We start from the raw sequence: 56,765 nt of genomic DNA on the forward strand, positions 1-56,765 counted from the left end.
GTCTCGAAGAGGTGCGAAGGCTCGATCACGTGATCGTCCACGCTGATGACCTTGGGGAGCTCCTCGGTGCCGCTCTTTTTGCTGATCACGCCGTACCCCCATGCCTGCCGGTTCGCGCACGACTGCACTATCTGACGAAGCATCAGATTCATTCAGACTATGGGCCCGCCTCTGGGACGACAAGGCGCCGTCACGGACTTGGCCTTGGACTTGTACGTCGGCTTGGACTTGGGCGTGGACGGCTTGGGCTTGAGGTTGCCCCTTGCGGGATCTGCCGAACTCGGCTGAACTGACGCTCCATCAGTTCTCCGTGTCGAGGGGGAAGGATGCAAACGATCTGGCTCAGCGGGGCCGAGTGGTTCGCCGTTCTGCGCATCGGCCTCGGCCTGTGGTGGCTGGAGAGCTGGCGCCACAAGGACAAGAAGAGCTGGTTCGCCGGCGGCGGCATCACATGGGCAGCGGGCATCGCGGCCGAGCATCGTTGGCCCGTCGTCCGAAGGACCTTCGACCGGATCGTGAAACCTCGTCCCCGGCTCATGTCCTATCTCGTCGCCTACGCGGAACTGGCTCTCGGCCTCGGCCTGATCATCGGCTTCCTGACACCGGTCGCCCTGGTCGCCGGGGCGGCGCTCAACCTGATCTACCTCGTGTTGATGATCCACGACTGGGCGGAGCAGGGGCAGAACCTGATGATGACCTTGATATCGGCTACGGCGCTGCTCGCGGTGAGCTGGCAGACCTGGTCGCTCGACAGTGGCTTGGGGTGGTTTTTGTAGGCAGTGGCTTGGCGCGGTTCATGTAGGCCGGGCCGTCCTGGAGAGGGGGAGCGGCCCGGCCCCGTCGCGGTTCCAGGGACGGTGGCCAGGCGTTGCCGCCGGAGGTGCGGCGAGCCCGGGCGGCGACGGCCGTGGCGGCACCGCCGCCGGACGGCTTGTCCTCCGCAAGCCCCGACATCGCCGAGGCGGTGCAGTCCCACGCCCTACGTCCTCGACCGGCTCGACCGGCTGCGCGGGCGTATCCGTGCATGCATCACACGGCGGCCGGTGGGCGGGGCGGCCGCTCCCGTGGCCGCGCTTCAGGAGTGCGCCGCGCGCCTCAGGATTTGGCCGCCCCTGGCGGGGAGCCGCCCGGACGGGAGCCGCGGAGGGTTGCCAGGCGTCGCTGGTACTCCTCTTCGTCGATCTCGCCGCGTGCGTAACGCTCCGCAAGGAGCTGCTCGGCGCCGGAGGTGCGGAGCGGGCCGGTCCATCCCCCGGGGCCGGAACGGGTGATGGCGCGCCAGAGCAGGAAGACGATGGTGACGATCAGCGCCAGGAACAAGAGCATGCTGATCGCCATCGCGAACCAGCCCCATCCGCCGATGACGTGGTCGTCGTACCGGAAAAACATCGAAAGTCACTTCCCGCGGAGAGCGGAGGGGGTGCGGGCCCGGTGCCCGCACCTGTCCGTCGATGGCCTCACTGGCCACGGTGACCTCAGTGGCCTCGGGGCCTCGGTGATCTCGGGGCCTCGGTGGCCCCAGTACCACGCTCTCTCCATCCGGGCGGGGAGGCCAGTGGGCGGGCGCCCGGACGTGCGCGGGCCGTGGTCGGAGCCGGCGCCGGCTCGCGGGCGGCCACCTGGCGGGCGTCAGCGCCTCAGCGAGTCAGCCGCTGAGGGGCCGGCGTGGCCGCAACGACCGGCTCACCCCCACGCGGGCCCCTCCGGTCCGCCCCCGGCCCGCCCCTCCGGTCCCGCCCTCAGCTCTCCCCCTCGAAGCTCACCGGCCGGTCGTTCCGCAGTTCGCCGAAGAGTCGTTTCGCCCGGGGAAGATCCCACTTCACGGCGCTGCCCTTGGAGGTCGGAAAGCCGATGCTGGAGACGGGGACGTTGAGGCGCTTGCCGTTGCCGGAGGTGACGCTCTTCATCGCCTTGAAGAGGGAGGTGAGGTTCGGCAGAGCGGTGTCCTCGTCGACGATGAGGGTGTCCAGGCCCGCGCTCGCGGTGGAGTAGACCGTGGACGGGTCGAGCAGGGTGCCCGGGGTGGCGGCCTTGTCGGCGAGGGCGGCCAGGAACTTCTGCTGGTTCCGGCTCCGGCCCAGGTCGCCATGGGCCTCCTGGTGGCGCTGACGGACGAACGCCAGGGCCGTGCGGCCGTCGAGTGTGTGGCAGCCCTTCTTCAGGTCCGCGCCCGACTTCTCGTCCTTGATGTCCTTGTCCAGGCACATCGGGACGCCGCCGATCGCGTCCACGATGCCGACGAAGCCGGCGAAGCCGATCTCCGTGTAGTGGTCGATACGCAGCCCCGTATTGCGCTCGATGGTGCGAATGAGCAGGTCGGGGCCGCCGAGCGAGAACGCCGCGTTGAGCTTGTTCTTCGATGCGCGGTAGTGCTTGCCGGTTTCGGAGCGGATGTAGGGCGGAACAGTCACCCAGGAGTCGCGCGGCAGGCTCAGCATCGTGGTGCCGTGGGCGCCCGTGTGCAGCAGGATCACCGAGTCGGTGCGGCGGCCCGCGTCCGCCGAGCCGCCGGTGTGCAGATCCTTCCGGTCCTGCTCGGACAGGCCCACCCGGCTGTCGGAACCCACGACCAGGTAGTTGGTCCCCTTGCCCCGCGGCGCGCGGTCGGCGAGCTCGCTGAGGTCGACCTCGCGGTTGAGCCTGGTATCGGCCCAGACATAGGTGCCGACGGAGGCGACGAGGAGCACGGAGGTCAGGAGGACCGCTGCCCGCGTGAGACGGCGGCGCCGGCTGGGGCGAGCGGCGGGCGCCCTGCGCCGGGAGGGCCGGCTGCCGCCGCTGACCATGTGACCGTTGCGAAGGCTGCGCGGGGGCCGTGGCGGCTGCGGCTGAGGGGGGTGCTCGTCGGGCATGTACTCGGCGGGCATGTACTCGACAGGGGCGTACTCGGCGGGCGGGTGCCCGGCCGAGGCGTATTCCGCGGCGTCGTGCTCGGCGGGCGCATGGTCACCCCGGCGCCACACCTGTCCCGCGCCGACCTCCGCGGACAGCGGCTCCCGTGCTCCGCCGGACACACCACCCGACAAGCCATCTGACCAGCCACCCGACAAGCCACGGGACGTGCCGTACGCACCACCGGATACGCCGCCGGATATGCCATCAGGTACGCCGTCGTATGCGCCCTCGTACCGGCTTCCGTACCGGTTCCCGTACCCGTTCGCGTCGGGCGCTCCGTCCAGCCAGTCAGTCATGGTCGGCAGTCTGCACCTTCACGGGTTCGTCACTGAACAGCACGCAAACCTCCTGTGAACACATGTGAACGACGGCTTCTGTCCGGCCCGCGAGCGCCGGGCGGAGGTTCTGACGGCGCGTCCGCCACTCCGGTTCCCGCCGCCATCCCCGCCGTCACCGTCGCCCCGTCATCCCCGCCGTCACCGCGGCAGGCTCTGGTACGCGACCGGCTGCCCGATCTGCTGGGCGGCGGTGCCGGAACGGTGCATGCGCTGCCACCTCAGCCGGGTGCCGAGCAGGAAGGCCACCACGGACTGGATGACCACCAAATACATCAGCTGCCGGTAGACGAAGAGCTGAAACGGCATCACCCACAGGGCCCGTACCTTCTCGCCGTCCAAGCGCAAGGCATAGCCGGCGCAGGCAAGTTGGAGAGAGAGGAAGCCGAGCCACACCGCGGCCGCCTGTACGGGGCCGAGGAACAGCGACCCGTAGAGCGCGAAGACGTCCACGACCGGCGCGAGCAGGGGAAGGGCGACCTGGAAGAGAGCCAGATAGCTCAGTCCGCGACGGCCGAAGCGGCCGGCCGGGCCCATCCCGACGACGGCGCGGCGGTGCTTCCACATCGCCTGGATCGTCCCGTAACACCAGCGGTAGCGCTGGCGCCACAGCTGGCGCAGCGAGGTGGGGACCTCGGTCCAGGCGATGGCGGACTCCTCGTAGACCACCCGCCAACCCGCCTGCCACAGGGCCATGGTGAGGTCGGTGTCCTCGGCGAGGGTGTCCTCGCTGACCCCGCCGACGCCCATGAGCGCGTCCAGGCGGAAGGCACCGATGGCGCCGGGGACCGTCGGCATGCACTCCAGCACCTCGAACATCCGGCGGTCGAGATTGAACCCGAAGACATACTCCAGGTGCTGCCATCTGCCCAGCAGACGACGGCGGTTGCCGACCTTGGTGTTGCCGCTGACCGCGCCCACGGCCGGGTGGGCCAGCGGCTGGATGAGCCGGTAGACGGCGTCCGGCTCGAAGACGGTGTCGGCGTCGACCATGACCACGATGTCGTGCGCCGCGTGCGCCAGACCGGTGTTGAGGGCCGCGGCCTTGCCCGCGTTGGCCTGCCGGACCACCAGCACACGCGGGTCGTCGATCCGGGCGGCGATGTCCGCCGTGTCGTCCGTCGACCCGTCGTCGATCACGACGATCTGCAGGTACGGGTGGGTGGCGGCGAGCAGCGAACGGACGGTGGACTCGATGCCCGCCTCTTCGTTGTAGGCGGGTACGAGGACCGTCACCGGGTCGGTGACCTCCCGTAGACGGGGCGCCCCTGGGTGGTAGCGCGTCAGCCGCCGGACGTGGGCGCGGGCGAAGAGTACGAGCATCAGGAGGCGCAGCACACCGAGCCCGCCGGCGACCCCGAGCACCCAGGCCATGGCGCTCACAAACGCGTGCCCGAGGGCCTTGGCCCAGATCAGGGCCTTGCCCTGCAACCGCTCGACGACGGACACCGGCTCCTCGGTCGAGAGCAGCCCGGCCCCGGCCGTCACCGTCGTGAACCGCTCCACGTTCCGGTCGGCGAGCAGCTTCTCGGTGCCGGTGTACGCGTCTTCGTTCTGGCTGAACTGCCGGATGACGCCCTGCGACGGCTTCCGGAACCAGCGGTCGGCGGCGACCAGCGTGTAGCCCTTGTCGGCGGCCTGCCGCGCCGCCTTCCACTCGGCGCCGCAGATCGTGTCCACCTCGGTGGTCTGCGGCGGCCGCAGCAGCCCGGTGTGGATGCCCACGGAACCGGCCAGCGCCTTCTGCGTGAGGGAGTGCTCCAGCGAGGCGCGGAGGGGCGATGCCGAGCCCATGGCGGCGCCGGTGTAGGTGTTGGAGCCGATCTCATGGCCTTCGGCGTGGATCCGCCGTACCAGGTCGGGGTGCGTGGCGGCCTGCGCGCCCTTGAGGAAGAAGGTCGCGTGCGCACGGTGCCTGCGCAGCAGGTCGAGCAGTCGCGGGGTCCATACGGGGTCGGGCCCGCCGTCGTAGGTGAGTGCCACGGTACGGGCGGGCATCGCGGCGGACCGCACCTCGCCGTCGTCGATGCGGACCACCGGGCCGCCCTTGTCCACGGCCTTGGGCACGGGGGTGGTGCAGTCCCGCTTGGTCTTCGCGGCGTCGACCTCGTGGGTGGTCCAGCCCTCGAAGAGCAGCGCGCCGAACATCACCGGGAGGACGAGGATCAGCAGCAGCCAGTGTCCGCGCGGGTCCCGGGACTGCGCGTGCCGGCCCCTGTTAGAGCGGCGCCTCACGTCACGCCCGCGGTGACAGTCGGGTGTCGCAGAACCGTCCCGCGCCCGACGGAAGAGCCGGCGCATGAACAGAACTCAACTATGTTGTGGGAGTTTCTTTTCCGGCTGGCCTTACCCATGGTGGGCGAGTGTACTCATGGCAGATCGTGGGTATGCCCTGCGGGCACAGAGCGGCCGGCGGCTTATCACCGGAGCTCAACACCCAGGCCGCGTCACGCCGGGACGCATTGCCCAAGCGCGGCACCCGGGAGGGTCACGACCCAACTGGTAGATCACATCCATCAGTTGACTGCCCGCCAACCGTGCCCGGGAGCGAAAAAACCCGTTCCCAGAACCCGCCGCACGCAGAAATACCCGCCCGCGCCCGAAACACGCGGAAATACCCGCCGCACACGGAAAGGCCACCCCACACCCGCTGCACGCATAAATACCGCTCTAAGCCCCTCACGCGCGGAAACACCACCCCACAACCACCGCACGCGAAAAACCGCGAAAACACCCACCACGCGCGGGAATACCACCCCCACCCGCCACGTTGTGGCCTGCAAGGGGGCCCATCCACCCCTTAGGGGATCTGTATGACCAACCCTTAAGGGTTCTCCCCCTCACACCCTGAGGGCTCTGCCCCAACCCCTAAGGATTCCGCCCGCCTCCCCCGGCCACCGACGGCTCCGGCCCCTTCTCCGCCCCGTCCGGATCATTCGGCGTGAGCAGCTGTTCCGTCCAGAGGATCTTGCCGTCCGTGGTGTAACGGGTGCCCCAACGGTGCGTGAACTGGGAGACCAGGAACAGCCCCCGGCCGCCCTCGTCGGTCGCGCGTGGATGGCGCAGATACGGCGAGGTGCTGCTGCCGTCGCAGACTTCGCAGGTCAGGGTATGACCCAGGATCAGGCGCAGCCGGATCGGCCCGGAACCGTACCGGATCGCGTTGGTGACCAGCTCGCTGACGACGAGTTCGGTGGTGACGACCAGGTCCGCGAGGCCCCAGTCGGTGAGCTGATCGGCCGCCATGCCGCGGGCCCGGGAGACCACGGCCGGGTCGGTGGGCAGGTCCCATGAGGCGTAGCGGTCCTCGTCCAGGCTGCGGGTGGCGGCCAGCAGCAGCGTGACGTCGTCGAAGGGCCGCGCGGGCACCAGACTCTCGATGACGGTCTCGCACAGGGCGTCGAGCGACACATGCGGTGTTTCGAGGGCGCGGCGCAGCCGCTCCGTCCCGGTGTCGCCGGCCTCGCCCGGGACACGCCCGGTGAGCAGGCCGTCCGTGTAGAGCGCGAGGACGCTGCCTTCCGGTACCACCGATTCGACGGCCTCGAAGGGGAGGCCACCGACGCCCAGCCGCGGCCCGATGGACAGGTCGGCGAAGTGGACCCGCCCGTCGGGGGCGACCATGGCGGGTGCGGGGTGCCCCGCGCTGGCCATGGTGCAGCAGCGGCTGAGCGGGTCGTACACCGCGTACAGGCAGCTGGAGCCGCGCACTCCGGCGTCGGCGCCCGGCAGGTGGACGGCCACGGGGGGCGCGTCGGCCGCGGACTCGTTCCGGAGCGCGGCCGTCGCCGCCTCGTCCGATACCCGGCCGACCAGGTCGTCCAGATGACCGAGGAGTTCGTCGGGACGGAGTTCCAGCGCGGCGAGGGTCTGGACCGCGGTGCGCAGCCGCCCCATGGTGGCGACGGCGTCGATGCCATGGCCCGTCACATCGCCCACCACCAGGGCGACCCGGGCCCCGGACAGCGCGATGACGTCGAACCAGTCGCCGCCGGCGTCGGCGAGCGCGTCGGCCGGCCGGTAGGAGGAAGCCACCCGCACCGCGTCCTGCTGGGGGACCTCGTGCGGCAGCAGACTGCGCTGGAGGGCGAGCGCCGCGCCGCGTTCGCGGGTGTAGCGGCGGGCGTTGTCGATGCAGACGGCCGCCCGCGCGACGAATTCCTCCGCGAGGCTCAGGTCGTCCGCGCTGAACGCCTCGTCATGCTGGCTGCGGAAGAACGCGGTCACCCCCATGGACATGCCGCGCGCCCGGATCGGCACCACCATCGCGGTGTGCAGCCCGAGATCGAGGAAGTGCGCATGCCGGTCCCCGGGGATGTTGGCGGCCCACTCCGGGCTGAGCGGATCCAGCCGCTCCGTCCGCCACGATCCGCCGCCGGCCAGGCAGCGGATGGGGGGTGACCAGGCGTGGTAGGTGGCCATGTCCCCGATGTCGACCACCGACTCCGGGACGCCCTCCCGGAGGGACTGCTGCCCGGCACGGCGCAGCAGGACCATGTCGGCGTCGCTGAGCGGCCCGGAAACCGGCTCACCGCCTCTGATCACCGAGTCCAGGAGATCGACGGCGACGAAGTCGGCGAGGTGCGGCACCGCCACGTCCGCCAGGTCCTGGGCGGTCTGCATGACGTCCAGGGTGCGGCCGATGTACTGGCTCGCCCGGTCGAGCAGGGTCAGCCGCTGCCGGTTCTGGTAGCGCTCGGTGATGTCGAGCACTGTGTAGCACACACCGATGGGCCGCCCGTTCACATCGTCGAGGCGGACGAACGACATCGAGTGGGCGCGCTCCCGGTGCGGGTCCGACCGCGGCCGGCCGATGTGCTCGTACTCGATCAGCTGCTCACCGGTTTCCAGGACCCGCCGCATCTGCACTTCGAGGGATTCGGCGTCCAGGCCGGGCTGGATCTCTCCCAGCCGCTTGCCGATACGGTTCTGTGCGGGCCCGCCGCCGAACCGCTCCAGCGCGGCGTTCGACCAGACGAACCGGAGGTCGGTGTCCACGACGGCCATGCCGACGGGCGTCTGTGTCACCATCCGCTCCAGTACGGCGCGGCTGATCTGCCATCCCTGCAGGGGCGACGCCTCGACCGCCAGAACCAGCCAGTGCGCCCGGTCCGTGCTGTCGGTCACCGGGACCACCTGCGCCTCGATGCCGACCTGCGCGTCGTCGGCGCCCCGCGCGGAGAGCAGTCCGGTCCAGCTGCCGCGTTCCCGGCACTCCTCGGCCAGCGCGGCCACCCGCGCCGCGTCGTCCGCCGCCAGCAGTGCGGTCACGGGGAGCCCGACCACGTCCGCGCCCTTGCGGCCGAGCAGCCGCTCGGCTCCCGGGGACCAGCTCTCGACGAGCCCGTGCGCGTCGAGCAGAAAAATCGCGGCATCGGCCAGGTTGAGCCACGCCTGCTGCCCCGTCTGGCGGTTCTCCTGGAGCTTTGCCATGCCAGCGCTTCCGTCCCTGCCGCCTGCGACCTCTTGTCTCTTATATCCCTATCTCTCCCAATCCATCTATAACTTTTACATTGTGTTGACAGCGGGCGGTCCGGCACCCACGCGGCCCGGGGACGCCCGCCGTATCGGCGTTCCGGCAGGTCAGCGGGCGAGCCGGGTGGCCTTCAGCGAGTACATGAGGGGTATGCGGGGCCGGTCGTCCGGCACCCGGTAACAGCCGTCATCGCCGCGCCGCAGTGAGCCGAACCGCTGGAACATCGTGAGATCGTGCTCGTGCAGGAAGTCGATGCGCAGCCCGGCTCCGGCCAGGGCGGAGACGACGTCACCGAGCGGATGCTGCCATTCGACGCTGCGGTTGTCGACCGTCGGCGCATCGAAATCCGCGTACGTACCCGGGGCTTCGTCCACCCACGCATCGCGGCTGAAGTAGTCGTGGGTGATCCGCGATCCGGTCTCGTCGTCCAGGACGTCGCACAGCGGATGGAACTCGGCAAGATAGAGGAAACCGCCGGGCGCGATGAGGGAAGCGGCGGTCTCGGCCCAGCGGACCAGGTCCGGGAGCCGGTTCAGGGCGCCGATGCCGGTGTAGACGATGTCGTACGACGAGTCCGGGACGGCCTCGGCGGCGTCATAGACGTCCGCGGCGACGAACGACGCCCGCTCCGGGCCGTAGCCGAGCTCGGCGGCCAGGTCACGGGCGGCCTCGACGGCCGGTTCGGAAAAGTCCAGGCCGACGACGTGGGCCGCACCGCGGTGGGCCCAGGAGAGCGTGTCCTGGCCGAAGTGACACTGGAGGTGGAGCAGGGTTCGGCCGGTGACATCCCCGACCTCAGCGATCTCGAAGTCACGGAGCACATCGCGGACCCGCCGGAAACGCTCCTGGTCGTAATAATCGCTCGCGGTGTGGATGACGCCCCGCTCGTCCCACCTGGCACGATTCGCCTCGCGCCAGTCGTCGGGGCCGGTGTGTCCTCGCATACCGCGAAGTTATCCACAGCCTGAGCACCCCGCCAACGCAATTCCGACGCCGGGCGCAGAATGGGCCCATGACTCACCAGACGCCAGGCGCCGACCACGCCCCCGACCTCACCCACTCCTCCGACCTGACGGGCCCGACGGCGCCCCCGTCCTCGCCCGCCGCCCCTTCCTCCCCCGCCGGGATGCCCGACTGGGAGAAGCGGTTTCGCGCACCCCGGATCGGCCTGCCGGACTGGGCGGAGCACGCCCCGGACCGCTCCCTGTTCGTCTCGAACGCCACCGGCACCTTCGAGCTGTACACCTGGGACCGGGCGAGCGGCAGCCAACGGCAGGCCACGGACCGGCCGCACGGCACGACGGACGGGACGCTGTCACCGGACGGCGAGTGGATCTGGTGGTTCTCGGACACCGACGGTGACGAGTTCGGTGTCTGGATGCGGCAGCCGTTCGCGGGCGGCCCGGACGAACCGGCCGCCCCGGGGCTGGACCCCTCCTACCCGGGAGGGCTGGCGATCGGCCGGGACGGCACCGCGGTCATCGGCCGCTCCACGGACGAGGAGGGCTCGACGGTCCATGTCGTACGGCCGGGAGAGTCGCCGGCCGAGATCTACCGCCACCGCGAATCGGCCGGTGTGGGCGATCTATCCCATGACGGTTCACTGATCGCGATCGAGCACACCGAGCACGGCGACGCCATGCACTCCGCGATCCGGGTGGTGCGGGCGGACGGCGAGGCGGTCGCGGAGCTGGACGACACCAAGGGCGGCACCGAGGAGCTGGGCCTGTCGGTGATGGGCTTCGCGCCCGTGGACGGCGACGCCCGACTTCTGGTGGGCCACCAGCGCCGAGGCCGCTGGGAGCCCATGATCTGGAACCCCCTCACCGGCGAGGAAACCGCCCTGTCGATCGACCTGCCCGGCGACGTCGGCGCGGACTGGTATCCGGACGGGTCGGCGCTCCTCATCGAGCACGAGTACCAGGCACGCGGCGAGCTCTGGCGCTACGACCTGGGCATTCCGGGCGCCGGCGGAGCCACCTCCGCCGGCGCCGGTGATACGCCCGCCGGTACAACCACCGACACCTCCCTGGTGCCCGGCCACCCGCTCACCCGGGTCGACACCCCGGCAGGCACGGTCTCGGGCGCGACCGCCCGCCCGGACGGCACGGTGGAATTCCTCTGGTCGTCGGCGGCGCACCCGCCCGAGGTCCGCTCGACCAGCGGCAAGGTCGTGCTGGACCCGCCCGGAACGAAGGCCCCCGGTTCGGTCCCGGTGACGGACGCCTGGGTGGAGGGCCCCGGTGGCCGCGTCCACGCCCTGGTACAGCAGCCTCCCGGCGACGGCCCCTTCCCCACTGTCTTCGACATCCACGGCGGCCCCACCTGGCACGACAGCGACGCCTTCGCCTCGTCCCCGGCGGCCTGGGTGGACCACGGCTTCGCGGTGGTCCGCGTCAACTACCGCGGCTCGACCGGCTACGGCCGCGCCTGGACGGACGCGCTCAAGCACCGCGTCGGCCTGATCGAGCTGGAGGACATCGCCGCGGTACGCGAGTGGGCGGTCGCGTCCGGGCTGGCGGACCCGGACCGTCTGATACTCGCGGGCGGCTCGTGGGGCGGCTATCTGACCCTGCTGGGGCTCGGCACCCAGCCGGACGCATGGGCGGCGGGCCTGGCGGCGGTCCCGGTGGCGGACTACGTCACGGCGTACAACGACGAGATGGAAGCCCTCAAGGCCATGGACCGGACCCTGCTCGGCGGCACGCCGGAAGAGGTCCCGGAACGCTTCGAGGCGTCCTCCCCTCTGACCTACGTCGACTCCGTACGGGCCCCGGTCTATATCTCCGCCGGCGTCAACGACCCACGCTGCCCGATCCGGCAGGTGGAGAACTACGTCCAGCGCCTGGAACGCCGCGGCCACCCGCACGAGGTCTACCGCTACGACGCCGGCCACGGCTCCCTGGTTGTAGAGGAACGCATCAAGCAGCTCCGCCTGGAACTGGACTTCGCTCGACGGCATGTGGCGGGGGTTCGGGGTGATGAGGCTGAGGGGGTGACTCCGCGCTGAGGGTGACTCCGGTGACTCCGTGCTGAGGGGGTGGTTCCGTGCTGAGCGTGTGAGTCCGCGCTGAGCCGGTGGCTGCACGCTGAGCGCGTGGACGCTCAGCGCGTGACTCCGCACTGAGCACGTGTCTCCACGCTGAGCACGTGTCTCGGTAGGAGGTGGGGGGGCGGGCGGAGGGGGTGGGGCGGGGGGAGGGGAGGGGCCCCGGGGCCGTGACTGGCCGGAGCAGAGCGACGACCCCCGCCGAGGTGCGCCCACTCCCCGCCCCGAGGTGCGCCCCTCCCCGCCCGCCCCTGGCCCCCGCCCCGAGACCTAGCGGGCAGCTACCCCCTCACTCAGAATCCCCAGCGCCGCGTCCTTCGCCGCTTCGGACTCGCGGCGGAAGAGGCGGAACCACATGAAGACCACGAAGCCCGCGAAGACGAACCACTCGCCGGTGTAGCCGAGGTTCTGGAATGCCTTCAGGTCCAGCCCGCTGCCCTCAGCGGCGGCCGGCGGGACGGGGCGCAGCGGGTCCTGGGTGTCGGTGAGCGTGATCCATGCGTCGTAGACCTCGTACGGCACGATGTTGACCAGCGACGCCGCGCTGATCATGCCGAGCTGCCCCTTCGGCAACCCGCCGCCGGCCTGCACTCCGTCGGTGCCCTGGTTCTCGGATGCCTGCAGCGCTCCGCTGACGGTGACCTCGCCCTTGGGCGGCGAGGGCACCTTCGCCACGTCCGCCTTCTTGTTCGCGTCGCCGGGCAGCCAGCCCCGTACGACCGGGAGGGCCTTACCGCCGTCCGTACGCAGCAGGGTCAGGACGTAGAAGCCCTGGCTCTTGCCCCGTTTGTCGTCCAAGGTGCGGCCGGGTACGAGCAGTTGGTGCCCGGTGTCGTAGTGCCCGCGGGCGCTGGCCTGGCGGCCGGAAGTGATCTTGTCGACGGGTAGCAGGCTGTCCAGGGGGCGGGCGGCCGCGGCCTTGGCGCGGGCGGAGCGGTCCTCCTGCTGCTGGTGGCTGTCGACGCGGTCCTCGAAGCGGCTCAGTTGCCAGCTGCCCATGAAAACGCAGAAGGGGATCGCCAGTATGGCGAAGACGTTGATTCCCCACCACCGCGGGGTCAGCAGGAACCGGTACACCCCATCAACGGTACGGGGCACGTACGGGCGGGCCGCATCGGCCCCTCCACGGCACCGACCAGCGGCGCCCGGCGACGGGACAACGGCTGACCGGGACGGCAGCCGCGCGGGGACGGCAGCCGCGCGGGACAGCATCCGGGCGGCTACGCCATGTCCCGGCCCCGCAACGTCCGGCAAACGGGCCACGAGGCCCTGCCCGTCACCGCCGCATCCATTGCCGTCCACCGCGCGGGCTCCACCCACGCCATCAGCCCCACCCGCGACAGCCACCCCGTCCGCCCCGGAGGACGTCGGCCCCATCAACCCCCATCAGCCCGTCCGCCGCATCCAGCGCTCCGGGTCAGAGCTGAGCCTGGCGGGCCAGCCGTTTATGGGGCCGCCAGCGCCTCCGTGCGGTACACCGTGCCCGCACACGCGTCCGGGATCTTGGTGTCGGCCGCGGCGGGCTCACCGGCCTCCGGCGTATGGGTGAGGACGATGCCGCTGGACGTCGAGCCGCCGTCGGCGGCACCGTCGTCGCCGCCCGCCTGGCCGCCGTCGCCCGCCGCCGTGGACCCGCTGTCCGGGGAGTTTCCCGGCGACCGCGACGGTTCGGGGGGCGCCGTGGTCCCCGGGGTGGCGCATCCGGTGGTGCCGCCACCGTCCTCCGGGATCCAGGCGAATTTGACCTCGTACGCCTCGCCCGGTTTGAGAACCAGCTCGTCAGGGACGTGGGCCGGGTCGGGCAGACCGGTGGCGTCGTCGCCCGACGTGTGGTCGACGACATGGACGCGGTCCGGGTTGGTGCTGCCCTGCGCGACCAGGCCGACGGTGCCGCCGCCCTCGACCGAGCAGGCCGTGGTCGAGGTGTTGACCATGCGGAACGCGCCGTAGACGCGGCCCTCGGAGTCCGCCGGACGGACCGAGGCGGTGCCCTGGCCGAGCTGCTCTCGTCCGCAGACCGGCGAGGAGACCTCCATGGTGGCGTCCGGAGCCGGGGTGCCGGCACCCGGGGCCCGGCTCGGGCCGCTCCTCTCCGTCTTCTTGCCGTTGCCCGCGGGCCGGTCCGAGCCCGGCTGCCGGCCGCCCTCGCCGGACAGCTGCGGATCGGCGTGCTCGGTGCCCTCACCGTGCTCGCCGCCGACGCCGCCCTGGGCGCGGTGGCTGCTCGCGGCATTGGCGGGCCGGTCCTCGGACCGGTCGTTGAGGTTGACCACATGGACCATGGCCGGGATCGACGTACCGCCGAGCAGCAGCGCGGCGGCCGCGCCCACGATGACGTGCCGACGGCGCTGACGCCGGGCCGGCACCGCGCGGCGCAGCTGTTCCAGGGCGTCCGGCGCGGGTTCGAGGTCGGCGACGCGGGAGTGCAGCAGCCGCCTCAGCTCGTCCTCGCCACCGAATCCACCACCGGCACCACCGCCGAGGCCCAAGCCGTCGTCGGGGTCTGAACCTCCGCCAGGGCCACGACCATCGGAGCCGGCACCACCGCCTGAGTCGGCACCACCGCCGGAGCCGACACGACCGCCCGAGCCAGCACCACCACCGGTTCCGTCCCCGTCGCCGTCACGGGCCCCCTGGCCAGCATCGACTCCCCGCCCGGCGCCGGTCTCCTGCCCGTCGTCGCTCCCCTCCCCACGGCTGCCTACGCCCCCGGTGCCGTCCTCAGCCCCGCGCCCAGCATCACCAACATCACGACCATCGGCATCTCGACCATCAGCACCACCGGCGTCACCACCAGTGGCACCAGCACCACCGGCGTCACCACCAGCGGCATCAGTATCGCTGCCGCCAAGGCCACCAGCGACGTCGCCCTCGGCACCACCGCCGAGGCCCAGGCCGTCGACCCCAGCAGGCCCCTCCGACCCGCACAAGCCCGACGGCCCCACAGAACCCTCCGACTGCCCGAACGAGCCCCCCGACCCCACACGGCCACCGGACCGAACCGGCCCGTCCAAGCCCCCCGGCCCGAACGCGCCGAACCTCTCGCCGCTCATACCGGAGCCTCCATCGCGACGCGCAGCGCCGCTATGCCCCGCGACCCGTACGCCTTGACGGAGCCGAGCGATATCCCCAGCGTCTCGGCGACCTGCGCCTCCGTCATATCGGCGAAATAGCGCAGCACCAGCACCTCGCGCTGCCGCCGCTGCAGCCCGCGCATCGCCTGGATCAGCTGGTCACGCTCCAGCAGGTCGTACGCGCCCTCCTCGGCGCTCGCCATGTCGGGCATCGGCTTGGTGAGCAGCTTCAGCCCGAGGATGCGGCGGCGCAGCGCGGAGCGCGAGAGGTTGACGACGGTCTGCCGCAGGTAGGCGAGGGTCTTTTCGGGGTCGCGCACCCGCCCGCGCGCGGAGTGCACACGGATGAAGGCTTCCTGGACGACGTCCTCGCACGAGGCGGTGTCGTCGAGGAGCAGCGCGGCGAGGCCGAGCAGTGAGCGGTAGTGCGCGCGGTAGGTTTCGGTCAGGTGGTCGACTGTGGTGCCCGCTGCCATCGAGTCGTCAGTGTCCCCGCGCTGAGAAGGAATCTGCGAGGGGTGTGTGGTGGTCCAGGGGGCGATCACTGGCATGCCCCCGGACGCACGGGGGCGCAGCGGGCGCACTGCCGCGCCTGCTGTCCCCCCTGGAGCGAGGGTGAAACCGAGTATGTCTGCCACGCTTGTTGGACACGCTTCCCCCTGTAAGGGTTGTACGCGCAAGGCACCGCCTGTGACGATGTGTGAAATGCCCTCATGCGTACCAGCTCTTCCCCAATGCACCATTTGTCCCGACGCATTCGTCCCGCCTTCGAGGGCCCCACGGCACACCATGGACGCCTGGGCCGCCCGGGTGGGGCGCCCACAGAGACGCTCCCCGCCGAACCGCCGGTTGCAGTGTGGCGGGGAGCGAATGGTCGGACAGCTCGTCGGCCCAGATCAAGTGACCTGCGCCCGTCTCTCGCTCACAGGATCTTCACACGCCCCGGAAAGTATCGCCCCGGCGGCCCACCCACGACGGCCGAACCCGCCAACCACGGGCGCCCGGCTCCCCTCACCGCCCCCGATCACGCCCCCGGCCCGGGACCACCCCACCCCGGGACGCCCGCCCCAAAGCCCCCGCCCCGGACCGACCGCCCCCTGAGCCACCGCCCCGAGGCACCCCGAGGTCCTACCCGCCCAACTCCGCCGCCACCAGCTCACCGATCTGTGCAGCGTTCAAAGCCGCCCCCTTGCGCAGATTGTCCCCGCACACGAACAGCTCCAGCGCCCGCGGATCGTCCAGCGACCGCCGGACCCGCCCGACCCAGGTCGGATCCGTCCCGGCCACATCGGACGGCGTGGGGAACTCGCCCTCGGCCGGGTCGTCGCTGACGACGACCCCCGGGGCCGAGGCCAGAATCTCGTGCGCTCCGGCGACCGTGACCTCGTTCTCGAACCGCGCGTGCACGGCCAGCGAGTGGGTGGTGATCACCGGCACCCGGACGCAGGTCGCGGTGACCCGCAGGTCCGGCATCCCCAGGATCTTGCGGGACTCGTTGCGGACCTTGAGCTCCTCGGAGGACCAGCCGTCCTCCCGGAGCGAACCGGCCCAGGGCACGACATTGAGCGCGATCGGCGCCGGGAACGGCCCCAGTGTGTCGCCGACCGCCCGCCGCACATCGCCCGGTGCGCTGCCCAGCTCCGTACCGGATATCGCCGACAGCTGCGCCCGCAGTGTGTCGACACCGGCCTGTCCCGCGCCCGAAACGGCCTGGTACGAGGAGACGATCAGCTCGCTCAGCCCGTACTCGGCATGCAGCGCGCCCAGCGCGACGATCATCGAGAGGGTGGTGCAGTTCGGGTTGGCGACGATCCCGCGCGGCCGCACCCGCGCCGCGTGCGCATTGACCTCGGGCACGACGAGGGGCACGTCCGGGTCCATCCGGAACGCGCCCGAGTTGTCCACGACCACCGCGCCCTTGGACACCGCGACCGGCGCCCACTGCGCGGAGACCTCGTCCGGCACGTCGAACATCGCGACGTCGATACCGTCGAAGGCGTCCTCGCTCAGCGCGGCGACCTCGACCTCCTCACCCCGTACGGTCAGCTTGCGGCCGGCCGAACGGGGGGAGGCGATCAGCCGGATCTCGCCCCAGATGTCGGCCCGCGCGGACAGGATGCCGAGCAGGACCGTGCCGACGGCGCCGGTGGCGCCGACGACGGCGAGATGCGGCTTACGGGCCGTACGGGCGTCCGCCGCCACGGTCACACCGTGGGACGGACGGCCCGCCTCGGCCGGAATCATCGTCCGGTGCCGCCATAGACCACGGCCTCGTCACTCTCGGTGTCGAGACCGAAGGCGCTGTGTACAGCCTGTACGGCTTCCTTGACGTCATCGGCGCGGGTGACGACCGAGATACGGATCTCGGAGGTCGAGATGAGCTCGATGTTCACGCCCGCGTTGGACAGCGCCTCGAAGAACGTCGCGGTGACGCCCGGGTTGGTCTTCATCCCCGCGCCGACCAGCGAGATCTTGGCGATCTGGTCGTCGTAACGGAGCGAGTCGAAGCCCACCGCGGCACGGGTCCGCTCCAGCGCCGCGACGGCCTTGCGGCCCTCGTCCTTCGGCAGCGTGAAGGAGATGTCCGTCAGCCCGGTCGAGGCGGCCGACACGTTCTGGACGACCATGTCGATGTTGACGTCGGAGTCCGCGATCGCACGGAAGATCGCCGCGGCCTCGCCCGGCTTGTCCGGGACACCGACGACCGTGACCTTCGCCTCGGAGGTGTCGTGCGCGACGCCCGAGATGATTGCCTGCTCCATCGGCTGGTCCCCTTGCGGTTCGTTGCTGACCCACGTGCCCCGCAGCCCCGAGAACGAGGAGCGGACGTGGATCGGGATGTTGTAACGGCGTGCGTACTCGACGCAGCGGTGCAGCAGCACCTTGGAGCCGGAGCTGGCCAGCTCCAGCATGTCTTCGAAGGAGATCCAGTCGATCTTCCGGGCCTTCTTCACGACCCGGGGGTCGGCGGTGAAGACACCGTCCACATCGGTGTAGATCTCACAGACCTCGGCGTCCAGCGCGGCCGCCAGCGCCACGGCGGTGGTGTCGGAACCACCCCGCCCCAGCGTGGTGATGTCCTTCTTGTCCTGGGACACGCCCTGGAAACCGGCGACGATGGCGATATTGCCCTCGTCCACCGAGCTCTTGATGCGGCCCGGCGTGACATCGATGATCCGTGCCTTGTTGTGCACGGAGTCGGTGATGACACCGGCCTGGCTGCCGGTGAAGGACTGCGCTTCATGGCCGAGGTTTTTGATCGCCATCGCCAGCAGCGCCATGGAGATCCGCTCTCCGGCGGTCAGCAGCATGTCGAACTCGCGGCCGGAAGGCATCGGGGAAACTTCCCCAGCGAGATCGATCAGCTCGTCCGTCGTGTCGCCCATCGCCGAAACCACGACGACCACCTGGTGGCCGTTCTTCTTGGCTTCGACGATTCGCTTGGCAACGCGCTTGATGCCCTCGGCATCCGCAACGGATGAGCCGCCGTACTTCTGCACGACAAGGCCCACGTGCGCTCCTCGCAACTGTCTCTTCGGGAGTTTTCTCCCGGACCCCCGGAAATGGGGGTACTGCGGTCGGCTCAGTCTAACGAGCGAGCGAAATCCGCCCCGCGAATACCACATCACAAGACACGAAACTCACTGGGTGATTACCGTGTGCCGGTGTTCACCGTGTGCCGGTGTGACATGGGGTCCGCGCGGCGCACCGTCGCGCCCGCTCGGCGAAGCACATGCCCGCTCACGGCCGGGGCACACAGGAACGTAACCCAGGTCACATCTGCGGGAAACATGGCGAACCGGCCGGATGGAGCGCCACAGCCGATGCCATACGCGCCTGTGGAGGCCATACGCCTGCCGATGCCCTACGCCCCTCGGGCCCGCGCCCTCACACTCCCCGCAGCCCCAGCGGACCCGCGATCTCCGCCGCCATGACCTTCCCGGCCTCCTCGGCGAGCCGGTCCTCGTCACCACCGGCGTCGCTGTCGGTGTCCAGTCCGTCCAACGCGTCCAGCGGCTGGTCGAGGCGGACGTGGGCGACCAGCGACTGCAGCGCGCGCAGAGCGGCCGAGGCGGTCGGGCCCCAGTTGGAGAGGTAGGAGAACTGCCACCACCACAGGGCCTCGCTGACCCGGCCCGCGCGGTAGTGCGCCAGCCCGTGCCGCAGGTCGGTGATGATGTCGGCGAGGTCATCGGAGATCCGGCAGGCGACCGGCTCGCTGCGCGGCACGTACGGGTCGAAGACCTCGGAGTAGACGTCCACCGGGTCGAGCAGCGTCGCGAACCGCTCGCGCAGCTCGTCCACGTCCGGCTCCGGGCCGGTGTCCGGCTCATAGCGCTCGTCGGGCACGAAGTCCTCATGGGCGCCCAGCCGACCGCCCGTGAGCAGCAGCTGGGAGATCTCCAGCAGCAGGAACGGCACCGCGCTGTCCGGCTCGTCGCCCTTGGCGACCTCCGTCACGGCGACGATGAAGCTCTCGATCGAATCGGCGACCGATACGGCGAAGTCGTCCGGATCCTGCGTCGCGTTGTGCAGCGTGGCATCAGACATCGAGAAGTCTCCTCCCTTCGAAGGCCCGCCCGAGCGTGACCTCGTCCGCATACTCCAGATCGCCTCCGACCGGCAGCCCGCTGGCCAGTCGCGTCACCTTCAGCCCCATCGGTTTGATCATGCGGGCCAGGTACGTGGCCGTGGCCTCACCCTCCAGATTCGGGTCGGTGGCCAGGATCAGCTCGGTGACGGTGCCATCCGCGAGCCTGGCCAGCAGTTCCCGTATCCGAAGGTCATCGGGGCCAACACCCTCGATCGGACTGATCGCCCCACCGAGGACGTGGTAGCGGCCGCGGAACTCCCGCGTCCGCTCGATCGCCACGACGTCCTTGGGCTCCTCCACGACGCAGATGACCGCCGGATCACGACGCTGGTCCAGGCAGACCCTGCACTGCTCCTCCTGCGCGACATTGCCGCACACGGTGCAGAACCGGACCTTCGCCTTGACCTCCATCAGCGCGTTCGAGAGCCGGCGGACATCGGTCGGCTCGGCCTGAAGGATGTGGAAGGCGATCCGCTGCGCGCTCTTGGGACCGACGCCGGGCAGCCTGCCCAGCTCGTCGATCAGGTCCTGGACCACGCCTTCGTACACGGATCGTCTTCTCTCTCTTCTGCCGTGATGCGTACGCTAGTTGGCTACTCCTCAGAAAGGGAGCCTCGAAGCCTCAGAAGGCTCAGGGCCTGAGAAGCCTCGGAGCCTCAGAGGGAGAGACCGGGGATTCCGCCGCCGCCCAGCCCCTGGGCGAGCGGACCGAGCTTCTGCTGCTGCAGCTTCTGGGCGCTGGCGTTCGCGTCCCGCACGGCCGCCAGGACGAGATCGGCGACGGTCTCGGCGACCTCCTCCGCGGAACCGGACTCGGCATCGACCGCCTTCGGGTCGATGACCAGGCCCTGCAGCTCACCGGAGCCGGTCACCGTCGCCTTGACCAGACCGCCGCCCGCGGAACCCTCGACGGGGGTCTCCGCCAGCTCCTGCTGGGCGGCTGCGAGGTCCTGCTGCATCTTCTGGGCCTGCTGAAGCAGCTGCTGCATATTGGGCTGACCACCGGGGATCACGACGTGACTCCTGCCATACGACAACGATTGGTGCGGTAGCCCGAGCCTACGTGCTTCCCGGGCGACGCGCCCTACGCCGTGGGGAGGAGCACGGAAGTACGGAAAGCACGCCGGAGCCGCCGACACCGTCCGCTGCCTCGCACATCCCTTCCCAGCGGGCCCCATCCCGGATACAGGCCACGAACGCGCCCACTCCCCCTAACGCCCCCATACGCCCCGTCAGCCACTCCCTGACTCACTGTGGCTCCCTCCTGCTCACTGGTGACCCCCCGCTCACTCGTGGTCCCCTCACTCGTTGTTGTACTCCTCCAGCACCGTCGCGCCGAGCTCGCGCACGATCAGCTCGTGGCCGCTGAGCGCGGAGTCGACGAGATCGGGATCGTCCTCGGCCGGCATGTCGTACTCGATCGCCATCGGCGGGGGCTCCGGGGTGTACGAGGGCTCCGCCGCTGGAGCGCCCTGCCCGCCCCCGGCGGAGGCCGACGGCGCGACGGCCTCGCGCGCCGCCATCCGGGCGCCCTGGCTCCCGCCGGTGGCCCCACCGCCGCTCTGCCCGCCGCCCTGGCCGTACTGGCCACGGGCCTCGGGCGCCGGGGCGCTCGCCCGGGGCGGCGGCTGTGGCGCGGACTGCCGCGGCGCGGCGGGCGCCCCGCCGCCGAAGCCACCGCCCCCTCCGCCGCTCCGGGGAGCGCCGCCGGCCGGCGGATTGGCACCGCCCGACGGGTCGACGATCGCCTCCACGCGCCACGGCAGCTTGAACTTCTCGGCCAGTACGTCCTTGAGGACGTCCTCGCTTCCTCCGTTGGCGAAGCTGTCGCGGGCACCGGCATTGGGGAAGCCGATCTGCAGGGTCGTGCCGTCGAACCCGGACACCTGGGCGTTCTGGCTGAGCAGGATCCAGGTGAAACGTCGGCGGTCCTTCACCGCGTCCAGGATCTCCGGCCACAGCTGGCGCACCTGGGCGGCCCCCGGCACCATCCCGGGCGCGGCTCCGGCCTGCGGCTGCTGCTGCGCGGCCGCTGGCTGCTGTCCGGGCGCGGGCGCACCGGCGGCCGGCCCGGCGGCAGCGGCCGACGTGGCCGTCCCGCCTTGCGTTCCTTGGCCGCCCTGGCCGCCCTGCCCCGGCGCCACGGCCGACGGCCAGCCACCGGGCTTGCGCCCGCCGGCGGCGCCGGCGGGGCCGCTCCCCGGTCCCCCGGTGCCGCCCGGCCAGGCGCCGGGCCGCGTGGGAGCGCCCTCCCCACCGGAGGGGCCGGCCGCGCCACCGGGCACACCCGAGGCAGCCGGAGCCGGTGCGGAAGCGGCCGGAGCGGGAGCCGCCGGAGCAGCCGGCCCCGGGGCCGGCCCGGCCGGCAAAGCCGAGGCCGGGCCACTGGCCTCCCCCGCACCTTCCGTACCCCGGGCACCACCCTGCCCACTGCCACCCCCGGCACCACTACCGCTCGCACCTTGCGCCGCCCCCCGTACCGCCGCGCGCGCGGCCGCCGGGCCGGACGGTCCCGCGGGCGGCACCGCCGGATGAGCCTCCGGCCCCGGTACATACCCGGCCGCGGGCCCGCCCCCGGAAGAAACGATCGGCACCCCGGCCCCGACGTCACCACCGGTCACAGGGCCCGTAGCCCCAGCGCCGCCGCCCTGCGCCCACGCACCCGCGCCACGCTCCAGCCGATCGAGCCGTGCCTGCACCGACCGCTCGTCGTCGTACGCCGCGGGCAGCAGCACCCGCGCACAGATCAGCTCCAGCTGCAGCCGCGGCGAGGTCGCCCCGCGCATCTCCGTCAGCCCCGCATTGACCAGATCAGCGGCCCGGCTCAGCTCCGCCGCCCCGAACACGGACGCCTGCGCCGTCATCCGCTCCACGACATCGGCCGGGGCATCGATCAGCCCCTTCTCCGCCGCGTCCGGCACGGCCGCCAGGATCACCAGATCCCGAAGCCGCTCCAGCAGATCGGCCACGAACCGCCGCGGGTCGTTACCCCCCTCGATGACCCGGTCCACGACCTCGAAGGCCGCGGCCCCGTCCCCCGCCGCGAACGCCTCCACAATCGAGTCCAGAAGCGACCCGTCCGTATACCCGAGCAGGGCGGTCGCCATGGCATATGTCACACCGTCCTCGCCGGCCCCGGCGAGCAGCTGGTCCATGACGGACATCGAGTCCCGCACCGACCCGGCCCCGGCCCGCACCACCAGCGGCAGCACCCCGTCCTCCACGGGGGCCGACTCCCGTGCGCACACCTCGGCCAGGTAGTCCCGGAGCGTCCCGGGCGGCACCAGCCGGAACGGATAGTGATGAGTCCGCGACCGGATCGTCCCGATGACCTTCTCGGGCTCGGTCGTCGCGAAGATGAATTTCAGATGCTCCGGCGGCTCCTCGACAACCTTCAGCAGGGCGTTGAACCCCGCCGAGGTCACCATGTGCGCCTCGTCGATGATGTAGATCTTGTACCGGCTCGACACCGGCCCGAAGAACGCCTTCTCCCGCAGCTCACGCGCGTCATCCACGCCACCGTGCGACGCCGCGTCGATCTCGATCACATCGATCGACCCACGCCCGTTCCGCGCCAGGTCCACGCACGACTGGCACTTCCCGCAGGGCGCAGGAGTGGGGCCTTCCTCACAGTTCAAACACCGCGCCAGGATCCGCGCACTGGTCGTCTTGCCACACCCACGCGGCCCACTGAACAAATAGGCGTGATTGACCCGATTGTTCCGCAATGCCTGCTGCAGCGGTTCGGTCACGTGCTCTTGCCCGATGACCTCGGCGAAGGTCTCGGGTCGGTAGCGGCGGTACAGCGCAAGGGACGACACGCATACGACGATATCGGCCCCCACTGACAACCGACCCGCCCGCGAACGCAAGCGCCCCCCACGCACCCGCCAGAGCCGACCTACCCTTGCTGCCTTCCGGCCCTGGGGGAGTTCAGTCAGATAGCGCCACGTGAGGGGCTGCGCACTACATTAGCGGATCCCCCGCCCAAGAAACGACCCGGACCCCACCCCGATCCGTCGCCGGACCCCCGTCTCCGGATCATGTTCGCGAGCACTCCCCAACGTCTTGTATTGTTTGCGGCGGAGGATTCGCCTAGAGGCCTAGGGCGCACGCTTGGAAAGCGTGTTGGGGGCAACCCCTCACGAGTTCGAATCTCGTATCCTCCGCACCCGCCCAGCAGGGCAGACGAGGGCCCCGACCGGATTCCGGTCGGGGCTCTCGTCGTTGCGTGGCTGCAGTTTGGGTTGCAGTTCGAATCCGAGCCGCTTGGCCTCGCAACCACCCACGGCCCCGGGCCTGCTGTGAACCGTCTGAGCTGCCGGCTGTTCGGCCATGGCCCCGCCCGGGCAGACCGGGGCGGGCAGATCTCTTTGTGATCCTTTGCGTGCTGGCCGGTCTTGACCTTGCCCCAGAGAGGTTCCAGTCGACGGGGCACAGGCGGCAGTCCCAGTCGAGCCAGCGCCCCTTTTGCACGCCCTGGCCGCCGGCGGATGCGCATCCGTCCTAGGGTCCAGTAGTCGTACTTCTGTGCAGATCTACATTGCGGAATCCATGAGGGCTGTAGCCGGTGCCGGGGATCGGCAGTGGCGAACCGCTCCGCTGCCGATCCTCCGTGGGATTACCGCTGGGACAGGTCCGGTGCCATGGTGCGGAAGCGGGCCGTGGTTGCGTCCTCGCTCCAGCGATGCGGTCCGGCTTTCTCCAGTACGCGGATCGAGGCCGGGTTCGAGAGTTCCACATCGGCGTACACCGTGCGGACGTCCGGAGAGGTTGGTGCGTACGCCACGAGTGCCTGGGTGGCCTCGGGGGCACAGCCTCGGCCGCGCCGCGAGGCCATGATGCCGCATCCGATCTCAAGGGCACCGTCACTCGACGGCCAGAACAGCCCGGTCGCGACCTTTCCCCACCTCACGCCGACGCGAGGTGGAGGACGAGGACACCCTTGACGTGAAGGTGGGTGGCCACCCTTACCGAGGCCGGGATCAGATGCTGGACAGCGAAGACCACCCCGCAAGAACCTGGGTGGGCTCGTCTCTGATTGCTGCCGTCATCGTTCCCGTGGCTGCGGTAGACGAGTACGCGAGCGGCCTCGTCCGGATCCGTGGCCAGACCTTGACCGCTCCCTCTCAGTGGGATGCCAGGCCCGCGAGAAGTCGTTTGCCCATGCCCCGAGTGATGGCCACTTGGTGACCGCTGTCAGCAGGCGGCTGCACAGCCGTGGGTGTCCCGCTCCGGACGCTCTCCTGCCAGTCACCAGGCAGTCGTGTTCATCCGGGGCGGGAGCCGACGTCAGGTGTGGTCGCTGAGCCGGGTCCTCAGGCGGCGGTTCTCCTCTTCCAGGGCTGCGAGCCGGGTACGTATCGGGTCGAGCACGGCCTCGAGTTCGGCTTTCGCGTAGCGAGGGGTGATGTGCTGGGGGCAGTTCCAGTTGAAACCCTCGACGTGGATGAGCATCAAGCGTTCCACCTGGCCGGGGGTGCGCACAGCGGAGAGGCGCTCGGCGAGGGCGGGGTCGTCGTGCAACGGCTGCACGGAGGCCCGGCCGAAGATCTTCAGTCGACGCTGCTGCGGGTAGTCCATGAAGAACAGCGCCACGCGCCCGTCCGCGCGGACGTTCCCCGTGCTGATGTACTGGCGGTTGCCGCGCACGTCGGCGTAACCGATCGTCCGCTCGTCGAGGACGTGGAGGAAGCCGGGTGCGCCTCCTTTGAACTGGACGTACGGCCAGCCGGTCTCGCTGACGCTGGCGAGGTAGAAGCCGTCGCGGGCCTCGATGAAGGCGGCCTCATCTGCCGCTAGCGGTTCCGGAGCATCTCCCTCCATGAGCCTGCGACCGACTGCCGCCGCGCTTCCCTGTTCACTTTGGACTTGGCGCACCGATTCGGTGTACGCCAGGTGGGCATAGCGGCCCATTCGACCTCCTGTGGGCTCGTTGGCGGCTGTCCCCTCGACGCTCGTCGCGGGTCCGCGCCCCCGTCGGATCATCCGGCGTGCTGTCGCCGCTCTTCTGGTGTGGAGGCGGCCAGGATCGACGTCAGCAGGCCGGGGAAGCGCCGTTCGAGTTCGTTCCTGCGCAGCCGACTGAGCCGGGAGTTGCCCACCAGCCGGGTCGCGACAACTCCGCTCTCCCGCAGTGTGCGCAAGTGGTGGGAGACGGTCGACCGCTTGACAGGGACGTCGAGCGTGGTGCAGGAACCCTCGCTCGCGGAGTCGAGCAGGCGGACGATCTGCAGGCGTACGGGATCGGCCAGGGCCTGCAGGACCGTACCGATGTCAACCTCGTCGAGGTCGGGCTCCGGCAGCCAGGTGTCCTTCGTATCGCGCATCACGTCCTCCATGGTGATCGTCTCTGACGATACACATCGAATTCGTCGACTTGGCGAGTTTCGATTCCCGTCGACAGTTACGATGTCGATCGACATAAGCTACGATGCTCATCGTAACAGACGGTACCTATCGGAACGGGAGTACCCGATGACCGACACCGCGCAAACCACACAAGGCGCGCGCTGGCGCCCTCATGCAATGGTTCTGGCCCTGGGCACCTTCGCCGTGGGAACCGACGCCTTCGTGATCGCCGGCCTGCTCCCCGACATCAGCCGTTCGCTCCACGTCGACATTGCCGCCGCAGGTCAGCTGGTCAGTGTCTTCTCCATCGCCTACGCGCTGCTGTCACCCGTCCTGGCGGCCCTCACCGGCAGGTGGTCCCGGCGCCGCGTGCTGGTCACCGCCCTCGGCATCTTCGCGGTGGGCAACGTCGTCACCGCACTCGCCCCTGGCTACGCCCTGGTCCTGGTATCCCGGGTGGTGGCCGCGGCGGGAGCTGCGATGTTCACGCCCAATGCGGGGGCCACCGCCGCCGCCATCGCCGGTGGTGAGCGGCGCGGACGGGCGATCGCGATAGTGACCGTCGGCCTGACGTCCTCGCTCGCTCTCGGCGCGCCGCTGGGCACCGCCATCGGGAACGCGTTCGGGTGGAGGGCGACCATGTGGTTTGTCACGGCGCTGGCCGTCGTGATCGCGCCGGTGATCGCGCTGCGGCTGCCGGACATCAGGCTGGGCGCCAAGGTGGGCCTGCGCCAGCGGCTCTCGCCGCTGACCGACCGCAGGGTGGCGAGTGTCCTCATCGTCACACTGCTGGCCTTCATCGGGATCTATCTGCCGTATACGTACATCAGCTCGGTCTTCTCGCCGGCCACCGGCGACGACGGCGGCCTCGTGGCGCTGTTACTGCTGGTGTTCGGACTGGCCGGTACCGTGGGGAATCTGGTGGCCGGGCGCCTGGCCGACCGGCACGGACCGCGGCACGTGGTCATCTGCGCCACGCTCGGTCTGGCCGTGGTGTTCGCCGCCATGCTGCCGAGCCGGGAATCGTTTGCCGCCGCGATTGTCGTGGTGGCGCTCAGCGGTGTGGGCTCATGGTCGGTGACCGGCCCTCAGCAGCACCGCGTCATGGCGCTCTCCCAGCCGGGGGCCGAGACGCTCGGGGTCTCGCTCAACGCAGCCGTGATGTACCTGGCGATCTCCCTGTCCAGCGTGATCGGCGCGATCGGCCTGAACTCGTTCGGCAGCGCCGTCTCGCTGCTGCCGATCGCGGTGGTCTTCGTCCTCGCGGCGGCGTTGCTGACCTGGCTGTCCGGTCGTCCGGAGCGCCAGGCGGACGAGCAGGAGAACGACGTCGCGGCGGACCCGACAACCGGCGGTCTCGGAGCCTCCCCGGCCGTGAAATGACCCCGCGCCGCGCGGGCGGCGCTCACTGGATCCCCGCGTGGGACCCGTGCGACGGCCGGGCGGCACGACCCGGTGCACGGCGGGAATAGGCATCGGCGACCTGGATGAGGAAGGCGGTCTCGTGGACGAGATCGTGACCACCCAGCGCGGACAGCCCCGCAGCCCGCGTACGCGGCCCCTGGCCTCGGTTCTTGGCGTGGCAGGCCGCTGTCAGCCAGCGCGCCATCTCCGCCGCGTGCGCGGCGGTCAGGTCAGGGGCCGCCGTCGGATCGGGGTAGGGGAACGGCGGATCAGGCGAGGCGTATTCGCGCAGCACCAGTATGGCGTCACGGATCTCGATGACCTGGCGGTACACCAGCAGGCCCCAGGACCCGCGCGGCAGCAGCAGCTCCAGCAGGCGCGGCCGAGGCGGCGCGAGGGCCACCCAGGGCACCGCGGACACGAGGTCGCGCCAGAGCCTCCACAGAAGCCAGAAGTCCGTCGCGTCCCGCCGCGCACGGCGGATGGCGGGAAACGCCGGTGCGGCGATGACGGCCGCTCTGCAAAGGCAGAACACGCCGCTGATGAAGGGAAGGGGAAACGCGATCCAGAAAACGCCTGAGATCAGCTGGACCAGATAACCCACCCAGTAAAGCGCTGCCAGGCAGCTGCCCAGTCCGAACAGGCCCATGGTGGTCCTGAGCGGGGATTTGCCGCCCCTGTACCAGTGCCGCCGGCACACGGCAATGCACAGAACGTTCCCGGCCAGATGTATGCCGATCACGATCAGCCAGAAGACATGGCCTCCGCTGCCGGCCGACTCATGGACGTGCATGCCCGGGGCACACCACGCACCGAGGATTATCAGGCAGACGATGGCCAGGCCGGAACCGAGGTGAAACCATTCCCGCTGTGGCCGGTCCGTCGTGACCAGGACGAAGTCCATGATGATGACAGCCGACAGGACTCCGCACAGGTGGGTGGTCAGCGCGTACGCCTGGTAGACGTGGAAGTCGCGCGACATGATCTCGACCAGGGGACCGCGCTTCAGCGTCAAGGTGGTGGCCGCTGCCCCGACGGCGATCCACAGGCCGCGCTGCTGCGGTGACCGAACGGCGGAGGGCGCCCGTAACAGCAGGGAGAGCCACATGGCCAACATACCGGCGTTCTCGAACCATAAACCGATCATCCGCACGTCATAGGACACGCGACAGCCCCAGTGCCGCTTCCCATTCACTCGCGGATTCGGCAGGCCGTGAATCCTCCGGCCGGACCGCAACGGTCCGCAGGACACTGGCCAGCATCTCGGCCTCCTGCTCCTGTCGGGTGGTGTAGTCGGTACGCGCGAGGAGGCGCTGCGCGAGACCGAGGTCCAAGTCCCCGAGCCGCCCGGGCGACGCCGGGTCGCCGGGCATGTCGAGCGTCGGGTGGTCGAACAGCATGTGGCCGATCTCGTGCAGGATGATGTGCTCCTGGTGGGGACGGCTCGTCTGCCGTTCGTAGAAGACGTAGTCGTCGGTGCCGGTGGCGAGCCACAACCCGCACGCCCCCGCGGCCGCCGCTCCGCTCGGCAGCGAAACCAGGTGAAGGGGCCGCCCCCGCAGAGCGCTCAGGTGGGCACAGAGCTCTTCCAGGGAGAACGGAGGCTCCAGTCGCAAGGTGCTGAGTATGGCCCCACAGCGGCGGCGCAGCCGCCGGTATTGAATCCGCATACCATTCCCCGTTGTCATCCGGCACTGACCGGTCGTTTGGGTGCGAGGTCCCGGACGTACGCCGACTTCCGTCGCTGACCGGCCCTCATGGCATCAACTGTCGTTGGCCTCCCGCTCCAGCGGAAGCCCCTCCAGGGCACGCAATTGATCAAGGATCTCTGCCGCCGCCACCAGTCCCTTCGGTGAGAGCCCATTGGCCCGCGCGGCGATTTTGGTGATCCCCGCATCACGCAGCGCCTCCCACTCGCTCAACTGGATGCCGGCCTCCCGCAGAGCGACCAGCCGCAGCAGCATGGAATCGACCTCTTCCGCGACCTCATCGTCGAAGAAATACGCGGGCTTCACACCGAAAAATACGGCGAGCGCCTCCAGATGATGCATCGTCGGGTTGCTGCGTGTCCCGTTGCGCAGATAGGCAAGGTACGCCTTCGAGATGTCACCCCCCTGTTCGCGGATCGCCCTGGCCACTTCCTCATTGCTGTAGGGGCCACGGTTTCGCGGATGCACGGTAGCGAACAGGTGGTTCAGACGACTTGCGAGCTTGCCCGTGGAGGAGAACCGTGCGTTTTCAGCCATACCTATTCCGCTCTCTCACCAGTCAGTCAAGTTGATGTCAACCGTGCATCGGGGCACATCCGTTGACAAGGAATTGCGGCCAGCTAAGCTGACCCATCGACAACTGACGTGGCCGCAATCCACCGAGGCACACGATCGTAGGGGTGGTTAGTTGTCACGGGCAATCGCGCGACCGCTCAACCCTCGGAACCCGTTGACCTCCTTGTTCTGCTGCGACCGGATGGGATAGACGACTCGATGGAAAAGCAAGCCGCCCAGGACACCGCGAACTGGATCCAGGTACCTCGGCCCGCTCCGCAGGCTAAGACTCGGCTGATCTGTTGTCCTCATGCCGGGGCGTCCGCGAGTGCCTTCGGCCCACTGGCCAGGGCCCTGCCCGACCACGATATCGAGGCGCTGTCCGTCCAGTACCCGGGCCGGCAGGGTGGGCCCGGGTACCAGGGTTTCACCGACATCGGCGAACTGGCGGACCGGGTCGCCACCGCACTGCTGCCATGGTGTGATCGGCCCGTCGCGGTCTTGGGCCACAGCATGGGGTCCGTCGTCGCCTTCGAATTGACCCGGCGGCTGGAGGCTGCGGGGAAGCCCCCCGTACGGCTGTTCGTCTCCGGCCGGCGTTCGCCTTCGGACGGGCTCGGTGTGCACGTGCCGCAGGACGACGAGGAGATCGTCGAAGAGCTCCGGACGTTGGGCGGTATCCCGGTCAAGCTCCTCGACAAGCCCAAGTACAGGGAGTCCATCCTGGCAGTGGTCCGCAACGACTACCGGGCGAATTCCGGTTACCTCGCCCCATCGGACGCAACGGTGAACTGTCCCGTCACGTTCCTGCTGTCGGACGCGGACCCGTACGTCGACGCGGCCGCGGCCGCGGCCTGGGGGAACCACACCACCCAGGAGTTGACGGTCGCCTCCTTCCCCGGTGGCCACTTCTTTCTCAACGAAGAGCTGGCCCAAGTCGTCGAGGCCGTCAGCGAGGGCCTCTTCACCGGATCCGCTCGGCGACATGCTGGAGGTCTACAGTGAAGAACGTACTGGACAAGGCCATAGCGTCGTGGACGGCCCCGGTGTCGGCCACGTCGGTGAACGCATTACCGGACCCCGCTCCCGCGTGCGGGGGAGACGAACTGGCCATCCGGGTCTACGAGGAGACCTTCGCGAACGGCCCCGTCACCCTTGACCAGGTAGCGACCGCTCTGCGCCTCCCGATCGCCCAGGTCGAGCAGACGATGAGCACACTGCGCGGTCTGCGGCTGGTCAAGCACTGCGAGGTGCTGGGCAGTTATCGGGCGGTGAGTCCGGATGCCGCCCACGTCGAGCTGGTCGTGCCGCTGGAAGAGGCCATTAACGACAAGCGCCGTGAACTGGCAGGAATTCATGAGCAGTTGAGCTCCTTCGCGGATACCTTCAGCACCCTGCAACGCTCCCAGCCGCGGCAGGAGGTGGTGGTGCGCTGCCTGGACCCCAGGGAGGTGAAGCTGCGGGTGGCCGACGCCGCCCGCAACCGCGTCGGCGAAATTCTCGCCATGTGGCCGCTCAGCCCCGGCAGAACCCAGGAGGATCAGCCCCTGGGCCCGGAGGCGCTGCAGAGCGACGCGCGCATGCGGATCCTGTGCCCGCACACCGCTCGTACCAGCGCGTCTGCCCGGGTCGGCCTGCGCAGGGCCGCCGAGACCGGCGCCCGCATCCGTACGTCCAACCACGTGTTCGAGAATCTTGTCATCGTGGGTGATGAGGCGGCGTTCCTGTCCTCCGACCGCGTCGCGGGCCAGGACGCCCCGTTGGTCACGATCGTCTACGAGCCGGCGGTCGTGTCCCTGCTCCGCCGGGTCTACGAGTACGCCTGGCAGTCGGGGGCTGACTTCGAGGCCGACGCGGTCTCCTACGGGGAAACACTTGACGACGTCAAGGCCACCATCCTGGACCTGCTCGGCTCTGGCCTGAAGGACGATGTGGTCGCCCGCCGCATCGGCATGTCGTCGCGTACCTTCCGCAGGCACATCTCCGGCATCATGAACGAACTCAACGCCGAGAGTCGCTTCCAGGCTGGGGTTGCGGCGGCCTGCGCCGGCCTCGTCGGTGTGCGTGAGCCCAGCCCGCAGGTGCGCCAGGCCGGCTGAGCGGTCTCTCCAGGCACGGCCTGCCCGGGCCCGTAACGGGGTTCCGGGCAGGCCGTGCCTTTGTGTCATCCGGTTCTCCCGTGTGTCTTCCGTGCGCCCAACTGATTCCGGTGGCCAGGAGTGGCCAAGCCGCTTTAGGCCGTTGCCACTTCCGGTTGGCGCTCATTACGGTTTTTCTCAGCGCCCCAAAGGGACGGTGCCCGCGAAAATCAGCGCACGCCGCGCCGGCGTTCCGACACGAGTTGGAGGATGTTCGAGCATGGTCAGCAAACTGATTGATCAGGATGACCGTTTTCTCGGGATCCTGGACCGCCTGACCACCAAGGCGATCGATGACTACTACAACCCGTACAAACTCTTCGAATGGCCGGACAGCCTCCCGGAGAACATGTGGTGGATGAGCCCGGAGCTGACTACGACGCACGGAACGGATGCCGCCGCAAGGCTCACCGAGGAGCAGCTCTACGCGCTGTCGCGCTACGAGAGCATCAACTTCTACAGCTTGAACGTGCACGGCATCCGGGAACTCCTCATCGAGGTCACCAAGCGCATACACACCTCGGGCTTCGAGACGCCCTCCGAGTTCTTCCACCACTTCATCGGTGAGGAAAATGAACACATGTGGTTCTTCGCCGAGTTCTGCCTGCGCTACGGAAAGAAGATATATCGTCAGCCTTCCGGGGCGGCCGTCGAGATCCCGCGTTCCAATGTGGAAAGTCTGCTGGTTTTCACCCGGATCCTCATCTTTGAGGAGCTGGTCGACCACTTCAACTCCAGGATGGCGCTCGACGACCGGCTGCACGAGACCATTCGTGCCATCAACCGGATTCACCACCAGGACGAGTCCCGGCACATCGCCTTCGGTCGTGAACTGGTCTCCGCACTGTTCGAGGACGTGAAGCGCACCTCCTCCGCAGAGGAACTGCAGGACATCGCCGCCTACATCAAGCGGTACATGAGCTACAGCTTCGAGTCGCTGTACAACCCGCAGGTCTACCGGGACGCAGGTGTCGAGAACCCACTGGATCTGCGCCGGGAACTCCTGGCCTCTGCTACGCGGACGGAGTTCGAGAAGAGCGTATTCCGCAAGACCTCGAAATTCCTGGAGAAGACGGGGCTCATCCGATGACCGAAACCGATGCCGCCCCCGACCTGTCCCAAGCGCTCGTCATTCTCGACCCCGACCGGACCGATCTTCTCAGGGAACTCGACAGAATATTCGCCGGCTGGGGAATGTCCGCCGGTGCCCGCGAAATCCTCCCGCCGCCGCTGTACCCGGTCTCCCACCTGGAGAAGTTCGACGTCTACACGAACTTCCCGCAGCTGGCCCTGGTCGCGGCACCACTCGATCTGAACAGTGGTGAGGGCAAGCCGGACGACGGCCGGTTCGCACCGTCCGACCTGCAGGAACCTCGACTCGGACTACCGCACGCGACCTGCTACGGCGCCTACCTGTACTACGAGAAGAGCCGGGTGGCCGACCAGACCCTGGTGACCCTGGTGAACCGCTGCTTCCGCAACGAGGAGTACTACGGCGGACTGCATCGGCTGCTCAGCTTCCAGATGCGGGAAATCGTCGCCCTGGGCTCGTACGAGCACACCCAGCAGGTTATCGCTGCCTTCGCGCAACGCATCACCGCGTTCGCCGAGGGGCTGAATCTCGGGCTGGAGAAGGTGGCTGCGTCCGACCCATTCTTCGAAAATGACGGCGCCCGCGCTCTGATGGCGAAGATCAGCCCGGTCAAGTTCGAGTTCCAGGCTGCAGGTGGTCTGGCAATCTCATCGGTGAACACGCACCGCAACTTCTTCGGCGAGCGCTGCGACATCCGCCTCGCGTCGGGCGACGCATACGCCTTCACCAGCTGCGTGGCATTCGGCCTGGAGCGGTGGCTGTCCGTTCTGCTCGATCTGCATGGCGGCAACGCGCGGCAGGCGCTGGAATCGGTCCGGGCGGCCGCCCGGCAGGTCCGCTGACGTGATGAACGGGCGGGTCGGAATCGACCTTGTTCCGTTCGGCCGTGTCCGCGAGATGGCGGAGCGCGAAAATGGGCTGGCGCTGCCCCGGATGCTCTCGGAGGAGGAGATGAGGCTCTCCCGCACGGCGGGTGTGCCGGACATCGCTGGTATTGCTGGACGACTGGCCGCCAAGGAGGCGGTGTTCAAACTCTTCCGCGCTCGGGGGCAGACTCTTCCGTGGCTCGATATCGAAATCCTGAAAGCTGATGGCGGCTGGCCCGTCGTACGACTCAGCGGGCGCGCCGCCGAACTGGCCCGCACCGCCGGATTCCAACACATCGAAGTGAGCATCACGCACGACGAACCATGTGCTGTGGCGGTCGCCTTCTGCGCCGGTGCGCCGGGGGCGGACGCCGGTCGGCTGACATCGGCCTGACAACGATTGAGGAGTGGAAATGACTTCGGCAGGTATCGACGAAGTACGCACGTGGATCCTGGAACGGAACCCGGAACGGGATTCCGTCACACCCGATGAGAACCTCATCGAAAACCGGCTCGTGGACTCGCTCTCCTTCGTGGAGCTGGTCTATGCCATCGAGAGCGCGAGCGGCGTCGAAATCGACTTCGACAACATCGACATCCAGGACTTCCAGACACTATCGGCAATCGAGAAGGCGTTCTTCGTCATGGCCTGAACTCCCGGAGGGGATAATCATTATGGAAGCTGTCTCATACACGGCCCAGTGGACGGCCGCGGCTCGGGCGGTCGAGTCCGAACGCGGCGATGAGGCGATGTTCGATGACCCGTTCGCACGCGAGCTGGCGGCCCCGCGCGGCTTCGAACTGCTGGAGAAGTACGGCGGGGGCGGCCTGCTGCCGTTCATCGCCATCCGCACAAAGTACCTGGACGACAGCGTCGACGCGATCCTGCGGGACAGCGGCATCCGGCAGATCGTCTTCGTCGCCGCGGGCATGGACACCCGGGCCTTCCGGCTCGCCTGGCCCCCCGGTTCGACCGTCTACGAGGTCGATCACGAGGCCCTGGTCACAGAGAAGGGCAGGCGCCTCGCCGAGCTGGGCGCGCAGCCGACAACCGAGCGCCACGAGGTCGCCGCCGACCTGGCCGGGCAATGGCTGCCCGCCCTGTACGACGCCGGGTTCGACCGCGACCAGCCCACCCTGTGGGTCGCGGAAGGGCTGATGTTCTTCCTCACCCAGGAGCAGGCATCCGAGCTGCTCACCGTCCTGGGTTCCGCCTCGGCCCCGGGCAGTTGGCTGGCCGTCGACTTCGTCAGCAAGGCCCTGCTGCGCAGCCCCTTCTCCCGGTCCTTCCTCAACGGCCTGCGCGACGACGGCACGCCGTGGCTGTTCGGCACCGACGAACCGGAGGAGTTCCTGGCCGGCTCCGGCTGGAAGGTGCGGGAGCTGAAGGAGCCCGGCGAGCCCGGCGCGGGACAGGGCCGGTGGCCGTACGAGGTGCAGCCCCGCAACCGCAGGGGCGCGTCCCGCAGCTGGCTGGTCCGTGCGGAGTTCGCGGGCCACTGAGAGGAGAGCACGTGCTCGACGCGACAACGCTGGAGAGGATCGAGTCGTTCCTCCCCGAGCGCAGCGTGAAGATCGACGAACTCGCCGGCAGCCTCGGACTCAGACGGGCCGAAGTGGGCGTGTTCCGGAAGATATACGGCCTGGACCGGCTCCGGTTCGACCCGGATACGGGCCTGTTCGACCTGGTCCTTCCCGCGGCACGGCAGGCGTTGAAGGCGCTTCCGGAAGGGCACCGGATCTCGTACGTCATCTACGCCCACACCATGCAGACCCTCACCCCACCGCACATCGATGCCGCTCAGGTGATCCGTGACGATCTGGGGCTGCACGACGCCGAAGCGTTCGCGCTCACCCAGCAGGCGTGCGTCAGCAGTCTGGGGGCCATCGACCTGGCGGGTGAACTGCTGCGGGCGGAGGCGCCGGAGGGCGCCCACGCGTTGATGGTGACCGGCGAACGGGCCTACTCGCCCAAGGTCCAGCTGATTCCCAACAGCGCCATCATGGCCGACGCCGCGGCCGCCTGCCTGGTGACCGTCGGCGGCCGGGGGGACGTGGTGCGCTCCCACGTGACGCGCACACTCGGAGAGTACGCGGCCGGCCTGGAGATGACCAAGGAGGAGACCCAGGGTTTCGGCCGGGCCTATGGCACGGTGCTCGGCGAGGTCATCCTGCAAGCGGTGCGCGAGGCGGGGCTGGCCTTCGGCGACATCGACCTCATCATCCCGCACAACGTGAACATGGTCTCCTGGCGGCAGGCGATCAAGGAGTTGGGCGCCGACCCCGACCGGTTCTTTCTGGAGAACATCGCGCGCTACAGCCACTGCTACGCCTCGGACGTCTTCGTCAACTACACCACCCTGCGAGACAGCGACCGGCTCGTAGACGGCCGTAACTACGTCCTGGTCTCCGTCGGTCTGGGCGCCACCTTCGGCGCCATGGTGATCACTCACCGGAAGCGGTGGGCGCGATGACCGGCCCCGCCTACACGGCGGATCTCAAGGAAGCGCTCACCGGCGACCGCGACGCCCGGTTCGTGTGGCTGTGCAACTTCGAGGTGGAGAACCAGTGGGCGCGCGAGTACGTCGGTCTGCCGGCGGCGCGCTTGTCGGTCACCAGCGCGACCGTGCAGCGCATGGAGGAGCTCGGCGTCTTGCTGGCCGAACCGGCAGACTTCCTGCTGCTGGACCGGCCGCTGGACGACGGCTACCGCCGATACGTCGAGAAGACCGGCCTGGGCGTGCCCGTCGAGCTGGTCACGCGGGCCCCGGCCAGCGACGATGGCACCAGCCAGGCGGTACTGGACTCACCGGAGTTGATGGACCGGCTGCGGCGGATCGCGCGAGATGGGGCGTACCTGATGCCCATGGGCAACTCGCCTCTGGAGCAGCGGATCTCCCAGGAGACGCGACTGCGCGCCGCGGTGCCGGACGCGGCCACCTACGAGCGGGTCAACAGCAAGATCTACAGCCGCCGGCTCGCCGAGGAGCTGGGGCTGCGCGAGATCCCCGGGTCCTGCTGTGAGACGGTCCCGCAGCTGCGCCACGCGCTCGACCAGGCGCTGAGCGACGGTGAACCGGTGATCGTCAAGGACGCGTACGGAGTCTCCGGCAAGGGCCTGCTCGTACTGGACAGCCGCAAGAAGGCCGACCGGCTGCTGCGCATGGTCGAGCGCCGGGCGGGCGATACCGGCGACGACGCGATGCATGTGGTGGTGGAGAGGTTCCTGCCCAAACGGTTCGACCTCAACTACCAGTTCACCATCGACCGCGCCGGGCGGGTCAGGCTCGACTTTGTCAAGGAGGCGCTCACCTCCGGCGGGGTGCACCTCGGCCACGTCATGCCGGCCGCCTTGACCCCGGCCCAGCACGAGACGCTGGCCGAGGCCGCGGAGGCGCTGGGCGGGCGGCTCCACAAGGACGGGTTCTTCGGCGCCGTGGGCGTGGACGCCCTCGTGGGCGCCGACGACCTGGTCTATCCGGTCCTGGAGATCAACGCCCGTCTGAACATGTCCAGTTACCAGGGCCGCGCCACCGAACGGTTCATGGCTCCCGGGGGTGCGGCACTGGCCAGGCACTACCCGCTGCGGCTCACAGCGCCGGTCTCCTTCGACGAGGTGGCCGGTGCGCTCGGCGCCCTGGCCGAACCACCGTCGGCGGGCACCGGAGTGGTCGTCACATCCTTCGGCACCGTGAACGCGCAGAGCGGCGCCTCCGTCCCGTTCGACGGCCGGCTCTACACCCTGCTCTTCGCCGGGCGACGTGAGGAACTCGCCGCGCTCGACCAGCGGGTGGCCCACGCGCTCGGACGATTCTCCACCACCGAAAGGAAGCCATGAGCAGCCGAAAGGATGCCACGAGCAGCGCGGAATTCCATGTGCAGGGTGTGCCGGTCTCGCACATCGCCGAGGAGTTCGGGACTCCTGTGTTCGTGTACGACTCCGAGGTGCTGCGGTCCGTCTACCAGTCACTGCGCGACCAGCTGCACCCGGCTGTGGACGTCTTCTTCTCCCTGAAAGCCAACCCGAACGTTAGCGTCACCTCCCGCCTCGGCTCACTCGGAGCCGGTGCGGAGATCTCCTCCATGGTCGAGTTGATGACGGTGACACGAGCGGGCATCTCACCGGACGACGTCATCTTCCTGGGGCCGGGCAAGACCCGCGCCGAGCTGGAGACGTGCGTCGCAGCCGGTCTGTACGCCATCGTGTGCGAGTCGCTGGACGAGGTCGCCGAGATCGAGGAGATCGCCGCCGCTGCGGACCGCGACGAGGTTCCGGTGCTGCTCCGCGTCAACCCGGACTTCCACACCAAGGGCTCCGGCCTGGCGATGGGCGGCAAGCCACGCCAGTTCGGCATCGACGCGGACGTGCTGCGCCGCTCCCGTGGCCTCTTCGACCGCCTGCGCAGGGTGCGGGTGCGCGGCTTCCACGCCTATATGGGCACCCGCTTCCTCAACGCCGGGGATCTGGCGCACAACACCCGTCAGATCCTCGCCCTGGCCGACGAACTGGCGCAGGCGCTCGGCATCCCGTTGGAGACCGTCGACTTCGGCGGCGGCTTCGGTGTCGCCTATTTCGACAACGAGAAGGACCTCGACCTTCAGGCCACGGTCGCCGGGATCAACGAGGTGGTCGAGCCGTTTTCCGCAGCGCACCCGGGGTGCCGGCTGATCAACGAACTCGGGCGGTACCTGACCGCGATGTGCGGTACGTACGTGGTGCGAGCGCTGTACGTCAAGGAGTCGATGGGCGAGCGGTTCGTGGTCGCCGACGGCGGCACCAACCACCACATGGCGGCGGTCGGAGTCGGAAGCTTCGTCAAGCGCAACTTCCCGATCTGCTCGCTGAGCCGGTACGACGACGAGCTGACCGACACGTACACCGTCACCGGGCCGCTCTGCACACCCAACGACGTCATTGGCAAAAAAGTCGTCCTGCCACCAGTCCAGGCCGGCGACCTGCTGGGGGTCGAGCGCTCGGGAGCGTACGGACCGACCGCCTCACCGGGCCTGTTCCTCAGCCACGGCTTCCCGGCCGAGGTGCTCGTCCACAACGGTGCCGCGCACCTGGTGAGGGAACGGGACCGCAAGGAGGAACTGCTGGCCAAGCAGCGCCTCATCGACTTCGACTGACACAGGAGAAAACTGGCAATGGAACGCGGCAACGTGATCTCGGCGGTGGAAAAGTCCCTCAGCGAGGTACTGGAGCGCCCCGTCACCGGTCTCACCGAGGAGGTACGCCTCTTCGAGGACCTGCATCTGGACTCGACGTCCGTCCTGGAACTGCTGATGGAACTGGAGGACGCCACAGACATCTCAGTGGACCCCGAGGATCTGGACATGGACGACTTCAAGTCGGTCGGATCGCTCACCGACTACGTCCTGTCCCAGACCGCGCAGACCACCGGCGAGGGATGAGGCGACGACGATGCCCACTCTGCGTGCCGCCTGCGCCGTGGTATCCCCGCCGCGCAGGCCCTACGACGACGATCCATCCACCCTCTCCTACTACCGCGACCTGGTCGAGCCGTTCGGGCTGGAGGTGGAGGAGGACCTGCTGCGCGCCGGGCCGAACGTCGGCCACCGGGATCTGATCGACCGGCTCGTCACCACCGGTGACATCGGCGACAGCACGCCGGACCTGGTGATCGTGACGCAGGCGCTGCCCGACGTCACTCCCTTCACCGCGATCTCCCCCTATCTCGACAGGCAGCTCGGCGGGCATGCCACCAACTTCGGCATCCACCAGCAGGGCTTGGCCGCGCCGTTCACGGCACTGCGCGTCATCTCCGCCTTCCAGCGCGCCGGCCGCAGCCGCGAGGCGGTGCTGGCCGTCCTGGAGCAGACCACCCTGCCCACCCGGCTCCCGCTGGTCCACGACAACCACTTGGTCGACTCCGGGGTCATGCTCCTGTTCGGCCAGGAGGGTGGGCCCCGGGTGACCGGAGTCGAGGCGGTCTCCGCCACCGAGCCAGTGGCCGTCCGGATCGGCGGGGTGGTGGACAAGGAGCCGGACGGCACTTTGGTGGTGGCCGGACCGTGGCTCGACACGGCCGCGCTCGCCGACGTCCGCCACCACTACCAGGCAAGCGGCGGCACGTACTGCACCAGTGTGTGGCTGGCGCTCGCCCGGCACTGGCGCTCCTGGCAGCAGGAGTACACGACGGTGGTGCTGTGCGATACGGACCCCCGCTCCGGAGACAGCCACCTGGCCGTGCTGCGGTCGCACGACCACGGCACCCTCCCGGAACCGGCGGGTGAGGGGAGGCGACGCCGGTGAACACCGACATGACGACCTCCCCGGAGGGCACGGCACTTGGGGACTTCGCGGCCGCACTGGACGCCTGCCACGACAGGGTGGCCCCGGGCGACCTAACGGTCTCCTACGGTGGCTGGGCCGTCGCCTCGCCGACGCGGGTGACCGCCGGCGCGCAGGTGCCGGGCAGTTCGGGGATGCTGATGGCGCAGCGCGGCGGAACACCGGCCGCCGACCGGCGCCAGGAGGAGTTCGCCGACGAGCTGATCCGGCTGCACCTGCAGACCGTACGACAGGTACTGAACGGTGCGGTCGCCCGGCTCGGCGAACGTGTCTCGGAGGGCGCCAACCTGCTCAACCGCCAGCTCGTCCAGGGCGCGGTGGCCGATGTGGCACTGGCCCTGTCGGAGTCGGACAACCTGCGGGAGCTGCCCCTGAGCACCCCGCGACGGCGTTGGCGGATCCACCGGGACCTGGTGAACGGGGGCCGTACGGCGCTCAAGCTCTATGGCGCAAGCGGCTTCGTCGCCGGGGGGCCGGGGACCGTCCTGTACTTGGCTGAGGTTCTGGGCAACACGTACCTGCACCCGCAGCAGCGGGGATCGGAGGCCGGAGATGACTGAGCCCACCGGCGAGCGGATCGCCGCGCTGCGCTCATACGTACGGGAGGCCGGCAGGCAGCTGCGCGGGATCGGCCTGGAGATCGACCGCGACCCGGAGGCGATCGGACGCCGGCTGGGACTGCCTGCCGTGGATATCATGCGCGGCTGCACCATCCCGGTGGAGTACCTGGACTCGCCGCTGCGCGTCGGCGAGTACACCTACGACATGAGCTCGTGCCTCGAACACACGGTGACCATCGAGGAGCTGAGCTACGGCGACGCGGGCTTCATGCTCGCCTGCCCCGGCCCTCTGATGTCGGGGGTGGCGGTGGGCGCTCTGGGCGACGACAAGCAGCGCCACGCGTACTACGAGCGCATGGCCGGCCCGGATCCCGTCTGGACGTTCTTCGGGCTCACCGAACCGGTCAAGGGATCGGCCGCCACCGAACTGGAGACGACGCTCGTCCCCGAGGGTGACGGCTTCCGGCTCACCGGCGAGAAGCGGTACGTGGGCAACGCCGCGTACGCCCAACTGGGCGTGGTGTTCTGCCGCCGGGCGCCCGGGCCGCTGGGGATCGAGGCGGTCCTCGTGGACACGGACGCTCCCGGATTCCACGCCGAGCCGATCCCGACCGTGGGCATGCGCGGAGCGCGGATCTCCGCCATCAGGCTCGACGGCGTACGCGTGGAGCGTGAGCAGATCCTCGGCTACGAGAGCCTCAAGCCGAGCCGACGCGGGCTGATCGGCGCCATCCGCACGCTCCAACGGTTCCGTCCGGTGCTGGCCGGCACCATCGTCGGGCTGTGCCGCGCGGTCCTGGAGCACGTACACGAGCAGCGCCCGGCCCTGGCGGGCAGTGCCCGGTCACGGCTGGAGGACATGGAGGACCGGCTCGCCGCCGTCCGCTCCCAGAACTACGAGGTCGCCGCGGCCATCGACACCGGCCGGGTACGCGCCGACCACGTCGCCGGGGTCAAGACACGCGCAGCGGAGCTGGCCGAACACTGCACCCTGGTCGCCGCGGAGCTGATGGGCCCCGGCGCGCTCCTGGAGGACCCGCTGTTCAACAAGCTGTACCGGGACGCGCGGGCCTTCGAATTCATGGAGGGAACCGGCCACATCCAGCGGCTGGCCGTCTTCCAGGGCGTACTCAAGGGGACGTTTCTCAACTAGCGGGACACCGCGGAGAGCAGGGTGAACACACGGTGTGGATCGGTGTCGACGTCACGCACGAGGACGAGCTCACAGCCCTGCTCGCCCGCCCGTGGTTCCGTGACTACACGTACGCCCCCGAGGAACTCCGGACCGCCGCCTCCTTCGGCGCCGAGCGGGCCCGCGAGTTCCTCACCGGCCGCTTCGCGGGCAAGGAGGCTGTGCTGAAGGTCATCGGCACAGGTGTGCGGGCGGGAGTGACCCCGCGCCAGGTGGCCATCCTGCGCGCCGACGGCGGAGCTCCGCAGGTCCACCTCTGCGGAACGGCGGCCCGGCATGCTCGCGACCGTGGCATCGCCGGCATCAGCGTGTCCGTCACACACAAGAAGGGCGCGGTCGTCGCCGTCGCGATCGGCGTGCCCGCGGCCTTGTGTACCGACCTCGGATCCTCGCGCTGAACCGCCCGGCGCGTCCGCCGGGTCGCCGCCCTCCGCTGTCAGGCCACAGCCTGATCCGACCCAGGGAGAGTTGTGCCCCGTCGTCTGTTCACCTCGGAGTCCGTGACCGAGGCGCATCCCGACAAGATCGCCGACCAGATCAGTGACACGATCCTCGACGCGGGCGACCAGGGCCTGATGTTCGGTTACGAGACGGCCAAGCTGATCCCCTTGCCCATCGATCTCGCACACCGGCTCTCCTACCGGTTGTCGGAAGTCGGCACAGGTCACCATCGAGTACCTGGGCAGCGAGGCGGCGCGCTGGACACCGTCGTGGTCTCCTCGCAGCACGCGGCGGACGCGCCCCGTCTGTCCACACATCACCGTGGGCGGATGCCCCGGGCGACGAGAGGGGCCGGCCTGCGACGCGGCCCGAGCGAGAGTGATGCGCGCCACGAAAGCGATCTTCACTGAATCGGGTCCACCGGCGAAGAGGCCGTAGTTCGTGCGTCACTGGGCCGAGAGCCGTTGTGCCCTCTGACCAAGCAGGACGGGACCGCGTGTCAGCACGCAGCACCACCAGTCACGATCTCGCAGGATCCCGCTCTGCGTCGGTGGCGGCTGTCGTGACGGCGGTCGCGTGCGATTCGTCAGCCGGAGGCGGTGTTTGGGCCTCGGTGTTGTCGTCGCTCGCCTCTCCATGATGCTTTATCAGGGCGAGTTCCGTGGCCAGCTGTTCTGAGTACAGCCGCATTTCTGCTTCTGCCCTGCGATCGAACACCGTTGCCTCCTTTGAGCTTTACCGTGCTGTGGACGAAACGGGAGTGTCGGGCGTGGCCACCCCTCGCCCGGCATCGGGCGAGGGGTGACAGTGGATGGGGCTTGAGTGGATGAGTCCTGCGCGTCTGCTGTGCGGCGAGCTGCCCGCAGGTCGCGCGTTCGAGATGAGCGGCCGGTCAGACTTTCGCAAGCATGTCGATGGTGGTTCCCCGCTGTTGTGCCCAGTTCTCCAGTGTGATGCGGCAGGCGTGGTCGAGGTGGCGCACCTCGGAGAGGTCGAGTTCGACGGGCCGGTCGTGGGGGAGCGCTTCGAGGGTTTCGAGCATGCGGGGCAGCCGGAGGAAGGTGGCGGACCCGGTGAGGGTGACGAGGAGCCGGCCGTCGGTCGTCTCATGGACGTCGAGGTGAAGGTGGGAGGTTTCCCAGGCGCATTTGACCACGGCGAGGACGATGCCGAGGAGGACGCCTTCGAACAGGTTGGTGGTGATGATGGCGATCGCGGTGACGGCCAGGACGACGGCTTCGCCGCGGTGCTCGCGCCACAGGGGCACAAGGTCCTTGACGGGGACGAGTTTGCAGCCGGCGTGGACGAGGACCCCCGCGAGCGCGGCCAGGGGAATGATGCCGATCGCGGTCGGCACGAGGGCGGCGAACAGCACCAACCACAGACCGTGCAGGATGCGGGACAGCTTCGTCTTGGCCCCGGCCTGGACGTTCGCGGAGCTGCGCACGATGACAGCCGTCAGCGGCAGGGCGCCGAGGACGCCGCAGACGGTGTTGCCCACGCCCTGGGCCATCAGTTCCTTGTCGTAGTCGGTGCGTGGGCCGTCGTGCATGCGGTCGACGGCGGCGGCGCTGAAGAGGCTCTCGGCCGAGGCGATGAGAGCGAAGGCGATTACCGTGCCCAGGGCGGCGAGGCTGCCCAGCGAAGCGAAGTCGGACATCCCCGGCGGCTGGACAGCCGACAGCAGCCCTTGGACTTCGACGCGGGGGACGGACCAGCCGGCCACGGCTGTAACGGCTGTGACCAGGGCGACCGCGGCCAGCGGCGCGGGCACCGTCTGGGCCTGAGCGGGGAGTTTCTTCCACAGGACGAGCACGGCGATGGTGGCTGCCCCGATGGCGAACGCGGTCAGGGCTGCGCTGGAGGTGGCGATCTCGGTGGCCAGGTGCGGCAGTCCCGCGATCTTGTCGAGTCCGGAGCGGGGCTGCTTGACGTCGGCCATGGTGTAGAGCTGGCCGAAGATCAGAACGAGGCCGATGCCGGCGAGCATGCCCTGGACGACGGCGATCGTGATCGCGCGGAAGAAGCGGCCGAACCGCAGGGCTCCCAGAACGAGTTGGACCAGGCCGGCGAGCAGGACGATGGCTCCCAGAACGCCGAGGCCGAATTCCTGGACGGCCTCGAAGACCAGGACGGTCAACCCGGCGGCCGGGCCGCTGACCTGGAGGCTGCTGCCGGGCAGGAAGCCGACGACCAGGCCGCCGACAATACCGGTGATCAGGCCGAGTTCGGCGGGCACTCCGGAGGCTACGGCGATTCCCACGCACAAGGGCAGGGCGACCAGGAAGACGACGAGGGAGGCCAGGACATCACGCCGCAGATGGGCGGGCTTTTTGAGGGTGGAGAGCATCAGTGGAGTTCCTCGCACAGCGGAAGCGGAAGGGAAGAGGTACTCGGCGGCCCGTGAGGCGGGCGGATGCGGGTCACAGCGGCCGGAAAGACTGGTCGTCCGGCCCGTACTGCTTCACTGCTCCGGTGTGCACCTCGTAGTACCAGGCGTGCACCGCCAAGGTGCCCGCCTCGACGCGTTCCGCGATGCAGGGGTGGGTGTGCAGCCGCTCCAGCTGGGCGACCGCGTGGCGCTGGACTGCCTCAGCGAGGTCCGGGGAAGAGGGTGTTGTCGTCTCGGGCCGGGAGGCTGCGCGCTCCAGCCAGCCCTGTACGGCCGGGATGGCGGAGAGGTCGTCCCCGCTTACCAGGGCGTTGACCGCGCCGCAGTGGGAGTGGCCGCACACGATGACGTCGCGGACGCCCAGCACCCGCACTGCGTATTCGATGGTGGCCGTTTCACTGGAGGGGTGGTCGCTGCTGTACTCGGGAACGATGTTGCCCGCTGTCCGCAGCTCGAACAGTTCGCCCGGCCGGGCGCCGGTGATGAGGGCCGGCACCACGCGCGAGTCGGAACAGGTGATGAAGAGGACCTCGGGGCTCTGCCCGGCCTCAAGGGTGCGGAACTCCTCAGCACGCTCGGCCACGTGCGTCGAGAAGGAACGTGCGTTGTCAACCAGGGACTTCATGGTGGCCTTTCTCCTGCGCCCCAAGCGGTGCTCGCGGGCGCGGTGTGCTCAGGTCATCAGTCGATGGGTGGCGTACCGGTGTGCCCGAAGAGCGGGACAGCCGGTGTTCTTGTGCGTCGTCGACGCGAAGAGGTGATCCGAGCGGGATGGCGCCCGCGCCTACAGCGCGGAACGCGTCACCATCGCTAGCGGTAGGAGCGGGAGCGTCTGTGATCGGGGAGCGACCATGCCGACCAGTGGCCGGAATCGCAGGGAATCCGTCGCCGCTCCATCAGTACATCTCCCCCCGAGAAACGTGGCCGTTGGCCAGACCTCATGTTTGCCAGTCAAGGCGGTCCGCTTGGTGCAACCGCGAACACCTCTTTGCTCAGAGATTACCTCATGGCCGAAGGTCAAGTCACGGTCAAGCACCGGATCATACGAGTGATTGGCGCATTGTTCACGGTGATGTGCCCAGGCGTACGCCCCATAGGGCAAGAGCGGAAGAGTGCTTCCACGAGCGCCCCGCCTCTTCGGAATCCGTCTTCACTGAATCGACACGCCTACTCGCCCATCGTTCGCTTGTGCTAATCGGGCTCGGCAGTGCGCATCGGGGCGGTATGCAGCCAAGTGGCGAAAGGTGGGAGTACCAGCGCTGATGCCCTCCGGCCGCCAGTGGGCAGCATCTGACGGATGCGGCAGCCATGCCTGAGACCACCCGTAGGCGACAAGGGTGATCGCCGTGAGTGATCGCCGTGCCGACGCCGGCCAGGCCCTTGGAATGAGGCGGGGGTGGCGGGCGGCACCGCGTCGTCGACGATGCGGTGCCGCTGACGAGGCAGGCGTTTTCAGGCCATCCCCAGGAGGGCGAGTGTGGTCGCAGGCGCGGCCATGAAATTCCCGCGACCACTCAGCATTATGTAGGTCACAATTATGTAGGTCACACCGTGGAGTTGGTCGCCCTCGTCGTCCGCCTGTGAACGGTTCAGGCGCCCGGCGCGGGGGCAGCTGCTTCCTCCGGCAGGCCACGGGACGTGACGAGCTGGGCACTGCCGTCGGCCAGCCGGTAGGACAGGCCCACTACGGCCGTCTTTCCGGCGGTGACCCGGTCGGCGAGGAGCCGGGAGCGGTCCAGGAGCAGGTCGACCGTGTGCCGTATGTGCTCGGCGATGATGTCGTCGTCCCCGGTGACCCCGGCGGCGCGAGCGGCCAGGACGCTGGTCGTGACGCGCTCGATGACGTCGCGCACGTACCCGGTGGTACCAAGACCGTCGGTCAGAGCGGCACGGGTGGCCGCGACCGCGCCGCACGAATCGTGGCCCAGCACCACGACCAGCGGACAGTCCAGCACGCTCACCGCGTACTCGATACTGCCCAGCACCTCAGGCCCCGCCACATGGCCCGCGGTGCGGACCACGAACAGGTCGCCCAGGCCCCGGTCGAAGACGATCTCGGCGGCCAGGCGTGAGTCGGAGCAGCCGAAGAGCACGGCGAACGGACGCTGGCCGGGTGCGGTCTCGGCGCGGCGCGCGGCGTCCTGGTTCGGGTGCTCCGACGCGCCCGCGACGAAGCGCTCGTTGCCGGCCAGCAGCAGCTCAAAGGCTTCGGACGGAGTCAGGGGCAGGTCGTCAGTCATGGCCGCAGGGTACGGCCGAGCCCGGCTCACCGCGATGGCGGGGGCCACCGGCAGCGGCGCGGGCGCGGCGGTCGGGGACTGGGCGCCCTGGTGTCGCCGGCATCCCCAGGCGCTGGGCGACGGCGGCTTCCAGCAGGATTCTCAGTGCGCGGCGGACCTGGTCACCCTGGTAGGGCTGCCGGTTGCCGTCGGGCACCTGGGCAGCGTCCCGCGCCCCGCCGCCCACGCGCTGTTCGCTGTGCACCGCCATACCGTGCACAACGACGGCATCGCGATCATGAAGGCCGCCGAACGGGTGGCCGAAGCGGCTGCCGCGCCGCCCTGTGCTGTCGCCGGCGAGCCGGGTCACGGCTCCTGCAGGTCGGGAACCACCTTGCGCAGGCGCTCGGCACTGATCGCGCCCGCGCGCTTCAGGACGGGAGCCGTGCCGGTGAGATCCACGATGGACGAGGCGACGGTGGCTTCGGTGACCCCGCCGTCCAGGTAGACGGCGACCGAGTCGCCGAGCATGCCCTGAGCGGCATCGCAGTCCTGCGGAGACGGCTGTCCCGTCAGGTTGGCGCTGGAGACCGCCATCGGCCCGGTCTCGGCCAGCAGGTCAAGAGCCACCGGGTGGGACGGCATCCGGACCGCCACCGTGCCGTGGGTCTCCCCCAGATCCCAGTCCAGCGACGGCAGGTGGCGGGCCACCAGGGTCAGGCCACCCGGCCAGAACTCCTCCACCAGGGCCCGGCCCTGCTCGGAGACGTCGGTGACCAGGTCATACAAGGCACCCGGGGAGGCGACCAGCACCGGCGAGGGCATGGCACGGCCCCGGCCCTTGGCCCGCAGCAGACCATCCACCGCCTCACGGTTGAAAGCGTCGGCACCGATCCCGTACACGGTGTCCGTGGGCAGCACCACCAACTCACCCCGGCGCACCGCCAAGGCGGCCTCGCGCAACCCGTCCGCACGTCCGAACACCGTGGAACAGTCATATCGATGGGCCATTGCCGTCCTCCATCCCGCCGGGCGTTCAGCCCGTACCTGCTCGCTCAACTCCGGCAGGCTACTGGTACGGCTGGTGGCGGAACCTGCTCAAGCAACGGCCGTACAGCCTTGGTTTCGCCCTTCGCCGAGGGCGCTTCCACTTCGCCGTTTGTCGCTCGGTCGAGCGACAAACGGTGCTCTGCCCTGCGGGTCACCACCCCGGCGGTGCTTCTCGTACAGCAGCAGTCTTCCAGGCCCGACAGACTCGGCCGCGCGGGCACTTGCGCGGCGGCCGCAGCGGGACTGAAGACCGCCCCGGTAGCCCGCCAGGCGCCAGGAGATTGCGGCGACGCACAGGATCTTCCCCCTCCTCGCCGGACGGCACTGGGTTCGCCCCAGTCGCACAGGCAGGCGCTGGAGGGCGCTCGACTCGGGCCTTGATCTGTCGTGTTGCAGTACGAGCCCCAGAGGGTGCGGCGGGATGTCGGCCTGACGGATCCGGCGCTCCCCCTACGCGATCATCATGCGATGGCCTCAGCCGCCCCGTCCGGATCGTCGCGCGTGCCGCATGAAGTTTGCCCGGCCGCATGAACCGGGTGCGGTCCGCCGGGCGATAGGGAGGGTGTGAGACTGTTCCGCCCCGTGGGGGCAGACCGAGACCGACATGACGACGCGGTGTTGCTGCGTGCCGTCGCCCGTGGGGACCAGGCTGCGCTGGCCACTCTCTACGACCGGCACGCCGGGTGGCTGCACGTGCGGCTGACGCGGCGGTGCGGCGATCCGGAGATCGTGCGTGAGGTCCTTCAGGACACCTTCGTCACCGTGTGGCGGTCGGCCGCTACGTACCGGGCCGGGGCGGCCGGCGGCTGGCTCTGGGTGATCGCGGCCCGGCGGCTGGTGGACGCGAAGCGAGCGCAGGCACGGGCCGAACGTGTCGCGTACGAGCCGCCGGCTGCCGCTCCGTCCGCCGAGGACCGGGTCCTGGCCGGGCTTGAGTACGGGGATGTGGGCACCGCCCTCGAATGGATCTCCCCGGAGCTGCGCGAGGTCCTGCGTGCCACCGTCGTCGACGGCCTGACCACCCGTGAAGCCGCGCTTCTGCTGGGCGTTCCGGAGGGCACGATCAAGACCCGGGCCATGCGGGCGCGCCGTGAGCTGCGCTCCTCGACTTCGGCCCCGGGGTGCACGGGCTGCTCGGCCCGAACGGCGCAGGCAAGACCTCCCTGATCCGGGTCCTCGCCACGGTCGCCCGTCCCGACAGCGGACGCGTCGAGCTCCTGGGCCACGATCTGTCCGGCCACCGGGGATTGGCGGCGGCCCGGCACCGGCTCGGCTATCTGCCACAGGACTTCGGGTACTACCCGGGTTTCACCGTGCGGGAGTTTGTCGCGTACGTGGCCTGGCTGAAGGAGATGCCGGGCGCGCAGGCGGGCCCGGCGGTCGAGCGGGCCGTCGCGCGGGTGGGGCTCGCGGACCGTATCGACACCAAGGTGCGGACGCTGTCGGGCGGCATGGTGCGACGGGTCGGTATCGCGCAGGCCATCGTCAACGATCCGGCCGTGTTGCTGCTCGACGAACCGACCGCCGGCCTCGATCCCGAGCAGCGGGTCGAATTCCGCGCGCTGTTGCGGGGGTTGGGCGAGGAAGGCACGGTGATCGTCTCCACCCACCTGGTGGAGGACGTGGCCGTGGCGTGCACCGAGGTGACGCTCATCGAGTCCGGGCGGGTGGCCTGTCGCGGCACGCCCGCCGCACTCGCGGAGCTCGGCGAGCGGACGGACCGCGCGGGAACCGGCGGCAACGCCATCGAGCGCGGCTACACGGCCGCCCTGCGCGGCCACCGCGCCGCCGCGGCGCCCGCCGAAGGAACGCGCCGATGACCGCCCCGGCCCTGTCCCGGCCGCCCGGCATACGTACTCCCCGACCGGGGCGACGGAAACCGGGCCGACGCACTCGCCACCCGCTCCACGCCGAGGCACGCAGCGGCCCCGCCCGCTGGTCCGCACTCGCGGTGTCCCTCATCCTCCTCGTGCCACTGACGGTCACGTCTGCCTCCTGGCAAGGAAGTTGGGGCCAGACACAGCTGCAGCTGCACACCATGGCCGTGATGCTCGGCGGTCCCCTGGCTGCCGCCGCGGGGTGCTGGCAGGGCGGCCGGGAGCGCCGGTCGCGCATGGCGGAGCTGCGTGCCGCCGGCGCCAGGGGCCCGCTCGCGCAGTTCCTGGCGGCGGCTCTGCCGGTGGTGCTCGGCGTCCTCGTCGGCACCGGTACGCCGCCTTGCCGCGACGGCGACCCGGGCGAGACGCCCGCAGAGTGAGGCACGCGGGTCTCCCGCTCGCACCGGCGTACGGCTACGCCCTCTACGCCCGCTCACACGCCCTGCCCCGCACCGTGGCCACGCTCCTCGGCACCGCGATCCTGGCCGCCCTCTGCGCACACCGGCTGAACGCCTACATCGACCCGGGCAGACGCGTACCGGTCGTGGCACTCGCGCCGATGCTCGCCGCCTCGGCCATCGGCATCAGCCTGCACCAGCACTCCACGGAGCTGGACCGGACCGCCGTACGCCCCGCATGGCCCCGGCGGCTGGCCCATCTGCTGGCGCTGACCGCCCTGGCCGCCGGCGCCCTGGCGCTCGCCGTGCCGGGGCACGCACAGGAATTCGGGGGCCCCGCGATGGTCCGCAACCTGTCGGGGGCGATGGGGGTCACGGCGGTGGCCACCGCCGTCATCGGCGCCCGGCTGAGCTGGCTGCCGACGATCGCGTACGTCAGCGCGCTGTACTGGGCGGGCGGCGGCGTCCCCGGACGAGCCGCCACCGTGTGGGCCTGGGCCATGCAACCGGGGCCACAGCCCGCGGCCTGGGCCACCGCGACGGGCCTCTTCGTCGCGGGCGGAGCACTCTACGTCGTACGCGGGGCACGGCCGGAGAGTGGGCACGGCTGAGGCCGCGGACGACATGGGGCATATGGACACATAGGAACCCCATGAGTCCGCCGGGAGACAGCCCGGCGGACGGGACGGTCCGGCCATCGGGACGGGCCGGGCCCCGCGACGGTCCGGGCCTTCCCCACGACCGGCCGCTACGGCAGCTGTCGCAGCCATCGCGGTCACGCCGCAGCCGCAGCCGCCGGCGAACAAGGCGACTCTCCAAACCAGTTGCCCCACGCCCCGCTCACCCCATCCCAGCCCCCTGGTACCCGGTGCCGAATCCCAGGAAATCCGCTGCCATGGCCATGCGATTCGCACGGGCTATGGTGCTCCGGCAACATGTTCAGGCGCGCGTGGGCGTGCGGAGAGGGAGAGGGTCTCACGGTGTCCGATCTGGGGCGTCTCGTAGCCAACCGTTACCGGCTGGTAGAGCGGATTGGCCGCGGAGGTATGGGCACGGTGTGGCGGGCCGAGGACGAGCTGCTCGGCAGGCACGTCGCCGTGAAGAAACTGCACGTTCCCCCACACCTCCACGACGACGAGGTGCAGCGGCTCTACGAGCGCACCCGCCGCGAGGCCCGCAGCGCCGCCCGGATCACCCATCCCAATGTGATCGTGGTGCATGACGTCGTCGACGACGAGGGCCTGCCCTGCATCGTCATGGAGTACATCCCCTCGGTCACGCTCGGCGACGTCCTGAAGCAGAAGGGCACGCTGCCACCCGGCGAAGCGGCCCGGATCGGCCGCATCATGGCCGCCGCACTGCGCGCCGCGCACGACGCCGGGGTGCTGCACCGGGACGTCAAGCCCGCCAATGTGCTGCTCGGGAACGACGGGCGCATCGTCCTCACGGACTTCGGGATCGCCGTGGAGTCCGGAACGCCGTCCCTGACCAAGACCGGCGAACTGGTCGGTTCGATCCAGTACGTCGCGCCCGAACGGCTGCGCAGCGGGATGGCCGAGCCCGGCCCCGCCTGCGACCTGTGGTCCCTCGGCGCGACGCTGTACCAGGCGATCGAAGGGCGCCCCCCGTTCCACCGGGATACCGCGATCGAGACGGCCTACGCCATCGCCGCCGAGGCATACGATCCCCCGCGCAACGCCGGGGACCTGGTCCCGGTGATCGACGGTCTGCTGGTGAAGGAACCCGACCAGCGGATGGACGCCCACGAGGCCGAACGCCTCCTGGGCCGTGCGGCCGAAGCGGGGACCGCCGCCATCGAGCCGCCCACGCGGCCGGAGCGTGTGGGAGTTCCCGCGGCCCCTGCACGAGGGGGCAGCCCTGCACAAGGGGGCAGGGGCAGGCGCGGCCGCCGCGCGCTGCTGTGGTCTGTCGCGGCGGTGGTGGCCGCGGCCACCGTGACAGGCGGCGTACTGCTGTGGCCCGGGGGCGGCGCCGATCCGGCGGGCGCCCGACCGTCGAGCGACCATCCGACGAGCGCCCGTCCGTCCGAGGGCGGCGCCTCCAGCGGCCCGCCGAAGACCAGCCCATCCCCGCTGCCACCGCTTCCCGCCGGATACCGCCTCAGGAAGGCCGGCCAGGGGTTCTCCGTCCCCGTACCGGACGGCTGGACCCGCAAGAGATTGCCCAGCAGTGAACTCGCCTACATAGACCCGTCCCGGCTGGTCGGCCTGAGGGTCAATGTCGTCGAGTTCGCGGGGTCCGATCCGCTCCGGCACTGGCACGAGACCGAAGAGGACCAGACACGTCGGGACAACAAGGGCTATGAGCGGGTACGGATGGGCCCCACGACGTTCCGGGGACGGCCCGCGGGGTACTGGGAGTTCACCTTCCAGGGCGACGTGCGGAAGTACCGGGCGGTGGAGTTGGCTTTCGCCGACGCCGACGGCACGCAGTATGTGGTCTACCTTTCGGCGCCGAACGCGCAATGGAACGAATACCGGCCGGTCTTCGACACCGCTATCAGGGGAATTCGTCTTCGCGATGGGTCGTCGTGATGCACCGTCGTAAATGAGCTCACGTGAGTCGTCGCGAAGAGGCTCACGTGAAGGGGCTCCGTGCGTGGGCCCCGTAAAAGGGCTGTCCGTAAAGGGGCTCCGAGGGTATGCGAGCCGTTGGCGCGATCAGCAGTCGCCGCGGCAGGAACCCGACGCGGGCTTGGTGGCGCGGACGATGGCGGAGTGCATTCCGTCGGCGACAGCGTGGGTCGGGGTGATCTCGATACCGGTGAAACCGGCGGCTTCCAGGCCCTTGCGGTATTCGGTGAAGGAAAGCGCGCCCGCGATACAGCCGACGTAATCACCGCGCTCGGCACGCTGGGCGGGCGCCAGTTCATCATCGGCGACGACATCCGAAACGCCGATGCGTCCACCGGGATCCAGAACGCGGAAGGTCTCGGCGAAAACGGCTGCCTTGTCCGTCGACAGATTGATGACGCAGTTGGAAATGACGACGTCGATGCTGTTCGCGGGCAGGGGGATGGCTTCGATCGCGCCCTTGAGGAACTCGACGTTGGCGACGCCGGCCTTCCGGGCGTTGGCCAGGGCGAGGGCCAGCATCTCCTCGGTCATGTCCAGGCCGTACGCCTTGCCGGTCGGGCCGACGCGACGGGCGGAGAGCAGGACGTCGATGCCGCCGCCGGAGCCGAGGTCCAGTACGCGCTCACCCTCGTGGAGATCGGCCACCGCGGTGGGGTTGCCGCAGCCGAGCGAGGCGGCGACGGCCTCGGTGGGCAGCTCGTCGCGCTCGGTGGCGGTATAGAGCGTGGCACCGAAGTTCTCGTCGACCTCGACGGCCTGCGGCCCGCAGCATGCGGTGCCACCCTCGGTGACCTGGACGGCGGCGGCCGCGTAACGCCGACGGACGGATTCCCGCAATGCGGTGGACTGCTCACTCATGGCCCGCTCCTCGATTGACCTGCAACTGACCGGCGGGCCGTCGACGCCTGCCTCGACGCACCCACGTCACGTACCCACATCGACCTAGCTGTATCGATGTGCTTGGAATCAAGAGTGGGCCCTGTATCGAGAAACGTCAACATAGGCGAACGCCGAAATAAGGTTCCGGGACCCGGTGGATGTTGTCCGCCCGGGTGCCCTCGGAGTCCTGAGTGACGTTGAAGAGCACTCTCTCGCCCTTGATCAGCCTGCGGTCCCGGTTGCCCTGGATCGCCGAGCGGTACGCGACGACCTCGCGCCCCGCGTCGTCCTGGGTGATGACACCGACCCCCCGTCCGGGATCGAACCACTTCACTATGCCGCTGGGCACGGCAATCACCCCCGTGATTGTTGAATACAGCACCAGAAGCACAGCGTGCGGCCGCCCTCCCCCGACGACAAGGGTGTGCGACCCGGCGTGCGATGTGTGCCCCCCGCGCGTCATTCCGCCTACGCGCCGCTCCGGCCGCATTGCGGGCGACGCCGAAGATCCGGGCGCGGCAGGGGTGCGTGCGGTGTTCATGCTCGTCGAACCCGACCAGGGCGGACTGCGCCAGATCGCGGCCCTGGTGGACGAGGGCCGGCTGCGTGTCGAGATCGCGGCGGCCTTCCCGATGGAGGACGCCGCGGGGGCGCATGCGCTCGGCGAGACGGGGCGGACCACGGGGAAGATCGTTCTCACCATGGTTCCGGGAGCCGCGCCCCGGATTCCGTGGCCCCGGGAGCCACAGCCCCGGATTCCGTGGAACCGGGCACCGTCGACCCGGATTCCGTGGAGCCGAGGTAGGGCGCTCCCTCACCCCACCGGCCGCCCGACGACGGACCGGCGCGGGCAGGAGGCCGACCGGCGCCGTTCCGGGCCTGCGGCCGGGCCTCGAAGAGCGAGGCGTAAAGGCCGCTCCGCTGGAGGAGTTCGGTGTGGGTGCCCGACTGGACCAGGCGTCCGTCGTCCAGGACCAGAATGCGGTCGGCGTCGGCGGCCAGGTCCAGGTGGTGGGTGATCACGAGGGTCGTACGGCCTTCGGCCAGGCGGCGGAGGGGGGCGAGGATGCGCTGCGCGGCCAGCGCGTCCAGGCCGGTCGTGGGCTCGTCGAGGACGAGGACGGGCGCGTCGCGGAGCATCGCGCGGGCGATGGCGATGCGCTGGAGCTGGCCTCCGGAGAGACGGGAGGTTCCCGGGGCGATCTCGGTGTCATAACCGTCCGGGAGGGCGGAGACGAACCCATGGGCGTCGGCCGCCCGCGCGGCCCGCACCACGTCGTCATGGGTGACGTTGTCCCGTCCGTCATGGGTGGCGTTGTCCCGTCCGCAGGCGATGTTCTGCTCGATCGAGTCGTGCAGGACGAGGACCTCTTGCGGCAGCAGCGTGATGTTGCGGCGGATCTGGGCGAGCGGCAGGCGGTCCAGGGGGATGCCGTCCAACCGGATACTGCCGGCGTCCGGATCGTAGAACCGCAGCAGCAGCGCGGCCAGGGTCGATTTGCCCGCGCCGCTCGGGCCGGTGATGACCAGCAGTTCCCCGGGGCCCGCGGCGAAGGAGAGGTCGTGGACGGCTTCGTGGCGGCTGCCGGGGTAGTGGAAGGTGACGCGCTGCGCCTCCACCTCGCCCACGGCGCGCCGCGGGGCCGTGGACATCAGGGAAGCGGCCGGCGGGATGGTCGTGGACGGCTTGGCACCGGACGTCGGGGAATCGGCCGCCGGGCTGGTCGTAGACGACTCCGACGCCGACGTCAGGGAATCGGCCGGGTCGGTGACGGACGGCTTGGCGTCGAGGATCTCCAGCAGCCGCTCGGCTCCGGCGGTCGCGGCGACGGCCGTCAGACCGAGCTGGCCGAGGTTGCGGATCGGCGGGAAGAGATAGCCGATGAAGGCGGCGAAGGCGAGCAGTTGCCCGAGCGTCATCCGCCCGGCGGAGATCTCCCATGCGCCCATCCCGATGATCACCAGGACGCAGACCGTCTCCAGGACCTCCACCAGTTCCTCGTAGAACTGATTGAGACGGGCGCTGCGCACCGATGCCCGCAGCCAGGTGCGCGCCTCGCGCTGGAGCCGCTGCTCCTCGTCGCGCTGCCGGTTGTACGCCTGGGTGAGGACGACGTTGACCAGCCCCTCCTCGACCACCGAGGTGACGGCGCCGTCGGCCTTGCGTGCTCGCCGGGAGACTTCCTTCAGACGGCCGGTGAAGCTGCGCGTGGCGACGTAGAACAGCGGGGCCAGGAAGAAGGTGACCAACGCCAGGTCCCAGCGCAGCCAGAGGGCTGCGGCCGCGTAGAAGAGGGCGCTGAAGACCGCCGCGGACGCCTCGACGACGCCGGAGATCACCAGCTCCTCGATGGCGTCCACGTCACCGGTCATCCGCTCCAGCAGGTCACCGTGGCGATTGCGCTGGTAGAAGTGCGGCGGCAGGGTCTGGAGATGGGAGAAGAGACGGGCCCGGAGCCGCATCACAAAGCGTTCGGCGGTCCAGGCGGCGAGCGAGTTGCCCAGGTAGCCCGCCACCGCGCCCGCGACGGCCACCGCGAGCCATTTGCCGGCCGGTGACCAGAAGGCGCTGACGGAGCCCTTCTGCAGGGCGTTGTCGGTCAGTTGGGCGAAGAGCAGGATGGCCACGGTCTCCGCGAGCGCGGCCAGGATGGCGAGCAGCAGAACCAGGATGAGCCAGCGCCGGTCGCCTTTGGTCAGCGGCCAGAAACGCCGGAACGCCTCTTTGAGGGCGACGCGCCTGGTGAGGATCGGGGCATCCGCCGCCGCACCGGGCAACGCAGCGAACACACCGGCCTCGGGCGCCGTACCGTCTTCGCCGCCCATACGAGCACCGGCATCGCCGTCCAGACGGGCTTCCCTACCGGTACCAGCTTGCATGGCGGCCTCCCGGTCCGGTAGCGCCGCGGCCCGCGGACCGGCCACTGGGGGTGGCGCTTCGAAAGGCGCCTCACCGGGCGCTGAACGTCGGCGCAAGCCGCGCGGCTGCATGATCGCTATGGTCGCTGTGTAGCAGCCGGATGCGATGTCACGGTCGGATGCACGGGCAGTTGACCGGCACTGCCCAACGGACAGGCCCCGGCACTTGCCCCAGGGGCACGGGCCGCACAGCCCCGGAGACAGACCCGCGCGGGGCGCGGGCCGGCCTCGTATCCAGGGCTCGATTCACATGCGGACGCAGATCCGATGCCTGCGGCTGCCGTGGAAGCGGCGACGGTGACGCTTGTGGTGGCCGCCGTGTCCGCGGCCGCCACACCAGTCGTCGCGTCCGTGGCCACGCGTACGCCTACGAGGGAAGACTTTGC

53 protein-coding genes, 1 tRNA gene, 1 other RNA gene and 3 pseudogenes (1 of these 58 only partly in view) are annotated in these 56,765 nt (G+C 69.7%); 26 read left to right on the top strand and 32 right to left on the bottom strand.

The window, feature by feature from the left end; genetic code table 11:
• On the bottom strand, positions 1–89 hold the 5' end (the start) of the coding sequence (locus tag K9S39_RS21350) for an amidohydrolase family protein (RefSeq protein WP_248864977.1). It extends 1,129 nt beyond the left edge of the window; the window shows 89 of its 1,218 coding nt (coding positions 1–89); its start codon is at positions 87–89; the stop codon falls past the left edge of the window.
• Positions 90–326: 237 nt separating this feature from the next.
• Here K9S39_RS21350 and K9S39_RS21355 point away from each other — a divergent pair, with 237 nt between their 5' ends.
• Positions 327–776, top strand: coding sequence for a DoxX family protein (locus K9S39_RS21355; protein WP_248864978.1), 450 nt, complete (start codon positions 327–329; stop codon positions 774–776).
• A 319-nt stretch (positions 777–1,095) separates the two neighbouring features.
• On the opposite strand, the gene K9S39_RS21360 is transcribed toward K9S39_RS21355, so the two are convergent.
• The 5 genes from K9S39_RS21360 to K9S39_RS21380 all read right to left on the bottom strand — a co-directional run bounded on the left by K9S39_RS21360 (position 1,096) and on the right by K9S39_RS21380 (position 9,650).
• The gene (locus tag K9S39_RS21360; protein WP_248864979.1) at positions 1,096–1,389 is read right to left on the bottom strand and encodes an SHOCT domain-containing protein; all 294 of its coding nucleotides are present in this window, start codon (positions 1,387–1,389) and stop codon (positions 1,096–1,098) included.
• A 350-nt stretch (positions 1,390–1,739) separates the two neighbouring features.
• Positions 1,740–3,191: an LCP family protein gene (locus tag K9S39_RS21365; protein ID WP_248864980.1), complete on the bottom strand. Its 1,452-nt coding sequence runs from the start codon at positions 3,189–3,191 to the stop codon at positions 1,740–1,742.
• A gap of 180 nt (positions 3,192–3,371) precedes the next feature.
• Positions 3,372–5,465 carry a bifunctional polysaccharide deacetylase/glycosyltransferase family 2 protein gene (locus tag K9S39_RS21370; RefSeq protein WP_248864981.1) on the bottom strand — a complete coding sequence of 698 codons (2,094 nt, stop codon included), beginning with the start codon at positions 5,463–5,465 and terminating at the stop codon, positions 3,372–3,374.
• A 633-nt stretch (positions 5,466–6,098) separates the two neighbouring features.
• Positions 6,099–8,663 carry a SpoIIE family protein phosphatase gene (locus tag K9S39_RS21375; protein WP_248864982.1) on the bottom strand — a complete coding sequence of 855 codons (2,565 nt, stop codon included), beginning with the start codon at positions 8,661–8,663 and terminating at the stop codon, positions 6,099–6,101.
• Positions 8,664–8,813: 150 nt separating this feature from the next.
• Positions 8,814–9,650: a class I SAM-dependent methyltransferase gene (locus K9S39_RS21380; protein ID WP_248864983.1), complete on the bottom strand. Its 837-nt coding sequence runs from the start codon at positions 9,648–9,650 to the stop codon at positions 8,814–8,816.
• Between the two features lie 182 nt (positions 9,651–9,832).
• On the opposite strand from K9S39_RS21380, the gene K9S39_RS21385 reads away from it, so the two are divergent.
• Entirely contained in the window at positions 9,833–11,716 is a 1,884-nt protein-coding gene (locus tag K9S39_RS21385; protein ID WP_248868888.1) for a S9 family peptidase, read from the top strand.
• A gap of 309 nt (positions 11,717–12,025) precedes the next feature.
• On the opposite strand, the gene K9S39_RS21390 is transcribed toward K9S39_RS21385, so the two are convergent.
• From K9S39_RS21390 to ffs, 11 genes are all read right to left on the bottom strand, one after another.
• Positions 12,026–12,832, bottom strand: a complete 807-nt coding sequence (locus K9S39_RS21390; RefSeq protein WP_248864984.1) for an SURF1 family protein — start codon at positions 12,830–12,832, stop codon at positions 12,026–12,028.
• 368 nt (positions 12,833–13,200) lie between these two features.
• Entirely contained in the window at positions 13,201–14,244 is a 1,044-nt protein-coding gene (locus K9S39_RS21395) for a DUF4232 domain-containing protein (protein WP_248864985.1), read from the bottom strand.
• A gap of 212 nt (positions 14,245–14,456) precedes the next feature.
• Positions 14,457–14,606, bottom strand: a complete 150-nt coding sequence (locus tag K9S39_RS21400) for a hypothetical protein (RefSeq protein ID WP_248864986.1) — start codon at positions 14,604–14,606, stop codon at positions 14,457–14,459.
• Between the two features lie 198 nt (positions 14,607–14,804).
• Positions 14,805–15,380, bottom strand: a complete 576-nt coding sequence (locus tag K9S39_RS21405; RefSeq protein WP_248864987.1) for a SigE family RNA polymerase sigma factor — start codon at positions 15,378–15,380, stop codon at positions 14,805–14,807.
• Positions 15,381–15,957: 577 nt separating this feature from the next.
• Positions 15,958–17,073: an aspartate-semialdehyde dehydrogenase gene (locus tag K9S39_RS21410; protein ID WP_248864988.1), complete on the bottom strand. Its 1,116-nt coding sequence runs from the start codon at positions 17,071–17,073 to the stop codon at positions 15,958–15,960.
• The gene (locus K9S39_RS21415) at positions 17,070–18,341 is read right to left on the bottom strand and encodes an aspartate kinase (protein WP_248864989.1); all 1,272 of its coding nucleotides are present in this window, start codon (positions 18,339–18,341) and stop codon (positions 17,070–17,072) included. Before K9S39_RS21415 ends, K9S39_RS21410 begins: the two co-directional genes overlap by 4 nt.
• A gap of 376 nt (positions 18,342–18,717) precedes the next feature.
• The gene (locus K9S39_RS21420) at positions 18,718–19,380 is read right to left on the bottom strand and encodes a DUF5063 domain-containing protein (RefSeq protein WP_248864990.1); all 663 of its coding nucleotides are present in this window, start codon (positions 19,378–19,380) and stop codon (positions 18,718–18,720) included.
• On the bottom strand, positions 19,373–19,972 hold the full coding sequence (gene recR, locus K9S39_RS21425) for a recombination mediator RecR (protein WP_248864991.1): 600 nt from the start codon (positions 19,970–19,972) through the stop codon (positions 19,373–19,375). Before recR ends, K9S39_RS21420 begins: the two co-directional genes overlap by 8 nt.
• Positions 19,973–20,079: 107 nt before the next feature.
• Complete coding sequence (locus K9S39_RS21430) at positions 20,080–20,436, bottom strand: YbaB/EbfC family nucleoid-associated protein (protein ID WP_248864992.1); 357 nt, start codon at positions 20,434–20,436, stop codon at positions 20,080–20,082.
• A 288-nt stretch (positions 20,437–20,724) separates the two neighbouring features.
• Positions 20,725–23,244, bottom strand: coding sequence for a DNA polymerase III subunit gamma and tau (locus tag K9S39_RS21435; protein WP_248864993.1), 2,520 nt, complete (start codon positions 23,242–23,244; stop codon positions 20,725–20,727).
• A 44-nt stretch (positions 23,245–23,288) separates the two neighbouring features.
• Positions 23,289–23,387, bottom strand: an RNA gene (gene ffs, locus K9S39_RS21440) — signal recognition particle sRNA small type.
• Between the two features lie 120 nt (positions 23,388–23,507).
• On the opposite strand from ffs, the gene K9S39_RS21445 reads away from it, so the two are divergent.
• Positions 23,508–23,592, top strand: a tRNA-Ser gene (locus K9S39_RS21445).
• A 452-nt stretch (positions 23,593–24,044) separates the two neighbouring features.
• Here K9S39_RS21445 and K9S39_RS21450 read toward each other — a convergent pair.
• From K9S39_RS21450 to K9S39_RS21460, 3 genes are all read right to left on the bottom strand, one after another.
• Positions 24,045–24,338: a GNAT family N-acetyltransferase gene (locus K9S39_RS21450; RefSeq protein ID WP_406707985.1), complete on the bottom strand. Its 294-nt coding sequence runs from the start codon at positions 24,336–24,338 to the stop codon at positions 24,045–24,047.
• A 377-nt stretch (positions 24,339–24,715) separates the two neighbouring features.
• Positions 24,716–25,249: a pyridoxamine 5'-phosphate oxidase family protein gene (locus K9S39_RS21455; RefSeq protein WP_319949573.1), complete on the bottom strand. Its 534-nt coding sequence runs from the start codon at positions 25,247–25,249 to the stop codon at positions 24,716–24,718.
• 158 nt (positions 25,250–25,407) lie between these two features.
• Entirely contained in the window at positions 25,408–25,752 is a 345-nt protein-coding gene (locus tag K9S39_RS21460) for an ArsR/SmtB family transcription factor (RefSeq protein ID WP_248864995.1), read from the bottom strand.
• 199 nt (positions 25,753–25,951) lie between these two features.
• Between K9S39_RS21460 and K9S39_RS21465 the strand changes: the two genes are divergently transcribed.
• The gene (locus tag K9S39_RS21465) at positions 25,952–27,157 is read left to right on the top strand and encodes an MFS transporter (protein WP_248864996.1); all 1,206 of its coding nucleotides are present in this window, start codon (positions 25,952–25,954) and stop codon (positions 27,155–27,157) included.
• A 22-nt stretch (positions 27,158–27,179) separates the two neighbouring features.
• Here the strand turns inward: K9S39_RS21465 and K9S39_RS21470 are convergent, their stop codons facing one another.
• The 3 genes from K9S39_RS21470 to K9S39_RS21480 all read right to left on the bottom strand — a co-directional run bounded on the left by K9S39_RS21470 (position 27,180) and on the right by K9S39_RS21480 (position 29,424).
• A complete protein-coding gene (locus tag K9S39_RS21470) occupies positions 27,180–28,343 on the bottom strand; it encodes an MAB_1171c family putative transporter (RefSeq protein WP_248864997.1) in 1,164 nt (387 codons plus the stop codon).
• Positions 28,333–28,794: a hypothetical protein gene (locus tag K9S39_RS21475; RefSeq protein WP_248864998.1), complete on the bottom strand. Its 462-nt coding sequence runs from the start codon at positions 28,792–28,794 to the stop codon at positions 28,333–28,335. The genes K9S39_RS21470 and K9S39_RS21475 overlap by 11 nt, the downstream gene beginning before the upstream one ends.
• A gap of 147 nt (positions 28,795–28,941) precedes the next feature.
• On the bottom strand, positions 28,942–29,424 hold the full coding sequence (locus K9S39_RS21480) for a helix-turn-helix domain-containing protein (RefSeq protein ID WP_248864999.1): 483 nt from the start codon (positions 29,422–29,424) through the stop codon (positions 28,942–28,944).
• Between the two features lie 237 nt (positions 29,425–29,661).
• Here K9S39_RS21480 and K9S39_RS21485 point away from each other — a divergent pair, with 237 nt between their 5' ends.
• The 16 genes and pseudogenes from K9S39_RS21485 to K9S39_RS21560 form a co-directional block, all read left to right on the top strand.
• The gene (locus K9S39_RS21485) at positions 29,662–30,447 is read left to right on the top strand and encodes a thioesterase II family protein (protein WP_248865000.1); all 786 of its coding nucleotides are present in this window, start codon (positions 29,662–29,664) and stop codon (positions 30,445–30,447) included.
• The gene (locus tag K9S39_RS21490; RefSeq protein ID WP_248865001.1) at positions 30,444–31,541 is read left to right on the top strand and encodes a LuxR family transcriptional regulator; all 1,098 of its coding nucleotides are present in this window, start codon (positions 30,444–30,446) and stop codon (positions 31,539–31,541) included. The genes K9S39_RS21485 and K9S39_RS21490 overlap by 4 nt, the downstream gene beginning before the upstream one ends.
• A gap of 259 nt (positions 31,542–31,800) precedes the next feature.
• Positions 31,801–32,670 (top strand): diiron oxygenase, encoded by an 870-nt coding sequence (locus K9S39_RS21495; RefSeq protein WP_248865002.1) that lies wholly within the window; start codon positions 31,801–31,803, stop codon positions 32,668–32,670.
• Positions 32,667–33,515 carry a class-II aminoacyl-tRNA synthetase family protein gene (locus K9S39_RS21500; protein ID WP_248865003.1) on the top strand — a complete coding sequence of 283 codons (849 nt, stop codon included), beginning with the start codon at positions 32,667–32,669 and terminating at the stop codon, positions 33,513–33,515. Before K9S39_RS21495 ends, K9S39_RS21500 begins: the two co-directional genes overlap by 4 nt.
• A gap of 4 nt (positions 33,516–33,519) precedes the next feature.
• Entirely contained in the window at positions 33,520–33,933 is a 414-nt protein-coding gene (locus K9S39_RS21505; RefSeq protein WP_248865004.1) for a holo-ACP synthase, read from the top strand.
• Positions 33,934–33,952: 19 nt separating this feature from the next.
• Positions 33,953–34,192 carry a phosphopantetheine-binding protein gene (locus K9S39_RS21510; protein ID WP_248865005.1) on the top strand — a complete coding sequence of 80 codons (240 nt, stop codon included), beginning with the start codon at positions 33,953–33,955 and terminating at the stop codon, positions 34,190–34,192.
• A gap of 22 nt (positions 34,193–34,214) precedes the next feature.
• Complete coding sequence (locus K9S39_RS21515; protein ID WP_248865006.1) at positions 34,215–35,042, top strand: class I SAM-dependent methyltransferase; 828 nt, start codon at positions 34,215–34,217, stop codon at positions 35,040–35,042.
• A gap of 11 nt (positions 35,043–35,053) precedes the next feature.
• Complete coding sequence (locus tag K9S39_RS21520; protein WP_248865007.1) at positions 35,054–36,013, top strand: 3-oxoacyl-[acyl-carrier-protein] synthase III C-terminal domain-containing protein; 960 nt, start codon at positions 35,054–35,056, stop codon at positions 36,011–36,013.
• Complete coding sequence (locus K9S39_RS21525; RefSeq protein ID WP_248865008.1) at positions 36,010–37,377, top strand: preATP grasp domain-containing protein; 1,368 nt, start codon at positions 36,010–36,012, stop codon at positions 37,375–37,377. Before K9S39_RS21520 ends, K9S39_RS21525 begins: the two co-directional genes overlap by 4 nt.
• Positions 37,374–38,669, top strand: coding sequence for a type III PLP-dependent enzyme domain-containing protein (locus K9S39_RS21530; protein WP_248865009.1), 1,296 nt, complete (start codon positions 37,374–37,376; stop codon positions 38,667–38,669). The genes K9S39_RS21525 and K9S39_RS21530 overlap by 4 nt, the downstream gene beginning before the upstream one ends.
• Positions 38,670–38,687: 18 nt before the next feature.
• On the top strand, positions 38,688–38,954 hold the full coding sequence (locus K9S39_RS21535) for an acyl carrier protein (RefSeq protein WP_248865010.1): 267 nt from the start codon (positions 38,688–38,690) through the stop codon (positions 38,952–38,954).
• A 10-nt stretch (positions 38,955–38,964) separates the two neighbouring features.
• On the top strand, positions 38,965–39,816 hold the full coding sequence (locus tag K9S39_RS21540; RefSeq protein WP_248865011.1) for a hypothetical protein: 852 nt from the start codon (positions 38,965–38,967) through the stop codon (positions 39,814–39,816).
• The gene (locus K9S39_RS21545) at positions 39,813–40,415 is read left to right on the top strand and encodes a hypothetical protein (RefSeq protein WP_248865012.1); all 603 of its coding nucleotides are present in this window, start codon (positions 39,813–39,815) and stop codon (positions 40,413–40,415) included. Before K9S39_RS21540 ends, K9S39_RS21545 begins: the two co-directional genes overlap by 4 nt.
• Positions 40,408–41,568 carry an acyl-CoA dehydrogenase family protein gene (locus K9S39_RS21550; RefSeq protein ID WP_248865013.1) on the top strand — a complete coding sequence of 387 codons (1,161 nt, stop codon included), beginning with the start codon at positions 40,408–40,410 and terminating at the stop codon, positions 41,566–41,568. The genes K9S39_RS21545 and K9S39_RS21550 overlap by 8 nt, the downstream gene beginning before the upstream one ends.
• 32 nt (positions 41,569–41,600) lie before the next feature.
• On the top strand, positions 41,601–42,005 hold the full coding sequence (locus tag K9S39_RS21555; protein ID WP_248865014.1) for a holo-ACP synthase: 405 nt from the start codon (positions 41,601–41,603) through the stop codon (positions 42,003–42,005).
• Between the two features lie 72 nt (positions 42,006–42,077).
• Positions 42,078–42,344, top strand: a pseudogene (locus K9S39_RS21560) (S-adenosylmethionine synthetase N-terminal domain-containing protein); the annotation flags it as partial.
• Positions 42,345–42,567: 223 nt separating this feature from the next.
• Here K9S39_RS21560 and K9S39_RS21565 read toward each other — a convergent pair.
• From K9S39_RS21565 to K9S39_RS21590, 6 genes are all read right to left on the bottom strand, one after another.
• A complete protein-coding gene (locus K9S39_RS21565; protein ID WP_248865015.1) occupies positions 42,568–42,765 on the bottom strand; it encodes a hypothetical protein in 198 nt (65 codons plus the stop codon).
• 175 nt (positions 42,766–42,940) lie between these two features.
• Positions 42,941–44,398, bottom strand: coding sequence for a SulP family inorganic anion transporter (locus K9S39_RS21570; RefSeq protein ID WP_248865016.1), 1,458 nt, complete (start codon positions 44,396–44,398; stop codon positions 42,941–42,943).
• Positions 44,399–44,471: 73 nt separating this feature from the next.
• Positions 44,472–45,065: a carbonic anhydrase gene (locus tag K9S39_RS21575; RefSeq protein WP_248861994.1), complete on the bottom strand. Its 594-nt coding sequence runs from the start codon at positions 45,063–45,065 to the stop codon at positions 44,472–44,474.
• Positions 45,066–46,029: 964 nt separating this feature from the next.
• Positions 46,030–46,680: a carbonic anhydrase gene (locus K9S39_RS21580; protein ID WP_283112604.1), complete on the bottom strand. Its 651-nt coding sequence runs from the start codon at positions 46,678–46,680 to the stop codon at positions 46,030–46,032.
• Positions 46,673–47,029, bottom strand: coding sequence for a hypothetical protein (locus K9S39_RS21585; protein WP_248865017.1), 357 nt, complete (start codon positions 47,027–47,029; stop codon positions 46,673–46,675). The genes K9S39_RS21580 and K9S39_RS21585 overlap by 8 nt, the downstream gene beginning before the upstream one ends.
• Complete coding sequence (locus K9S39_RS21590) at positions 47,026–47,670, bottom strand: L-threonylcarbamoyladenylate synthase (RefSeq protein WP_248865018.1); 645 nt, start codon at positions 47,668–47,670, stop codon at positions 47,026–47,028. The genes K9S39_RS21585 and K9S39_RS21590 overlap by 4 nt, the downstream gene beginning before the upstream one ends.
• Positions 47,671–48,273: 603 nt before the next feature.
• On the opposite strand from K9S39_RS21590, the gene K9S39_RS21595 reads away from it, so the two are divergent.
• From K9S39_RS21595 to K9S39_RS21615, 5 genes and pseudogenes are all read left to right on the top strand, one after another.
• Positions 48,274–48,876, top strand: coding sequence for an RNA polymerase sigma factor (locus K9S39_RS21595; RefSeq protein ID WP_248865019.1), 603 nt, complete (start codon positions 48,274–48,276; stop codon positions 48,874–48,876).
• A pseudogene (locus K9S39_RS21600) lies at positions 48,813–49,529 on the top strand (ATP-binding cassette domain-containing protein); the annotation flags it as partial. The gene K9S39_RS21595 and the pseudogene K9S39_RS21600, both read left to right, overlap by 64 nt.
• On the top strand, positions 49,526–49,966 hold the full coding sequence (locus K9S39_RS21605) for a hypothetical protein (protein WP_248865020.1): 441 nt from the start codon (positions 49,526–49,528) through the stop codon (positions 49,964–49,966). The pseudogene K9S39_RS21600 and the gene K9S39_RS21605, both read left to right, overlap by 4 nt.
• A complete protein-coding gene (locus K9S39_RS21610) occupies positions 49,963–50,595 on the top strand; it encodes a hypothetical protein (RefSeq protein WP_248865021.1) in 633 nt (210 codons plus the stop codon). Before K9S39_RS21605 ends, K9S39_RS21610 begins: the two co-directional genes overlap by 4 nt.
• 369 nt (positions 50,596–50,964) lie before the next feature.
• Positions 50,965–52,539 (top strand): serine/threonine-protein kinase, encoded by a 1,575-nt coding sequence (locus K9S39_RS21615; protein WP_248865022.1) that lies wholly within the window; start codon positions 50,965–50,967, stop codon positions 52,537–52,539.
• Between the two features lie 126 nt (positions 52,540–52,665).
• Here the strand turns inward: K9S39_RS21615 and arsM are convergent, their stop codons facing one another.
• Positions 52,666–53,439, bottom strand: a complete 774-nt coding sequence (gene arsM, locus K9S39_RS21620; protein WP_248865023.1) for an arsenite methyltransferase — start codon at positions 53,437–53,439, stop codon at positions 52,666–52,668.
• A 136-nt stretch (positions 53,440–53,575) separates the two neighbouring features.
• Complete coding sequence (locus K9S39_RS21625; protein WP_248865024.1) at positions 53,576–53,809, bottom strand: cold-shock protein; 234 nt, start codon at positions 53,807–53,809, stop codon at positions 53,576–53,578.
• On the opposite strand from K9S39_RS21625, the pseudogene K9S39_RS43045 reads away from it, so the two are divergent.
• Positions 53,796–54,164, top strand: a pseudogene (locus K9S39_RS43045) (zinc-binding dehydrogenase); the annotation flags it as partial. The gene K9S39_RS21625 and the pseudogene K9S39_RS43045 sit on opposite strands and share 14 nt — an antisense overlap.
• On the opposite strand, the gene K9S39_RS21635 reads toward K9S39_RS43045, so the two are convergent.
• Positions 54,157–56,340 (bottom strand): ABC transporter ATP-binding protein, encoded by a 2,184-nt coding sequence (locus K9S39_RS21635; protein WP_248865025.1) that lies wholly within the window; start codon positions 56,338–56,340, stop codon positions 54,157–54,159. The pseudogene K9S39_RS43045 and the gene K9S39_RS21635 overlap by 8 nt on opposite strands.
• Positions 56,341–56,765 lie beyond the last annotated feature (425 nt).

It is taken from the genome of Streptomyces halobius, assembly GCF_023277745.1.
Classification (GTDB): Bacteria; Actinomycetota; Actinomycetes; order Streptomycetales; family Streptomycetaceae; genus Streptomyces; species Streptomyces halobius.

What these genes read in the sequence shown, in the direction of transcription:
- K9S39_RS21355 (WP_248864978.1), top strand. Translation starts at nt 327, where the DNA reads ATGCAAACGATCTGGCTCAGCGGGGCCGAGTGGTTCGCCGTTCTGCGC.
- K9S39_RS21360 (WP_248864979.1), bottom strand. Translation starts at nt 1,389, where the DNA reads ATGTTTTTCCGGTACGACGACCACGTCATCGGCGGATGGGGCTGGTTC.
- K9S39_RS21365 (WP_248864980.1), bottom strand. Translation starts at nt 3,191, where the DNA reads ATGACTGACTGGCTGGACGGAGCGCCCGACGCGAACGGGTACGGGAAC.
- K9S39_RS21375 (WP_248864982.1), bottom strand. Translation starts at nt 8,663, where the DNA reads ATGGCAAAGCTCCAGGAGAACCGCCAGACGGGGCAGCAGGCGTGGCTC.
- K9S39_RS21380 (WP_248864983.1), bottom strand. Translation starts at nt 9,650, where the DNA reads ATGCGAGGACACACCGGCCCCGACGACTGGCGCGAGGCGAATCGTGCC.
- K9S39_RS21385 (WP_248868888.1), top strand. Translation starts at nt 9,833, where the DNA reads ATGCCCGACTGGGAGAAGCGGTTTCGCGCACCCCGGATCGGCCTGCCG.
- K9S39_RS21405 (WP_248864987.1), bottom strand. Translation starts at nt 15,380, where the DNA reads ATGCCAGTGATCGCCCCCTGGACCACCACACACCCCTCGCAGATTCCT.
- K9S39_RS21410 (WP_248864988.1), bottom strand. Translation starts at nt 17,073, where the DNA reads ATGATTCCGGCCGAGGCGGGCCGTCCGTCCCACGGTGTGACCGTGGCG.
- K9S39_RS21420 (WP_248864990.1), bottom strand. Translation starts at nt 19,380, where the DNA reads ATGTCTGATGCCACGCTGCACAACGCGACGCAGGATCCGGACGACTTC.
- K9S39_RS21455 (WP_319949573.1), bottom strand. Translation starts at nt 25,249, where the DNA reads ATGGAGGGAGATGCTCCGGAACCGCTAGCGGCAGATGAGGCCGCCTTC.
- K9S39_RS21460 (WP_248864995.1), bottom strand. Translation starts at nt 25,752, where the DNA reads ATGCGCGATACGAAGGACACCTGGCTGCCGGAGCCCGACCTCGACGAG.
- K9S39_RS21465 (WP_248864996.1), top strand. Translation starts at nt 25,952, where the DNA reads ATGGTTCTGGCCCTGGGCACCTTCGCCGTGGGAACCGACGCCTTCGTG.
- K9S39_RS21480 (WP_248864999.1), bottom strand. Translation starts at nt 29,424, where the DNA reads ATGGCTGAAAACGCACGGTTCTCCTCCACGGGCAAGCTCGCAAGTCGT.
- K9S39_RS21485 (WP_248865000.1), top strand. Translation starts at nt 29,662, where the DNA reads ATGGAAAAGCAAGCCGCCCAGGACACCGCGAACTGGATCCAGGTACCT.
- K9S39_RS21495 (WP_248865002.1), top strand. Translation starts at nt 31,801, where the DNA reads ATGGTCAGCAAACTGATTGATCAGGATGACCGTTTTCTCGGGATCCTG.
- K9S39_RS21500 (WP_248865003.1), top strand. Translation starts at nt 32,667, where the DNA reads ATGACCGAAACCGATGCCGCCCCCGACCTGTCCCAAGCGCTCGTCATT.
- K9S39_RS21505 (WP_248865004.1), top strand. Translation starts at nt 33,520, where the DNA reads ATGAACGGGCGGGTCGGAATCGACCTTGTTCCGTTCGGCCGTGTCCGC.
- K9S39_RS21510 (WP_248865005.1), top strand. Translation starts at nt 33,953, where the DNA reads ATGACTTCGGCAGGTATCGACGAAGTACGCACGTGGATCCTGGAACGG.
- K9S39_RS21515 (WP_248865006.1), top strand. Translation starts at nt 34,215, where the DNA reads ATGGAAGCTGTCTCATACACGGCCCAGTGGACGGCCGCGGCTCGGGCG.
- K9S39_RS21525 (WP_248865008.1), top strand. Translation starts at nt 36,010, where the DNA reads ATGACCGGCCCCGCCTACACGGCGGATCTCAAGGAAGCGCTCACCGGC.
- K9S39_RS21530 (WP_248865009.1), top strand. Translation starts at nt 37,374, where the DNA reads ATGAGCAGCCGAAAGGATGCCACGAGCAGCGCGGAATTCCATGTGCAG.
- K9S39_RS21535 (WP_248865010.1), top strand. Translation starts at nt 38,688, where the DNA reads ATGGAACGCGGCAACGTGATCTCGGCGGTGGAAAAGTCCCTCAGCGAG.
- K9S39_RS21540 (WP_248865011.1), top strand. Translation starts at nt 38,965, where the DNA reads ATGCCCACTCTGCGTGCCGCCTGCGCCGTGGTATCCCCGCCGCGCAGG.
- K9S39_RS21550 (WP_248865013.1), top strand. Translation starts at nt 40,408, where the DNA reads ATGACTGAGCCCACCGGCGAGCGGATCGCCGCGCTGCGCTCATACGTA.
- K9S39_RS21570 (WP_248865016.1), bottom strand. Translation starts at nt 44,398, where the DNA reads ATGCTCTCCACCCTCAAAAAGCCCGCCCATCTGCGGCGTGATGTCCTG.
- K9S39_RS21575 (WP_248861994.1), bottom strand. Translation starts at nt 45,065, where the DNA reads ATGAAGTCCCTGGTTGACAACGCACGTTCCTTCTCGACGCACGTGGCC.
- K9S39_RS21580 (WP_283112604.1), bottom strand. Translation starts at nt 46,680, where the DNA reads ATGACTGACGACCTGCCCCTGACTCCGTCCGAAGCCTTTGAGCTGCTG.
- K9S39_RS21590 (WP_248865018.1), bottom strand. Translation starts at nt 47,670, where the DNA reads ATGGCCCATCGATATGACTGTTCCACGGTGTTCGGACGTGCGGACGGG.
- K9S39_RS21605 (WP_248865020.1), top strand. Translation starts at nt 49,526, where the DNA reads ATGACCGCCCCGGCCCTGTCCCGGCCGCCCGGCATACGTACTCCCCGA.
- arsM (WP_248865023.1), bottom strand. Translation starts at nt 53,439, where the DNA reads ATGAGTGAGCAGTCCACCGCATTGCGGGAATCCGTCCGTCGGCGTTAC.
- K9S39_RS21635 (WP_248865025.1), bottom strand. Translation starts at nt 56,340, where the DNA reads ATGCAAGCTGGTACCGGTAGGGAAGCCCGTCTGGACGGCGATGCCGGT.